General features: G+C 69.1%; 56 protein-coding genes (2 of these 56 only partly in view). 32 read left to right on the forward strand and 24 right to left on the reverse strand.

Features of this window, described 5'->3' with window-relative positions:
• Window positions 1-71, reverse strand: partial view of a TetR family transcriptional regulator gene (locus MBA17_RS27575; RefSeq protein WP_238499506.1) — the 5' end (the start) only. 514 nt of this gene lie to the left of the window's left edge; only the first 71 of its 585 coding nucleotides appear in the window; its start codon is at window positions 69-71; the stop codon falls past the left edge of the window.
• A 101-nt stretch (window positions 72-172) separates the two neighbouring features.
• On the opposite strand from MBA17_RS27575, the gene MBA17_RS27580 reads away from it, so the two are divergent.
• Complete coding sequence (locus MBA17_RS27580; RefSeq protein WP_238499507.1) at window positions 173-805, forward strand: NAD(P)-dependent oxidoreductase; 633 nt, start codon at window positions 173-175, stop codon at window positions 803-805.
• Between the two features lie 47 nt (window positions 806-852).
• Window positions 853-1,596, forward strand: coding sequence for an SGNH/GDSL hydrolase family protein (locus tag MBA17_RS27585; RefSeq protein WP_238499508.1), 744 nt, complete (start codon window positions 853-855; stop codon window positions 1,594-1,596).
• A gap of 15 nt (window positions 1,597-1,611) precedes the next feature.
• Here the strand turns inward: MBA17_RS27585 and MBA17_RS27590 are convergent, their stop codons facing one another.
• On the reverse strand, window positions 1,612-2,025 hold the full coding sequence (locus MBA17_RS27590) for a cellulose binding domain-containing protein (RefSeq protein WP_238499509.1): 414 nt from the start codon (window positions 2,023-2,025) through the stop codon (window positions 1,612-1,614).
• Window positions 2,026-2,610: 585 nt separating this feature from the next.
• On the opposite strand from MBA17_RS27590, the gene MBA17_RS50585 reads away from it, so the two are divergent.
• From MBA17_RS50585 to fmdA, 3 genes are all read left to right on the forward strand, one after another.
• Window positions 2,611-2,886 (forward strand): FmdB family zinc ribbon protein, encoded by a 276-nt coding sequence (locus MBA17_RS50585; protein ID WP_455432870.1) that lies wholly within the window; start codon window positions 2,611-2,613, stop codon window positions 2,884-2,886.
• A 153-nt stretch (window positions 2,887-3,039) separates the two neighbouring features.
• Window positions 3,040-3,753: an AmiS/UreI family transporter gene (locus MBA17_RS27595; RefSeq protein ID WP_238499510.1), complete on the forward strand. Its 714-nt coding sequence runs from the start codon at window positions 3,040-3,042 to the stop codon at window positions 3,751-3,753.
• Window positions 3,754-3,840: 87 nt separating this feature from the next.
• Window positions 3,841-5,088, forward strand: a complete 1,248-nt coding sequence (fmdA, locus tag MBA17_RS27600; protein WP_238499511.1) for a formamidase — start codon at window positions 3,841-3,843, stop codon at window positions 5,086-5,088.
• A 207-nt stretch (window positions 5,089-5,295) separates the two neighbouring features.
• Here the strand turns inward: fmdA and lnt are convergent, their stop codons facing one another.
• Entirely contained in the window at window positions 5,296-6,807 is a 1,512-nt protein-coding gene (lnt, locus tag MBA17_RS27605; protein WP_238499512.1) for an apolipoprotein N-acyltransferase, read from the reverse strand.
• Between the two features lie 73 nt (window positions 6,808-6,880).
• Window positions 6,881-7,780 (reverse strand): NAD(P)-dependent oxidoreductase, encoded by a 900-nt coding sequence (locus MBA17_RS27610; protein WP_238499513.1) that lies wholly within the window; start codon window positions 7,778-7,780, stop codon window positions 6,881-6,883.
• A gap of 50 nt (window positions 7,781-7,830) precedes the next feature.
• Here MBA17_RS27610 and MBA17_RS27615 point away from each other — a divergent pair, with 50 nt between their 5' ends.
• From MBA17_RS27615 to MBA17_RS27630, 4 genes are all read left to right on the forward strand, one after another.
• Window positions 7,831-8,181 carry a winged helix-turn-helix transcriptional regulator gene (locus MBA17_RS27615; protein WP_238499514.1) on the forward strand — a complete coding sequence of 117 codons (351 nt, stop codon included), beginning with the start codon at window positions 7,831-7,833 and terminating at the stop codon, window positions 8,179-8,181.
• Window positions 8,182-8,516: 335 nt separating this feature from the next.
• Window positions 8,517-9,080 carry a TetR/AcrR family transcriptional regulator gene (locus MBA17_RS27620; RefSeq protein ID WP_238499515.1) on the forward strand — a complete coding sequence of 188 codons (564 nt, stop codon included), beginning with the start codon at window positions 8,517-8,519 and terminating at the stop codon, window positions 9,078-9,080.
• Between the two features lie 97 nt (window positions 9,081-9,177).
• The gene (locus MBA17_RS27625) at window positions 9,178-10,344 is read left to right on the forward strand and encodes an FAD-dependent monooxygenase (protein ID WP_238499516.1); all 1,167 of its coding nucleotides are present in this window, start codon (window positions 9,178-9,180) and stop codon (window positions 10,342-10,344) included.
• A gap of 2 nt (window positions 10,345-10,346) precedes the next feature.
• Window positions 10,347-10,823: a nitroreductase family deazaflavin-dependent oxidoreductase gene (locus MBA17_RS27630; protein WP_238499517.1), complete on the forward strand. Its 477-nt coding sequence runs from the start codon at window positions 10,347-10,349 to the stop codon at window positions 10,821-10,823.
• A gap of 80 nt (window positions 10,824-10,903) precedes the next feature.
• Here the strand turns inward: MBA17_RS27630 and MBA17_RS27635 are convergent, their stop codons facing one another.
• The 3 genes from MBA17_RS27635 to MBA17_RS27645 form a co-directional block, all read right to left on the reverse strand.
• Entirely contained in the window at window positions 10,904-13,075 is a 2,172-nt protein-coding gene (locus MBA17_RS27635) for a glycoside hydrolase family 3 N-terminal domain-containing protein (protein ID WP_238499518.1), read from the reverse strand.
• A 75-nt stretch (window positions 13,076-13,150) separates the two neighbouring features.
• On the reverse strand, window positions 13,151-13,960 hold the full coding sequence (locus MBA17_RS27640; RefSeq protein WP_238499519.1) for a glycoside hydrolase family 16 protein: 810 nt from the start codon (window positions 13,958-13,960) through the stop codon (window positions 13,151-13,153).
• Window positions 13,961-14,014: 54 nt separating this feature from the next.
• Entirely contained in the window at window positions 14,015-15,652 is a 1,638-nt protein-coding gene (locus tag MBA17_RS27645) for an extracellular solute-binding protein (protein WP_238499520.1), read from the reverse strand.
• A gap of 242 nt (window positions 15,653-15,894) precedes the next feature.
• Between MBA17_RS27645 and MBA17_RS27650 the strand changes: the two genes are divergently transcribed.
• From MBA17_RS27650 to MBA17_RS27665, 4 genes are read left to right on the forward strand one after another with little or no spacing between them, the layout of a single operon-like run.
• The gene (locus tag MBA17_RS27650; protein WP_238499521.1) at window positions 15,895-16,953 is read left to right on the forward strand and encodes a LacI family DNA-binding transcriptional regulator; all 1,059 of its coding nucleotides are present in this window, start codon (window positions 15,895-15,897) and stop codon (window positions 16,951-16,953) included.
• 19 nt (window positions 16,954-16,972) lie between these two features.
• Complete coding sequence (locus tag MBA17_RS27655; protein ID WP_238499522.1) at window positions 16,973-18,574, forward strand: FAD-dependent oxidoreductase; 1,602 nt, start codon at window positions 16,973-16,975, stop codon at window positions 18,572-18,574.
• Window positions 18,575-18,580: 6 nt separating this feature from the next.
• A complete protein-coding gene (locus MBA17_RS27660) occupies window positions 18,581-19,561 on the forward strand; it encodes an ABC transporter permease (RefSeq protein ID WP_238499523.1) in 981 nt (326 codons plus the stop codon).
• Window positions 19,558-20,427, forward strand: a complete 870-nt coding sequence (locus tag MBA17_RS27665; protein WP_238499524.1) for a carbohydrate ABC transporter permease — start codon at window positions 19,558-19,560, stop codon at window positions 20,425-20,427. The genes MBA17_RS27660 and MBA17_RS27665 overlap by 4 nt, the downstream gene beginning before the upstream one ends.
• Window positions 20,428-20,624: 197 nt before the next feature.
• On the opposite strand, the gene MBA17_RS27670 is transcribed toward MBA17_RS27665, so the two are convergent.
• On the reverse strand, window positions 20,625-21,281 hold the full coding sequence (locus tag MBA17_RS27670) for an HNH endonuclease family protein (RefSeq protein ID WP_238499525.1): 657 nt from the start codon (window positions 21,279-21,281) through the stop codon (window positions 20,625-20,627).
• A 308-nt stretch (window positions 21,282-21,589) separates the two neighbouring features.
• Here MBA17_RS27670 and MBA17_RS27675 point away from each other — a divergent pair, with 308 nt between their 5' ends.
• Together MBA17_RS27675 and MBA17_RS27680 are read left to right on the forward strand one after the other, a co-directional pair.
• On the forward strand, window positions 21,590-21,787 hold the full coding sequence (locus tag MBA17_RS27675) for a DUF5708 family protein (protein WP_238499526.1): 198 nt from the start codon (window positions 21,590-21,592) through the stop codon (window positions 21,785-21,787).
• Between the two features lie 253 nt (window positions 21,788-22,040).
• Window positions 22,041-22,592 (forward strand): dihydrofolate reductase family protein, encoded by a 552-nt coding sequence (locus MBA17_RS27680; protein WP_238499527.1) that lies wholly within the window; start codon window positions 22,041-22,043, stop codon window positions 22,590-22,592.
• 138 nt (window positions 22,593-22,730) lie between these two features.
• Here the strand turns inward: MBA17_RS27680 and MBA17_RS27685 are convergent, their stop codons facing one another.
• Window positions 22,731-23,699: a GlxA family transcriptional regulator gene (locus MBA17_RS27685; RefSeq protein WP_238499528.1), complete on the reverse strand. Its 969-nt coding sequence runs from the start codon at window positions 23,697-23,699 to the stop codon at window positions 22,731-22,733.
• A 100-nt stretch (window positions 23,700-23,799) separates the two neighbouring features.
• Here MBA17_RS27685 and MBA17_RS27690 point away from each other — a divergent pair, with 100 nt between their 5' ends.
• Together MBA17_RS27690 and MBA17_RS27695 are read left to right on the forward strand one after the other, a co-directional pair.
• On the forward strand, window positions 23,800-24,210 hold the full coding sequence (locus MBA17_RS27690) for a hypothetical protein (RefSeq protein WP_238499529.1): 411 nt from the start codon (window positions 23,800-23,802) through the stop codon (window positions 24,208-24,210).
• 392 nt (window positions 24,211-24,602) lie between these two features.
• Window positions 24,603-25,865: an FAD-dependent oxidoreductase gene (locus tag MBA17_RS27695; protein WP_238499530.1), complete on the forward strand. Its 1,263-nt coding sequence runs from the start codon at window positions 24,603-24,605 to the stop codon at window positions 25,863-25,865.
• Between the two features lie 175 nt (window positions 25,866-26,040).
• Here the strand turns inward: MBA17_RS27695 and MBA17_RS27700 are convergent, their stop codons facing one another.
• Genes MBA17_RS27700 through MBA17_RS27725 form a run of 6 tightly spaced genes read right to left on the reverse strand, consistent with a single transcriptional unit; the run spans window position 26,041 to window position 31,277 of the window.
• Complete coding sequence (locus MBA17_RS27700; RefSeq protein ID WP_238499531.1) at window positions 26,041-26,796, reverse strand: NAD(P)-dependent oxidoreductase; 756 nt, start codon at window positions 26,794-26,796, stop codon at window positions 26,041-26,043.
• 25 nt (window positions 26,797-26,821) lie between these two features.
• Window positions 26,822-27,574 carry an IclR family transcriptional regulator gene (locus MBA17_RS27705; protein ID WP_238499532.1) on the reverse strand — a complete coding sequence of 251 codons (753 nt, stop codon included), beginning with the start codon at window positions 27,572-27,574 and terminating at the stop codon, window positions 26,822-26,824.
• A gap of 30 nt (window positions 27,575-27,604) precedes the next feature.
• A complete protein-coding gene (locus MBA17_RS27710; RefSeq protein WP_238499533.1) occupies window positions 27,605-28,204 on the reverse strand; it encodes an RraA family protein in 600 nt (199 codons plus the stop codon).
• Between the two features lie 30 nt (window positions 28,205-28,234).
• Window positions 28,235-29,224, reverse strand: coding sequence for a tripartite tricarboxylate transporter substrate binding protein (locus MBA17_RS27715; protein ID WP_238499534.1), 990 nt, complete (start codon window positions 29,222-29,224; stop codon window positions 28,235-28,237).
• A 20-nt stretch (window positions 29,225-29,244) separates the two neighbouring features.
• Window positions 29,245-30,744, reverse strand: a complete 1,500-nt coding sequence (locus MBA17_RS27720) for a tripartite tricarboxylate transporter permease (protein ID WP_238499535.1) — start codon at window positions 30,742-30,744, stop codon at window positions 29,245-29,247.
• A complete protein-coding gene (locus tag MBA17_RS27725; RefSeq protein ID WP_238499536.1) occupies window positions 30,744-31,277 on the reverse strand; it encodes a tripartite tricarboxylate transporter TctB family protein in 534 nt (177 codons plus the stop codon). Before MBA17_RS27725 ends, MBA17_RS27720 begins: the two co-directional genes overlap by 1 nt.
• Window positions 31,278-31,753: 476 nt before the next feature.
• On the opposite strand from MBA17_RS27725, the gene dnaE reads away from it, so the two are divergent.
• Window positions 31,754-35,311, forward strand: a complete 3,558-nt coding sequence (gene dnaE / locus MBA17_RS27730) for a DNA polymerase III subunit alpha (protein WP_238499537.1) — start codon at window positions 31,754-31,756, stop codon at window positions 35,309-35,311.
• A 454-nt stretch (window positions 35,312-35,765) separates the two neighbouring features.
• On the opposite strand, the gene MBA17_RS27735 is transcribed toward dnaE, so the two are convergent.
• The 5 genes from MBA17_RS27735 to MBA17_RS27755 are packed head-to-tail and all read right to left on the reverse strand — an operon-like array spanning window position 35,766 to window position 39,441.
• A complete protein-coding gene (locus MBA17_RS27735) occupies window positions 35,766-36,923 on the reverse strand; it encodes a WD40 repeat domain-containing protein (protein WP_238499538.1) in 1,158 nt (385 codons plus the stop codon).
• The gene (locus MBA17_RS27740) at window positions 36,910-37,287 is read right to left on the reverse strand and encodes a hypothetical protein (protein ID WP_238499539.1); all 378 of its coding nucleotides are present in this window, start codon (window positions 37,285-37,287) and stop codon (window positions 36,910-36,912) included. The genes MBA17_RS27735 and MBA17_RS27740 overlap by 14 nt, the downstream gene beginning before the upstream one ends.
• A 38-nt stretch (window positions 37,288-37,325) precedes the next feature.
• Complete coding sequence (locus MBA17_RS27745; RefSeq protein ID WP_274386076.1) at window positions 37,326-37,865, reverse strand: AAA family ATPase; 540 nt, start codon at window positions 37,863-37,865, stop codon at window positions 37,326-37,328.
• A 13-nt stretch (window positions 37,866-37,878) separates the two neighbouring features.
• Window positions 37,879-38,838 carry an FkbM family methyltransferase gene (locus MBA17_RS27750; RefSeq protein WP_238499541.1) on the reverse strand — a complete coding sequence of 320 codons (960 nt, stop codon included), beginning with the start codon at window positions 38,836-38,838 and terminating at the stop codon, window positions 37,879-37,881.
• Window positions 38,839-38,892: 54 nt separating this feature from the next.
• Complete coding sequence (locus tag MBA17_RS27755; protein WP_238499542.1) at window positions 38,893-39,441, reverse strand: TetR/AcrR family transcriptional regulator; 549 nt, start codon at window positions 39,439-39,441, stop codon at window positions 38,893-38,895.
• A 101-nt stretch (window positions 39,442-39,542) separates the two neighbouring features.
• On the opposite strand from MBA17_RS27755, the gene MBA17_RS27760 reads away from it, so the two are divergent.
• The 8 genes from MBA17_RS27760 to MBA17_RS27795 all read left to right on the forward strand — a co-directional run bounded on the left by MBA17_RS27760 (window position 39,543) and on the right by MBA17_RS27795 (window position 46,886).
• Window positions 39,543-40,391, forward strand: a complete 849-nt coding sequence (locus MBA17_RS27760; RefSeq protein ID WP_238499543.1) for an NmrA/HSCARG family protein — start codon at window positions 39,543-39,545, stop codon at window positions 40,389-40,391.
• A 43-nt stretch (window positions 40,392-40,434) separates the two neighbouring features.
• The gene (locus tag MBA17_RS27765; protein ID WP_238499544.1) at window positions 40,435-41,190 is read left to right on the forward strand and encodes a nucleotidyltransferase domain-containing protein; all 756 of its coding nucleotides are present in this window, start codon (window positions 40,435-40,437) and stop codon (window positions 41,188-41,190) included.
• 431 nt (window positions 41,191-41,621) lie between these two features.
• Window positions 41,622-41,957, forward strand: a complete 336-nt coding sequence (locus MBA17_RS27770; protein ID WP_238499545.1) for a hypothetical protein — start codon at window positions 41,622-41,624, stop codon at window positions 41,955-41,957.
• Window positions 41,958-42,035: 78 nt separating this feature from the next.
• Window positions 42,036-42,353 (forward strand): TraR/DksA family transcriptional regulator, encoded by a 318-nt coding sequence (locus MBA17_RS27775; protein WP_238499546.1) that lies wholly within the window; start codon window positions 42,036-42,038, stop codon window positions 42,351-42,353.
• 104 nt (window positions 42,354-42,457) lie between these two features.
• Complete coding sequence (locus MBA17_RS27780; RefSeq protein ID WP_238499547.1) at window positions 42,458-44,248, forward strand: glycosyltransferase family 2 protein; 1,791 nt, start codon at window positions 42,458-42,460, stop codon at window positions 44,246-44,248.
• Window positions 44,249-44,321: 73 nt separating this feature from the next.
• Window positions 44,322-45,335, forward strand: coding sequence for an energy-coupling factor ABC transporter permease (locus MBA17_RS27785; RefSeq protein ID WP_238499548.1), 1,014 nt, complete (start codon window positions 44,322-44,324; stop codon window positions 45,333-45,335).
• A complete protein-coding gene (cbiQ, locus tag MBA17_RS27790; protein ID WP_238499549.1) occupies window positions 45,335-46,108 on the forward strand; it encodes a cobalt ECF transporter T component CbiQ in 774 nt (257 codons plus the stop codon). The genes MBA17_RS27785 and cbiQ overlap by 1 nt, the downstream gene beginning before the upstream one ends.
• Window positions 46,109-46,136: 28 nt before the next feature.
• Entirely contained in the window at window positions 46,137-46,886 is a 750-nt protein-coding gene (locus tag MBA17_RS27795) for an energy-coupling factor ABC transporter ATP-binding protein (protein ID WP_238499550.1), read from the forward strand.
• Here the strand turns inward: MBA17_RS27795 and MBA17_RS27800 are convergent.
• The gene (locus MBA17_RS27800; protein ID WP_238499551.1) at window positions 46,870-47,880 is read right to left on the reverse strand and encodes a potassium channel family protein; all 1,011 of its coding nucleotides are present in this window, start codon (window positions 47,878-47,880) and stop codon (window positions 46,870-46,872) included. The genes MBA17_RS27795 and MBA17_RS27800 overlap by 17 nt on opposite strands.
• A 51-nt stretch (window positions 47,881-47,931) precedes the next feature.
• Between MBA17_RS27800 and MBA17_RS27805 the strand changes: the two genes are divergently transcribed.
• The 4 genes from MBA17_RS27805 to MBA17_RS27820 all read left to right on the forward strand — a co-directional run bounded on the left by MBA17_RS27805 (window position 47,932) and on the right by MBA17_RS27820 (window position 50,686).
• A complete protein-coding gene (locus MBA17_RS27805) occupies window positions 47,932-48,309 on the forward strand; it encodes an STAS domain-containing protein (protein ID WP_238499552.1) in 378 nt (125 codons plus the stop codon).
• A 47-nt stretch (window positions 48,310-48,356) separates the two neighbouring features.
• Entirely contained in the window at window positions 48,357-49,130 is a 774-nt protein-coding gene (locus MBA17_RS27810; protein WP_238499553.1) for an SDR family NAD(P)-dependent oxidoreductase, read from the forward strand.
• A gap of 24 nt (window positions 49,131-49,154) precedes the next feature.
• Window positions 49,155-49,919 carry a crotonase/enoyl-CoA hydratase family protein gene (locus tag MBA17_RS27815; protein ID WP_238499554.1) on the forward strand — a complete coding sequence of 255 codons (765 nt, stop codon included), beginning with the start codon at window positions 49,155-49,157 and terminating at the stop codon, window positions 49,917-49,919.
• Between the two features lie 128 nt (window positions 49,920-50,047).
• Entirely contained in the window at window positions 50,048-50,686 is a 639-nt protein-coding gene (locus MBA17_RS27820) for a rhomboid family intramembrane serine protease (RefSeq protein WP_238499555.1), read from the forward strand.
• Between the two features lie 113 nt (window positions 50,687-50,799).
• Here the strand turns inward: MBA17_RS27820 and MBA17_RS27825 are convergent, their stop codons facing one another.
• A complete protein-coding gene (locus MBA17_RS27825; protein WP_238499556.1) occupies window positions 50,800-51,915 on the reverse strand; it encodes an asparaginase in 1,116 nt (371 codons plus the stop codon).
• Between the two features lie 98 nt (window positions 51,916-52,013).
• Between MBA17_RS27825 and MBA17_RS27830 the strand changes: the two genes are divergently transcribed.
• Complete coding sequence (locus MBA17_RS27830; protein WP_238499557.1) at window positions 52,014-52,619, forward strand: response regulator transcription factor; 606 nt, start codon at window positions 52,014-52,016, stop codon at window positions 52,617-52,619.
• Here the strand turns inward: MBA17_RS27830 and MBA17_RS27835 are convergent.
• Both MBA17_RS27835 and serC read right to left on the reverse strand, forming a co-directional pair.
• Window positions 52,512-54,341: a sensor histidine kinase gene (locus tag MBA17_RS27835; protein WP_238499558.1), complete on the reverse strand. Its 1,830-nt coding sequence runs from the start codon at window positions 54,339-54,341 to the stop codon at window positions 52,512-52,514. The two genes, MBA17_RS27830 and MBA17_RS27835, sit on opposite strands and share 108 nt — an antisense overlap.
• A gap of 84 nt (window positions 54,342-54,425) precedes the next feature.
• Entirely contained in the window at window positions 54,426-55,544 is a 1,119-nt protein-coding gene (serC, locus tag MBA17_RS27840) for a phosphoserine transaminase (RefSeq protein ID WP_238499559.1), read from the reverse strand.
• A 161-nt stretch (window positions 55,545-55,705) separates the two neighbouring features.
• On the opposite strand from serC, the gene MBA17_RS27845 reads away from it, so the two are divergent.
• Window positions 55,706-55,823: the 5' end (the start) of an ABC transporter substrate-binding protein gene (locus MBA17_RS27845; protein ID WP_238499560.1), read on the forward strand. The gene runs 2,501 nt beyond the window's last position; only the first 118 of its 2,619 coding nucleotides appear in the window; it begins with the start codon at window positions 55,706-55,708; the stop codon falls past the right edge of the window.

Consider the following 55,823-nt stretch of genomic DNA (forward strand, 5'->3'; position numbering starts at 1 on the left):
GTCACGTTGGCCAGGCCGCGTTCTGCCATGACCGTCGCCGCCGCGTCGAGGATCACATCTCTGGTGCCCATCTTCGTCCTCTCCTTGTCCGGGTGGCACTTGACGAGGTTAGTAATCACTCACTAACGTCCCCTACGAAGTTAGCGAGCGTTTACTAACATGGGGAGTGTAGATGAAACTGACCTTCTTCGGTGCGACCGGCGGTACCGGGCAGTACCTCGTGGATCAGGCTCTCGCCGCGGACCACCACGTCACCGCAGTCGTACGCGACCCGGCCCGGTTGCCTCAGGCCGGTCACCCACGGCTCGAACCAGTGGTCGCCGACGCGATGGACGCCGAGGCCATCGTCGCCGGCGTGACCGGCCGAGACGCCGTGGTGTCGGCCCTGGGGCCTCGCCCTGGGGCGGGCGGGTCGGTATGCGCCGACGGCGCCCGCGCGATCATCACCGCGATGCGCACCGCCGGAACCCGCCGCCTGATCGTCGTCACCGCCAGCGGCCACATCGTCGACGAGGGTGACGGACCGGCCAGCCGCCTGGTGGTCAAGCCGCTGCTGCGGCGCTTCCTCCGCGAGGGATTCACCGACTTCGCCCGCACCGACGAGGCAGTTCGCGCCAGCGGTCTGGATTGGACGATCATGCGGCCGCCCCGGCTCACCAACGGCGGACGCCGACCGTACCGCACCGCGATCGACCGCAACGTCCGGGGCGGCATCACGATCGCCCGCGCGGACCTCGCGCACGCCACCCTCGCCGCGCTGGCAGACCCGACCGCTATCGGCCACACCATCTCACTGGGGTACTGACCATGAAGAGACGGATCATCATTGGCCTGTGTCTGCTGCTGACCGCTGTGCTCAGCCTCACCGGCGCCGTCGGCTACCTCACCTTCCTGCGCCCGGCCGACAACCCGCCGGCCGACGCCTGCACCGGCGGACCGGGGCAACACCCCCGGGTGGTCGCCGCCGGCGCCAGCATGACGCAGGGCGCGCTCGGCGCGAACTGGGTGGCCGCGTTGCGCGCCCGGCCCGATTTTCACGGCTATGAGTTCGTCAACGCGGGCATCAACGGCAGTACCACAGCTGACCTGCGGCAGCGTGTCGACACCGACATCGTGGCCTGCCAGCCGGCCGCGGTCACGATCCTCATCGGCACCAACGACGTCCGCAACGGCGTCCCGCTGGAGCAGTATCGCGCCAACCTCCACACGATCGTTGACCAGATCAAAGCCCGTACCACCGCCCGGATCGCACTGCTGTCCTTGCCGCCACTCGGCGAGGACCTGAACACCGAGATCAACCACAGGCTCAGCGCATACAACGCCGCAATCCAGGAGACCGCCACCCGAGCAAAGATTGACTACCTGCCCCTGCATGAACGCGTGGTCGAAGACCTCCGACGGACAGGCGGCCGCACGCCGTACGACTTCAGCTTCCCCCTCGCCCTCGCCGTCGCCGCCCGGCACTACCTCCTCGGGCGCAGCTGGGACGAGATCGCCCAGGCGGGCGGACGTGAACTGCTCGTCGACCATGTCCACCTGAGCGACCGGGGCGGCAAAATCGTTGAAGACCTCGTCAGCCAGTGGCTCAAAACGTAGTCGGCCACGAGCACGTCAGCACGGCAGCCAGATGCCGTTGACGGTCAGGCCACCGCCGTGGTCGTCGTTGACGGTGCCGGTGACCACCATGCCGAACGTCACCCGGCCGCCGGGCCCTATGGTGCCGTTCCAGGGCTGGTTGTGGGCCGACATGCTCTGGCCTGGTTGAACCACGACCGCATTCCACGCGTTGGTGAGGCGGGCGTTGGGATCACCCCAGGTCCACTGGACCGTCCAGTCGAGCGTCCCGCCTCCGTCATCGATGAGGGTGACGTCGGCATGGAAGCCGGTGGCCCATGAGCTGACCTTCACCCACTCGCACGCGTTGATCATCGCGCGTGCGGGAGAGGCGTATGTTGCGATCAGTACGATGGTGCCGAAAAGGACGCCTGCCACCCGCGCCATTCGTGATGCACGTCGTCTCGCCATATCCGATCCTTCGGCAGAAGCGGGCGCGCGACGCCCGGCAGCGGTGAGCTCCTTGCCTATGTGCTATCTCCGTGAAGGATCAGCGTCAACACCGGGAAATGACCGCCAGCGTCAATGTTGCTCTTTCAAAGGCAAAACTCCATGCACGGTCGAAGGGACTTTGTTCAGGCCGGATCTGCTGAGGCCTCGATAATCGTAGCTCAATGGCATATTGAGCTGCCTGTCAATCCACTGGATCATAAGTGCGCAAGGTCGGCAACGGGCGTCGCGCTCAGCCATCCGTATCGTGACAGCTCATCACCCGCCACCAGCCAAGGGTGGGCCGTGCGGCACCGCTGGGAGGGATCGTCGATGGCGATCTCAGTCAGCAGTCGAGGGGGAGCAGTACGTGCACGGCTCCGGCGAAAGGTTTGCCTGGCCTGGTGGAGTCTTTCCCAGCCTGGTGCCGTTGTGGGCTTGACAGTCCAGCGGAGCCGAGGCTACCTGGAGAGGGCGAATGAGGTGGGGCTCCGAACGCCGCAGGGCTGCGTTGCCGGTAGCCGGAGGACCAGCGGAGAGTCTGTTCTCCGGCGGTTTGGGGTACCAATGGCGACCTATGAGTATTGCTGTTCGGAGTGCGGGCCGTACGAGGTGCGTCTACCGATGGGAACGGCGTCGGTGTCTGGTGTCTGCGCGAAGTGCGGCCATCCGGCACGCCGCGTCTTCTCCGCACCGCACCTGTCTCGCGTCCCATCGGCCCTGGCCGTGGCACTCGCCGGCGAGGAGCGGAGCCAGGACGAACCCGTGGTCGTCTCTGGCGCGCCCCGTGAACGGCGTCGGCCGAGGCCGCACCCGGCAACGGCACGGCTGCCTCGGCCTTGAGCGACAGACAACCTTGATTGACAGAACAACACGTCCACGCGCGTCCGTACCTGGCGAAGGCTGACGGCGTCCGGATGCAGCCACGGCAGTCGGGGTCCTCCTCGACCTGGGCAGGGCCGTGCCACTGCATGGCGTCCGTGGACGACGCTGCCCATGCTGAACGCCTACGAGCAATGGCTAGGAGGTGTGTCGCTGATGGGAGCTGTAGGGCTGCTCTACGTCGGCGCGGTGCTTTTTCTGAACGGGCTGATGCTCCTGGGGAAGGTCGAGCCCCGAGCGGCAGGCATTTTCAACCTCTTCGTTGGGGCGCTACAGGTGATCACACCCACTGTGATGATCATCACCTCCGGCGGGATGCCTGCTGAGATTCTCGTCGCGTCGGGAATCTACCTCTTCGGCTTCACCTATCTATACGTGGGGATCGGTCTGCTCGGCGGGTTCGACACCACTGGAGTCGGTTACTTCTCGCTGTTCGTGGCCATCATGGCCTTGGCATACTCGTTCGCGAGCTTCCGGGTCCTCAACGATCCGCCGTTCGGCGTCATATGGCTCTATTGGTCCTTCTTGTGGCTTCTGTTCTTCATCTTGCTGGGGCTGAAGCGCACGGAGATCACCCGCTACACGGGCTGGGTGGCGGCGATCCAGGGATGGGTGACGGCGGCCATTCCGTCCTTCCTCATCCTCTCCGGCTACTGGCAGAACCCACGGCTCATCGCAACCATCCTCGCCGTGTTCGGGGTGGTGGCGTTCGGCGTGCTGTGGCCGCTGACGAGGAAGCAGAGGCCGTCCGCCGCTACAGCAGCAGGCGCGGGGGATGAGACGCCAAGCGCCCAAGAACGAACCAGGCACCGTCCTCGATGGACCTGACAGGGCTCGAACCCTGGGGGAGGAGATGAAACCAGATTCTGATCTCCGAAGGCAACACAGTGGACCTGCACCATGAGGTGACTTCTCATGCCGAAAGTCGTGTTCAGCGTGGACCAATCCAAGTCAATGCGTGATCAGGAGGTACCAGGCCATAACCGATGGCACCCGGACATTCCCGTGGTCGCCATGGTCCGGCCAGGAGATGAGTTCCGCGTCGAGTGCAGAGAGTGGACCGACGCCCAACTAGGCAACAACGACTCCGCCAACGACGTGCGGGACGTCGATCTGAGCCTCGCACACGTGCTGAGCGGACCCATCGGGGTCGAGGGAGCAGAACCGGGTGACCTCTTGGTCGTCGACATTCTCGACCTCGGCCCGGTCCCGCAGCAGGTCGGCGACGCACCAGGACAAGGTTGGGGCTACACCGGCGTGTTCGCCAAGGTCAACGGTGGCGGCTATCTGACCGACTACTTCCCGGACGCCTACAAGGCGATCTGGGACTTCCATGGCGTGGTCGCGACCTCGCGCCACCTGCCCGGCATCCGATACACCGGCATCACCCACCCCGGCCTGTTCGGCACGGCGCCGTCGGCCGAGTTGCTTGCCGGCTGGAACCGGCGGGAGCAAGCTCTCATCGATACCAATCCCGGCCGGGTCCCGCCGTTGGGCCTGCCGCCGCTCGCCGACAACGCCATCGCTGGTACCGCCACCGGCGAGGTCGCGGATCGGATCGCCCGTGAGGGTGCCCGCACAGTGCCCGCGCGCGAGAACGGCGGCAACCACGACATCAAGAACTTCACCCGTGGGGCGCGGGTCTTCTACCCCGTCTGGGTGAAGGATGCCAAGCTCTCCGGCGGAGACCTGCACTTCAGCCAGGGCGATGGCGAGATCACCTTCTGCGGTGCGATCGAGATGGGTGGTTTCATCGATTTCCGCGTCGACCTCATCAAGGGCGGCATGGAGAAGTACGGCGTCACCACCAACCCGATCTTCCTTCCCGGCAACGTCGAGCCGCGGTACTCGGAGTTCCTTTCGTTCATCGGCATCTCGGTCGATCACGACACCGACACGAACTACTACCTCGACGCGACCGTGGCCTACCGCCGGGCCTGTCTCAACGCCATCGAATACCTCAAGAAGTGGGGGTACACGGGTGAGCAGGCCTACCTGCTCCTCGGCTCGGCGCCCATCGAGGGGCGGATCAGCGGGATCGTTGACATCCCCAACGCCTGCTGCTCGCTCTACCTGCCCACGGCGATCTTCGACTTCGACGTACGTCCGAACTCGGAGGGACCCGTCAAGAAGGACCGCGGGCAGTGCGCCGTGACGTCCTGATCAGTGGGGCATGGGGATGGGCTGAGGCCCGATATGTGCAGATCGGTCCTCGTTGCGCGACGAAGGCCGTCGGCGCCGGACCGGTTCAACCACCGTCCTGCTCCTCGAACCGTCCTGCTCCTCGAACGAGGGGCAGGACGGGCGAGCGGGAGCGCGTAGTACGCCGCGCCAAAGGCCGATGTAAGCCGTGTCACCGGCTTCGATGAGTCAATGCCGGTACATCCGCCGGGCGGCTGCCGCGGCCCCGGCGCCGAGCGTGATCCCGCCCGCCAGGGCGGGCACCCAGTCGCCCAGCCGCACGTACGGCGTCTCCTCGACGGACAGCGGCACGTCCACCACGAACGCGCCGCGATACTCCGGCGGCAACCAGGCCAGCCGCCCGCCGCGCGCGTCGAACGCCGCCGAGGTGCCGCCCAGCTCGACCAGCACCGCCGGCCGGCCCGACTCGACCGCCCGCAGCGCCTCGAAGCTCGCCTGCTGCGCGTGCGCCCAGCTCCCGTGAAACGTCGTGAGCGACCCCTGTGTGATCGTCACGTCCACGCCCCTGCGGGCCAGGCCGCGCCGCAGGTCCGGAAAGGTCGACTCGTACGAGATCAGCGGCCCCACCTGGCGGCCGGCCACCTCGAACACGGCCAGCCCGGCCCCGGTGGTCCGGTCCTTCTCGGCCGCCTCGGTATGCCCCGCGATCCAGCCGAGCACCGGCCGCAGCGGGATGTACTCCCCGAACGGGACCAGTCGCTGCTTGACGTACGTGTCCACGACCCCGTCCGGCGTGTAGTGGTAGGCCGACTTGGCGATCCGGCCGGAGGCATCCGCGGCGTCCACGTTCACCAGCAGGTCGGCGCCCGTCTCGGCGGCTGCCCGGCGCAGCAGGCGGTCCGTGTCCGGGCGCTGGGCGGGGTCGAGGGCGACGCTGCTCTGACCCCAGACCACCACGTCGGGGTCGCGGCCGGCGAGCTCGCCGGTCAGCCGGAGGTGCGCGGCCACGCGCCGCTCCGGGCCGGGTACGGGGCCCGGCTGGACGCCCGCCACGCGCATGACACCCGTCACGGCGGGCTCGGACCACACCAGCCCGGAGCACGCGGCGAGCGCGGCCAGCGTGACGGCGGCTCCCCCGGCGGCCAGCCGAACCGGTCGGCCCGCGTCCGGCAGCGCGGCGATCGCGAGCCCGGCGTTGACCGCGACCAGGGTGAAGCTGAGCAGCCACACCCCGCCGAGCGCGGCCAGCCCCAGCACCGGCCGCACCTGCCACTGGCTCGACCCGAGCAGCCCCCACGTCCCGCCGAGGTGCTGCCACGAACGCAGCGCCTCGACGGCCACCCACACCGAGGGCAGCACCAGCAGCGCCATCCCCGCCCTGGCCGGGGAGACGCGCCGCAGCAACCCGTACGCGACCAGCCCGAACGGCACCCACACCAGCCCGACGGCCAGCACCGCCAGCGGCCAGAACACGCCCATAAACGGCAGCACCCAGTGGTGCAGCGTTCCGAAGAAGCCCGCCGAAGCCCACCAGCTCCGCCACCCCGCCTCCCGGAACGTCCCCGCGCCGGCCACCAGGAGCAGGAACGGCACGAGGCCGAACCACGCCCACCACCAGGCGCTCACGGCAGGGAAGGCGAGCGCCAGGCACGCGCCGGTCACAGCGGCCAGCAGGCGCGGGCCCCACCGGCGCGCCACGCCGGCGCGCTCGGCCGTGATGGTGATGGACGCGGTCGGCACACCGCCCTGCTACCCCACCTGGCGCCCGTCACCGCCCCGGTCGCAGAGTAGAAATGATCAGTGCGCTTCCAGGTCAGAGCTCGGGCCTTACGGGGTTCAGGATGTCGGTGATCCGAAGGAACCCATCCGTGCCGTGGCCCAGTCCGATGACGCGGCGGGCCAAGCCTTCGGCCGCGCGCATCACGCCCGCGTCGATGCCATGCGACTCGGAGGTGTGCACGATATGGGCCATGGACGACACCGCTGAGGTGATCGGGTTGGTCTCGTCGGAGAACCTGCCGCTGTCCACTTCCTCAGCGGTCTGCTCGAAGATCGGGGGCAGGATCGCGCCGATTCCCTTGGCGAACGGCGCCAGCTCCCGCGCGGTGATGCCCTCAGCCCTCGCCACCGCCAGCGCGTGCGCGTAGCCGGCCATCGCGGTCCAGAAGATGTCGAGCAAGGCGATGTCGTATGCGGCCGCCCGGCCGATGTCCTCGCTGAGGTGGGTATGGGTGCCGCCCAGGGCGTCCAGTACGGGCCGATGCTCCCGGTAGAGCTCTTCTGGGCCGCTGTGGAGGAACACCGCGGCCGGGGTTCCGATAGTCGGGGTGGGCGTCATGATCGCGCCGTCCAGGTATCCGATGCCATGCCCGGCCGCCCAGGCGGCGGTCGTCCGGGCACGGTCGGGGGTGTCGGCGGTCAGGTTCACGACGGTACGTCCCTTGAGCGCGTCGGTGACCGTGTCGCGTCGAACGATGGCGTCCGCCGCGTCGTAGTTCACCACGCAGATCACGGTCAACCTGCTTGCGGCGACCGCCGTTTCGGGCGATCGGGCGCCCAGCGCGCCACGCTCCACCAACTCCCGATCCTTGCCCGGCGTCCGATTCCAGATCGTGGTACGCAGACCGGCATCCAGGAAGGCGCCGGCCAGGGCCCGGCCCATGGGCCCCAGGCCGAGTACGGTGACGGCAGACTGTTCGGTGTGCGAGGTCATGACTCAACTCCTGCTTAGATGTCGACAAAGGTGATGAATGGGGTGTGAAGATGACGCGCAGTCGTGCCCAGGACCCGAATGTCTGCGGAGTGACCGCCGCGATCGCCGTGATCGACGGCAAGTGGAAGACGATTCTGCTCTGGCTCCTGGAATCTGCTCCGCACCGTCCTGGCGAACTGCGCCGAAGACTGCCGGGCCTCACCGAGAAAGTGCTGACCCAGACACTCCGCGAGATGGAGAACGACGGTCTGGTCCACCGAGAGGTGCACGATGTACGGCCACTTAAGACCGTGTACTCCCTGACCGCGTTCGGCCGCGAACTCTCCGCGTCGTTGGCGCCTCTTTCCGACTGGGGCCATCGTCGCCTGGAGAAATTGGCCGAGTCCCAGTCGGTCTCCTGATGCGCGGCAAACCTCCCCGTCTCGCCTGCATCTGACGGCCCTCCGACCGCCCACGACCAAGCTTCAGGCAGCCCCGGCCCAGCCGACAAGTACCCACAAAAAAGTGGCTACGACGGCGATCTGAAGCCCCCGGGAGGAACTCGGCCGCCGGTGCGTTCGCGCTGGGGGCGAGCGCACCGGCCGTCGGCGAGGGCACCGCGCGGCACGCAGCCGTCGTGGTGTCGGTGCGCTTGATCGGAACGGGCCTGATGCACACGCCGTACTGCTAGCATCTGGACAATTGTCCAGTACGGTCGTCCAGGTCGATTGTCCAGGTTGGGGTTATGGAGATAGCAGTGGAACGCGGGCGGGCCACCCGGCAGCGCCTGCTGAGGGCCGCGGTCGCGCTGGTCGGTGAGGTCGGATGGAACGGCGTCACCACCCGGCTGGTGGCCAAGCGCGCGGATGTCAGCCCGGGCGTGGTGCATTACCACTACGCCTCGGTGACGGATCTGCTGATCGCCGCCTGTACGGAACATGGCGGCGTGATGCTCGAGCAGATCTCGCAGGGTCTGGTCGAGCAAGAGGATCTGGCTGATGGGGTGACCTGGCTGCTGGGGGAGTTGGCGAGTTATCCCGCGGACGACCCGGCAGCGCTGCTGCTCGCCGAGGCGTTTCTGGCGTCCAGCCGATTGCCCGAGTTGCGCGCCGATCTCGCCGTTCTCCTCAACAGGTTCCGCGTGACCGTCGCGGAGTGGCTGCGCGCGCACGGTTATGAGGGCGACGCCGACGTTCTCGCCGTGCTGCTGTCGGCTCTGCTGGACGGTGTGGCGCTGCATCGCGGCGTTGATCCGGGATTGGATCCGCAGGCGCTGGCCGTACCGTTGCGGCGGCTCTTCGCTTCGGAGCCGCAGGCATGACGGGCGCGGTGGGCGGAGGTGGCGGCCTGATGGTCCGCACGTCTGGCATCGGCTCCATCGTCGCTCGGCGGGCCGGCGGATCCGGGCAGGGGCGCCGATGAAGATCCTGATCTCCGGCGGTGGGGTGGCAGGGCTGACCCTGGCCTACTGGCTGCACCGATACGGCCAGACCCCGGTGGTGGTGGAACGGGCGGCGCGGACTGGCGTGGGCGGGTACGGCGTCGACTTCTTCGGCACCGGCTACGACATCGCCGAACGGATGGGCCTGACCGCACAGTTTCAGCCTCGGCGGATTCCGGCCGATTCCGTGGTGTTCGTCGACGACGCGGGCCGGGAGCGGGCACGGCTGGATCGCACCCTCGTGGAGCGAATCGTGCGGGGGCCCTCGCTGCCCATGATGCACGCGGCACTGGAGCAGGTACTGGCCGAGGCCGTCTCCGACCACGTGGAGATCCGGCACGAGCGATCGATCTCCGCGCTGCGGGAGCACCCCGGCGGCGTCGACGTCCGCTTCGTGGACGGCGCCCAGGAAACCTTCGACCTGCTCATCGGAGCTGACGGCGTGCACTCGCTCACCCGTCGGCTCGTGTTCGGCCCCGAACCGGACTTCGCCAGGTACCTCGGGTACCACATGGCCAGTTATCCGCTGGCCGACGAGTTCGATCTGGGCCCGGTCAGGACGCATTACACCGCCGCGGGCCGGCAGGTCGTGGTCTACCGGACCGACGTGCCGGGCCAGGTCATCGCGCTGTTTCTGTTCAAGGCCCCGCACGCGGGCAACATCCCCCGGACTGAGCGGCTCGGCCGATTGCGGACGGCCTTCGCCGGCATGGGCTGGATCACCCAGCGGCTCCTCGACCGCGCACCCGAGGACGGCAGCATCTTCATGGACGCCATGTCACAGATCGTCGTGCCAACCTGGCATCGCGGCAGAGTGGCGTTGGTCGGGGACGCGTGCGGGTGCATGACGCTGGTCTCGGCACAGGGTGTCTCCATGGCGATGGCAGGCGCCTATCTCCTCGCCCAGGCGCTGCACGAGTACGGCGGGGACCATCGGCGGGCGTTTGAGCGATACCAGAGCCGGATGCGGCCCGAGATCGTCCGGCGGCAACGCACCGCCCGCTACGCCGCTCGCACGATCGTGCCGTCCAACCGGTTCGCCGTCAGCGCCCAGCACTCGGTCATGCGCCTGGTGATGCGGCCCGCCTTCGCCCCCGTCCTGCGCCGCCAGTTCGGTGCGGGCAGCATTCTGGCAGGAGGTTGATCATGGAAACGGCAGCCACGCCACCACCCCCCTCAGGGCTGCGCCGCTTGGCGTTCCGTCTGCCCATCCTGCTCTACCGCGCGCATGCGGGCCGACTGCTGGGCGGACGGTTCATGCTCTTGACCCACACCGGCCGCGTCACCGGCAAGCCGCGCCAGGTGGTCATCGAGGTGATCGAGCACGACCCCGTTGACGGCAGCTACGTCGTGCCCTCCGGCTATGGAAGCCGCTCTGACTGGTACCGCAACATTCTCCGCACCCCCGAGGTGCTCGTGCAGGTCGGCTCCCGCGTCCGCCCCATGACGGCCATTCCCCTGCCGCCCGAAACGGGCGCCCACGTCATGGCCCGGTACGGCAGGAGACATCCAAGGTTCGGCAAGAGGCTCGCGCGTTTCATGGGCTTCCTGGTCGACGGCAGCGAGACCGACTACCAGGAAGTCGGCCGCCGTATCGCCTTCGTGCGTTTCGTTGCCCGCTGACCCGTTGCGGCGCCGAGCGTGCACGCCACTCGCCTGGGTGCTCCGGCCCGACGGAGGGACATGAGGATGAACCGGCCGACTCAGGTGATCATGAGCCGGGACCTGCCCTCCGCCGACGAGCTTGTTCCCGCGTAGACGTCGACCGCTCCGGGCTCCACCACGAACTCGCCAGTCGGGTCGTTCGTCCAGAACCCCAGGTCCGCCGCGGCGAGAGTGAATCGCACCACCGTGCTCTCGCCGCGCGCCAGGGTGATCCGGTGGAAGCCGCGCAGGCGACGTACGGGTTGGACGATGGACGCCACGAGGTCGTGGACGTACAGCTGGACGACCTCGTCGCCCGCGCGGCTACCCGTGTTCCGTACCGCGACGGTCACATCGACGGTCGCGCCGGCACGCAGGGCGCTCGCGGCGATCCGGTCGCGGCTCAGCTGCGGCTCGCCGGTGGCGAAAGTGGTGTAGCTGAGGCCGTGGCCGAACGGGAACTGCGGCCCGTCGGCCAGGTCGACGTACTTGGAGACGTACTTGACGTCCGGCTGCGCGGGGTCGTACGGGCGGCCCGTGTTCTCCCGGTTGTAGTAGACGGGGACCTGACCCGCGGAGCGTGGGAACGTCACCGGCAGTTTCCCGCCGGGGTTGACCGCTCCCGTCAGGACGTCCGCGATGGCGCGGCCGGCTTCGATGCCGGGATGCCAGGCCATGACGACGGCCGCGGCCGAGTCCAGCCAGCCGCCGATCGTCAGCGGCCGTCCGGCCACCAGCACGACGGTGAACGGTTTGCCCGTTGCCGCGACAGCCGCGATGAGCTCCTCCTGGGCGCCGGGCAGGCCGAGGCCGGAGCGCGTCGCCGCTTCGCCGCTGAGCGCGGGAGGTTCGCCGACCACGACGACCACCGCGTCCGCGGCCCGCGCGGCCGCGACCGCCTCCGCGATGCCGTCCCGGGCATCGCCCTCCGCCTCGACTCCCCGGGCGTGACGGATCCTGGCCTGCGGTGCCGCTGCCTGCAGAGCCTCGACGACCGTGCCGGACGGGAATCTCCGCTGTGCGTCCGGGAGGACCCAGGCGCCCAGCAGATCCCCGGAGTCGGCGAACGGGCCGATCACGGCGATGGTGGACGCCTTGAGGTCCAGCGGCAGGGCGGCGGCGTCGTTCTTCAGCAGCACCATGCACCGGGCGGCCGCCTCGCGTGCCGCCGACCGGGCCGACGCGGTTGGTGCGGCCACCGCCGCACCCTCGTCCACGTAGGGCCGGTCGAAGAGACCCAGCCGGAACTTCAGCCGCAGCACGCGCGCCACCGCGTCGTCCAGCCGCTGCTGCGTGATGTGTCCGGCGGACAGCAGTTCCTCGCCGTGCTCGGCGAGGCTGGTGCTGACCATCTCCATGTCGACGCCGGAGGTCAGCGCCAGCCGTCCCGCGTCCGCGGCATCGGCCGCGTAGCCGTGGACGAGCAGTTCGTGGACGCCCGCCCAGTCGCTGACCACGACGCCGCCGAAATCCCACTGCTGCTTCAGGATGCCGGTCAGGAGATGGGCGTTGCCGTGCGCGGGTACGCCGCTGACGGTGTTGAACGATGCCATGAACGTGGCCACGCCCGCGTCGGCGGCGGCCTGAAACGGCGGCAGGTAGGTGTTGCGCAGACGCTGCTCGGAGACGTCCACCGTGTTGTAGTCGCGGCCGCCCTCCGCGCCCCCGTAGGCGGCGAAGTGCTTGGCACAGGCCGCGATCCGGTCCGGGGAGCCGAGGTCGTGGCCCTCGTAGCCGCAGATCTTGGCCGCCGCGTACCGTGCGGTGAGATAGGGATCCTCACCGAAGCTTTCCGCGATCCGTCCCCAGCGCGGCTCGCGCGTGACGTCGATCATCGGGGAGAACGTCCAGTGCACGCCGTTGGACCGGGCCTCGCGCGCCGAGGTGGCCCCGTCGGCCTCGGCGACCGCGGGATCGAAGGCGGCCGCCTGGGCGAGTGGGATGGGGAACGTCGTCCAGTAGCCGTGGATGACGTCCAGGCCGAACACCAGCGGGATGCCGAGGCGGGATTCCTCGACCGCGATGCGCTGCAGAGCGTTGCCGCTCGCCGCTCCGAAGACGTTGAGCACCGAGCCGAGCAGGCCCTCCCGGGCGGCGGTCTCGGCCTGTGCGGTGCCCGCGCTCGCGCCGGGCCCGGTGTCCCAGGCCCAGGAGAGCTGCTGGAGCTGCCCCAGCTTCTCCCGGGTGGTCATACGGCCGAGCAGTTCCTTGATCCTGTCCTCGTGCGGCATGCCTGGCGGCTCCTCTCGGTGCGGGTGTGTGGGGCCCGCCCCCGGCTGTCGGGTGCCGGGAGCGGACAGCCGGCGTCAGCCGAGGTTCGCGTCCTGGTAGACGCGCACACTGTCGATCTTGAACTGCTGCGGGAACGGGACGCTCGCGTCGGGATGACCGATCCACGAGGCGCCCACCGCGGTGTTCATGATGATGTGCATCGGGGTGTTGAAGTAGTTGCCGGCCGGGCTGAACTGGCAGGTCTGCTGCCCGTCCACGAAGTACGTCAGCTTCGGTCCGGGTTCCCAGACGAGGCTGTACGTGTGATAGCCGGCGGACAGGTTGACGGAGCTCTCGTACGTGCAGCCCTGGTTGGCCCCGAGGTCAGTGCCGTTGGGGGTGTCGGCGTAGTGCAGTGCGTGCTTCACCTTGTACGGCGTGTTCCACATCTCGGCGAAGTCGATCTCGTTGCCGCCCGGGCCGGGCCAGTTGTAGGTCTTGTCGCCCTGCAGCCACAGCGCCGGCCAGATACCGGTCCCCATGGGCGGCACCTTCGCCACCACCTCGATCTTTCCGTACGTGAAGGAGAAGCGGCCCTTCGTCCAGACCATGCCGGAGGTGTAGGCCTTGGAGCCGTACTGCCGTTTCTCCGTGGTCAGCACCAGGTTGCTGCTGCCGGTGGTGACGTCGAAGGAGGCGTAGGCCTGATCGCTGCCGGGGTTGGTGGTGCCCTCCAGGGCACCCCACTTCTGCGGATCGAGGCTGCTGTCGAAGGTGTCACCCCAGACGAACTGCCAGTTGGGTGCCGCCTGCGCCGCGGCGGTCGTGGCACCGGCCTGGGCCGGCATCGCGACGGCGGCCAGCAGCGCGGCCGCGGCCAGCAGCCGACCTGTTCTCATACGCATCGCACTCTCCTTGCTGGGGGGTGATCGAAACTGGGGGGTGATCGGAACGGTCGATCAGCGCTGCTTGGCGTACGCGGCCTCGAACTCCTTGCGGACCTGGTCGCCGCCGGACTGACGCCAGGTGCGGACGGTGCCGGACCAGTCGGACAACGGCTTGTTGCCGCGGACGATCTCGCTCAGGGCGCCGCTGAGGATCTTGGACAGTGCGGAGCCCTTGGCCGCCTGAGTGGCGGAGTACAGGCCGACGGTCGGATCCGCGACGAGCAGCGGCGCGACCTTCTTGTGGAAGGCGTACTGCTTGTCCACCACCGTCTTCTTGCCCGGGCCGAGGATCGGCGGGCTGTCGATGAGGTACTGCATGGGGATCTTGACGTTCGTCTCGCCCTGCTTGGTGGGCGTCGGTACGCCGTCCTGCATCGTGTAGTCGACGCCTTCGACGCCGAACTTCCGGAACAGGTGCTCGGCGGTGCCGAACGGGGCCGCCATCCAGTTCGCGATAGCGAGCAGCTGCTTGATCCGGACCTCGTCGCCCTTCTTGATGCCGGTGACCGCGAAGCTGCCCCCACCGGTGAGGTGCCGGCCCTCGCCGCCGTCGAACGCCGGAGCGGCCATGGCACCGACGTCGATGCTCCGATAGGCGGCGAGCAGGATGTCCCAGGCCGCGTAGCCGTCGACCTTCAGGGCGATCTTGCCAGTGCCGAACCAGTCGCGGCCCTGCTGGAACGTCGCGCTGAACGCGTCGGGGTGGAAGAGCCCCTGCTTGACCATCGCGGCGACGGCGTCGAGGGCTTTCGGGTAGGCGTCGGTCTCGACGGCGTTGGTGAACTTGCCGCCCTCGACCGACCAGCCGTTCGGCGCACCGGCCATGGTCAGGACGAACATCAGCGCCCCACCGCCCCCGACGCCCGTGTCGCCCAGCGCCCAGCGTCCGGCCTTCGCGTCGGTCAGGCCCTTGCACAGCTCGACGAACTCCCGGTAGCTCTGCGGCGCCGGGTTGAGTGAGCGCTCCGCGATCAGGTCGTCGCGGGTGAACATCATGTTGCCGATGCTCGCCCGCGGCGTCGGCAGCCCGTAGATGCCGCCGTTCGCGATCATCGGACGCCAGGAGAACTCGGGGGTGTTGGCCAGGAACGGGTACTCCTTGACCGCGTCGCCCGACAGGTACGGAGTCAGATCGGCGAACTTCGCCTTCAGCACCGCGGGCAGGTTCGGGGTCGAGGCCTGGAGCATGACCATGTCCGGCAGGTCTCCGCCGGCGATCGTCGTGGTCAGCTTGGTGCCGTAGTCGGCATCGGGGACGATGTTGAACGCCAGCTCGGCGCCGACCCGGTCGTTGAGGGCTTGCCAGTACTTGTTGCCGCCGACGGCGGGAGGCACCGGGTTGAACGTGTTGACCAGGATGTCGACCTTTCCAGCGCCCTCCCCGGGCCTGCCCGAGAGGGCGGCGACGAGGCTTGCCGGATAGCCGTAGAAGCCCGGTAGCAGGTTGTCGCCGGCCGGCAGGTCCGGCTCCACCCCGGCGAACGGGATGTAGGCCGGCAGCTTCAGCCGGGCGTTGGCCGCAGCGGTGTCGCCGTCGGCTGTGTTACCGCCGCCGCACGCTGCGGTGAGCGGTCCAGCAGCGGCCGCGAGCGACAGCGCGCCCGCGCCGCGCAGTAGGCCGCGACGGCTCAGGACTCGGTGCTGGTTCACGTGCGCGTCTCCTCTCGAGAGCGGTGTGTGCACGGGGCGAGTCCATCTGTGAGGAACCGCGGGCAGACACCCTTTGATAAAGCGCATCATCTGATGGCTTCGGACCTTAAAAGGGATGTGTCCAAACTGTCAATACCCGGTAAAACAACTGGATATCGACGTATTACTTGACCCTTCCGGCGACCCGTGGCTAGAGTGACCGCCGCAACTGATAATGCGCGATATCAGATTGGACCGACACCATGGCTGGCCCTGTACACCCCCGGAAGCGCCCGACTCAGGCGGACGTCGCACGGCTGGCGAAGGTCTCGCCCGCCGTGGTCTCCGCGGTGGTCAACGGGCGTACCGCGGGCGGCGTGCGGGTGGGCGACACAACCGCGGCCCGGGTCGAAGAGGCGATCCAGCAGCTGGGCTACGTCCCGAACATCGCCGCCCGGAACCTGGCCGGCGGCCGCAGCAACATCATCGGCTTGTTCACGTACGAGGCCCTGTTCCCGATGGAAGCGATGAGCTTCTACCACCCGTTCCTGCTGGGCGTGGAGGAAGCGGTCGAGGACCTCGACTGCCATCTGCTGCTGTTCACCGGATCGCACGTCGACGGCCGCCGCCGCGCGATCTACAAGAACGGGGTGAACACGCTCCAGCTCGCCGACGGGGCCGTGATCGTCGGGCAGGCGGAGGACCGGGCCGAGCTCACCACCCTGCTGCGCGAGGGCTTCCCCGCGGTGTTCATCGGACGCCGGGAGCTGACCGGTATCGAGGCCTCGTACGCCGCCGCCGACTACAGCACCGCCACCCGCCGACTGGTCGAGCGGATCAGCGCGCTCGGCCACCGGCGCATCGCGCGGCTGCACGGCGGTTCCGGCCACGAGTCCATCGTCGACCGCGACACCGGCTTCACCGCCGCCCGGACCCTGCTGGCGGACCGGCTCGATGCCGCGGACGTCTTCGTCACGCCGAACGCAGCCGCCGTCACCGAACTCGTCCCACGGCTGGTCGAACAGGGTTACACCTGCCTGATCACGGACGACTGCGAGCGGGCCGTCGACGCCTGCGCCGCCGCCGAGGCACTCGGCCGCTCTGTGCCCGGCGACCTGTCCGTCGCGGCGCTCAGTGAGTTCTCCTTCACCCCCACCGACCGGGACTTCACCACCGTCGTGACGCCCGGCCGGGACATGGGCACCGCGGCCATCCGGCTGCTGGCCGACATCCTCGACAACCCCTCCGACCGATCGCCCCGCCGCACCGTCATCGAGTGCGGCATACGCGACGGCGACACGCTGGCCGCGCCCCGCGGCTGAACCCTGACAAGGAGCCTGTATGCGTGAGCAGCACTGCGACGTCCTCGTCGTCGGCGGCGGCCTCGGCGGCGTCGCCGCGGCGCTGGCCGCTGTGCGGATGGGCCGGCAGGTCATCCTCACCGAGGAGACCGATTGGCTCGGCGGCCAGCTGACCTCGCAGGCCGTACCGCCGGACGAGCATCCGTGGATCGAGCAGTTCGGCTGCACGGCGACCTACCGTCGGCTGCGCGAGACGATCCGGGACTTCTACCGGCGCGGCTACCCGCTGACCGAGCAGGCCCGCGCCACCGTCAACCTCAACCCCGGGCAGGGGCACGTCAGCCGGCTCTGCCACGAGCCGCGGGTCGCCGTCGCCGCGATCGAGGAACTGCTCGCGCCCTACCGCGCCAACCGTCAGCTCCAGGTGCTGCTGCGGCACCGGCCGGTGACCGCCGAGACCGACGGCGACCGGGTCTCGGCGGTACGGCTCCTCGACACCGGCACCGGCCACGAAGTCACGGCCTCCGCCCCGTACATCCTCGACGCGACCGAACAGGGCGAACTGCTGGACCTGGCCGGCGTCGAGCACGTCACAGGCTCGGAGAGCCGCGCCGACACCGGCGAACCGCACGCCCTCGACGGCCCTGCGCAGCCACTGGACCAGCAGTCGTTCACGTACTGCTTCGCGCTCGACCACCGCCCCGGCGAGGACCACACGATCGCCCGGCCGGAGACGTACGGCTTCTGGCGCGGCTACGCGCCCGACTTCTGGCCCGCCCCACTGCTCAGCTGGACGCATGTCGCCCCCGAGACGCTCGCCCCGTACGAGAAGAACATCTTCGAGCCGGACAAGGACTTCGACCTCTGGCGGTTCCGCCGCATCCTGCACAAGCCGCTCCTCACCGAAGGCTTCGCCACGAGCGACATCAGCCTGGTCAACTGGCAGCAGGTGGACTACTGGCTCGGCCCCCTGATCGGCGTCGACGACACCGAGCGGGATCGCCACCTCGAGGCGGCGAAGCAGCTCAGCCTGTCGTTTCTGTACTGGATGCAGACCGAGGCGCCGACCTACGACGGCGGCACCGGCTATCCGGGGCTGCGGCTGCGCCACGACGTCACAGACACAGCCGACGGTCTTGCCAAGTACCCCTACATCCGTGAATCGCGCCGGATCCGGGCCGACTTCACCGTCACCGAGCGGCACGTCGGCGTGGCCGCGCGGGGTGCGCTGCAGGGGGCCGAGGAGTTCCGCGACTCCGTGGGCATCGGCAGCTACCGCATCGACCTGCACCCGTCCACCGGAGTCGGCACCGGTCCGCGCCAGTACATCGACGTGGAGAGCTGGCCGTTCCAGATCCCGCTCGGCGCACTGCTGCCCGTACGCGTCGAGAACCTGCTGCCCGCCGCCAAGAACCTCGGCACCACCCACATCACCAACGGCTGCTACCGGCTGCACCCCGTGGAGTGGAACATCGGCGAGGCCGCCGGCGCACTCGCCGCGCACTGCCTCGACACCGGAGCGGCACCGCGCCAGGTGCACACCGACCCGGTCCGGCTCGAGGTGTACCAGAAGCTGCTCACCGACCTGGGCATCGAGCTCAGCTGGCCGCGCGAGGTCCGCACTCAGAAGAAGTACAACTGACCGGATATGAGGCAGGACGAGATGGTCGTGCTCGAAGAACCCATCGTCGCCGCCGAGGCCCCGGCCGCGCGTAGCCGGCCGGGGCGCCGCGTCCGGCTGCGCCGGGACTGGCTGCTGTTGCTGTGCGCTCTGCCGGGCCTCGCCGCACTGCTGGCGTTCCACTACGCGCCGCTGCTCGGCCACGTGATCGCGTTCAAGGACTACCAGCCGTACATCGGCATCGGGGACTCGCCGTGGGTCGGGCTGGACAACTTCCGGATCATCTTCAACGGTGATCCGGTTTTCCTGAACGCGCTGAGCAACACGCTCGTCATCTCGCTGCTCCAGCTGGTCTTCGTCTTCCCGCTGCCGATCGCGGTGGCGCTGCTGCTCAACTCGCTCGTCTCGGAGCGGTTCAAACGCGTCGTGCAGTCGGTGCTGTACCTGCCGCACTTCATGTCCTGGGTGATCGTCGTGGCGATCTTCCAGTACATGCTCGGCAACGCTGGGCTGCTGAACGGCTTTCTCCAGACGCACGACCTGGGCAGCTTCAACCTGATCGGCAACCCGGGGATGTTCAAGGAGCTCATCGTCGCCCAGGTGGTCTGGAAGGACACCGGCTGGGGCACCATCCTCTTCCTGGCCGCGATGTCCCGCATCGACCCGGCGCGGTACGAGGCGGCCGCGGTCGACGGCGCCTCGCGGCTGCGGCAGCTGTGGCACGTGACACTGCCAGGTATCCGGTCCGTGATCATCCTGCTGGTGATCCTGCGCCTGGGCGACGTGCTCAGCGTCGGCTTCGAGCAGATCATCCTCCAGCAGCAGGCGGTCGGCCTCGAGGCATCCGACGTTCTCGACACGTACGTCTTCAACAACGCGGTCGGCTCCGGAGTCTGGGGCGCCTCGGCCGCCGCCGGCCTGGTCAAGGGCATCATCGGCGTCGCTCTCGTGCTCGCCGCCAACAAGGTCGCGCATCTCTTCGACGAGCGGGGGGTCTACCAGAAATGAGCACTGCGACAACGCCGGCCGGGGTGCCGGTCCGGGCGGCCAAGGGAGTCGTCCTGACGCTCTGCTGCCTGCTGGTGATCTTACCGTTCGTGGCGGTGATCTCCACGAGCCTCGCCGACCAGCAGCAGGTCACCGCGGCCGGCGGCTACGTCCTGTGGCCGGACAACCCGAACCTCGACGCATACCGGGTGCTGTTCTCCGGTGATGTGGTCACGCGGGCCGTGCTGGTCTCCATCGGTATCACGCTCGTCGGTACGACGCTGTCGCTGGGCTGCACCACGCTGCTTGCGTACGGACTCTCCCGGCCCGGCAGCTTCGCGGGCAAACCGATCCTCATGCTGGTCCTGTTCAGCCTGCTGTTCTCGCCGGGCATCATCCCCCTGTATCTGACGGTCAAGCAGCTGGGCCTGCTCGACAGCTACTGGTCGCTCATCCTGCCGACGCTGATCAACGCGTTCAACGTGATCGTGATGCGGGCCTTCTTCCTCGAACTGCCCAAGGAACTGCTCGACTCGGCCAAGATCGACGGGGCGGGGGAGTTGACGATCCTGGCCCGGATCGTGCTGCCGCTGTCCAAGGCGATCATCGCGGTCATCGGGCTGTTCTACGCGGTGGCGTACTGGAACAGCTTCTTCTCGGCCCTGCTGTACATCACGGACAACGCGAAGTACCCGCTCTCGCTGGTGCTGCGCACGTACGTGGTGAACAACGCCACGATCGGCGGGGGCGACGGGGCCACCGCGCTTCCGCAGCAGTCGCTTCAGATGGCCATGCTGGTGGTGAGCATCGTGCCCATCGTGTGCGTCTACCCGTTCCTCCAGAAGCACTTCGCCAAGGGAATCATGATCGGGGCGGTCAAGGGCTAACGCTCACTCACGAGGCCAGATCCTGTCATGAGCTGCAGCCATCCGTCCCTGCGGAAGAGCTACACCTCACCGTACGGCGAGCCTGGTCTGTGCCTCGCATGCGATTGTGGCCATGCTGTTTCCGGCCCCGTGCCGCTCAACCCAGGCTCGCCGATCCGCATCTGGGCAGGCGGTGGTCCTGTCCGGTGGGTGAGTCGTCAGCCTCGGCAGGTGCGGAGCATGTTGTGGAGGGCCGCCTTCTCCCTTCGGGTCACGAGGAGCCGGTAGTGCCGCTTCACGGTGATCCATGAGGTCGCGTAGCGGCACCAGTGGCTGCGGCGCGGCGGACGCCAACTCTGCGGCCCTTGGCCGCCCTTGGCGATGTTGGCTGAGTGGCTGACCGTGATCAGCTCGGGGCGGGTGAGGTCGTTGGCGAAGGCCCGCCGCCGCGCCTGGCTCCACTTGCTGGCCCCGGAGCGCCAGGCGTACGCCAATGGCACGAGATGGTCGACATCGACGTGCCTTTCGCTTTTCAGCCACTTACCGTCGTACGGGCTGTACCAGCGGCCCTTGACCGGGTGACAGGCCGCGTTTCTGCGCACGCCTCGTCCGTCGCGGGCCAGGACCACCTCTCGTGCGTCGCACCGGCCTTTGTGGTGCGCCCATCGAGGTTGGAATCGCCGATGGCTGTAACCACGGATGGATAACGGTTTGGCGACCTTCAGCTGGCCCAGCGCGCGGACGGCCAGCGCCCCGGCACCGGCCTGTGGCCGTTTGCGCGGCTCGGCTGCCGCCTGCGGGGTGGCGGGGACAGCGGTGATCGGGATAGCGAGAAGAGTGAGTACGGAGACTCGGACCGTCCTCAAGAAGATCATGGTTCCACCTCTACCACCGACTCCCCATCGGTGGCGGCGATATTCCAGGCACGAAAAAGTTTCGAAGAACTGTCAGGTGCGGGTGATGGCGACCGCCGCCGGCGACCATCCGACTCGGGTGGCTCTTCCGCGGTGACTGCTTGAGAACCCGGTGCGCCGTTTGGGTTCGGATCATGAGGTGGGGAGCGGGGCGGTGTCAGCCGAAGGATGTAGCCGATCTCCTCAACCGGCAGGAGGCCGCGCGGACCGGGCCTGACTAGGGTTTTTTGAAGGTTCGGTGCGCCCGGCCCCCCGCGAAAGGATTGCTCATGGCCTCTGCCCGCAAGACGCTCCTCACTGGTTCGATCACCTTCGTGGCGGGGCTGGCGCTATGGCTGTTCGGACTCGATGAGGAGATCTTCATCTTCACGCCGTCCAAGATCGGCGTGGTCCTGATGGTCGTCGGCGGGTTGGAGACCTTGTATGGGGTCTACAAGAGCGTGCGCGCCAACGACGCGACGCGCTAGTCGGCTTCCCCCGAAGCGCGTCGTGGTGGTGGCTTGGTGCGGTGGAAAGCGGTCGCCCGCTCTGGGAGGCGTCCTTACGCTGAGGCGCATGAGTCGCCGGCGTCATCAGCAGAGGAGTGATCGTCGGCCATCTGGCGTCGAGCCGGCACTCCACTATCTGCGGCAGGGGAAGCGGTACGTGAGCCAGGATGGCCTTTGGTCCACCGGCGTCGCCCTTCCGCGAATTGTCAGAGGCTGAAGGTACGGTCCGGAGATGCCGAAATCGCGGAAACTCATCGAGTCCACGTTCATGACGCTGGACGGGGTCATCGACTCACCGGAGAAGTGGGGCGCGCCCTACTGGGACGAGGAGCATTCGAAGTACAGTGACGCTCTCTTCTCCTCTTCCGACGCCCTCTTGCTGGGGCGCGTGACCTATGCGGCGTTCGCCGAGGTCTGGCCCAAGATGGAGCAGGCCGGTGACCAGGACGCGGCCAGGATGAACGCCCTCCCCAAGTACGTCGCCTCCAGGACCCTGAAGCAGGCCACATGGAACGCCACGATCATCGAGGGCGACGTGGCCAAGGAGATCGCGCGACTGAAGGAACTCCCCGGCCGGAACATCCTGAAGTACGGCACCGGCGAACTCGACCGCACGCTCCTGGAGCACAAGCTGGTGGATGAGTACCACTTCTGGACGTTCCCCGTCGTCGCGGGAGGCGGCCAGCGCCTTTTCGACGGGTTCGACACGACCCATCTGAGGCTGGTGAGGTCGACGTCGTTCGCCTCCGGCATCGTGGTGCTCGTCTACGAGACGAAGCGATAGATCAGGGCTCCTGCCCGGATGGTGGCAGGGGCGCCTCTCGCGGGAGTCGCCTTCGTTCCGTGGTCCCTGACCTGGGGCTGCTGTCGGTCTGACCGTCGTTCGGTTCCCGTTGACGCACCGGGCGGGTGAGCTTCCGCGTCACCCACTGGCCGAGGTCTGCGTCAGCCGGTAGCGCGAGGGCGGGATCCCGTACCGATCCACGAACGCCTGCCGTAACGTCTCCGCCGTCCCGAATCCGCACCGGACCGCGATGGACGCCATCGGCAGCGACGTGGCGGCCAGCAGGTGGGCGGCGGCCTCGGTACGGGCCAGCCGGACGAAGCGCCCGGGCGTCTGGCCCAGGTGCTTGAGGAACAGGCGGGTGAGGTGCCGCTCGCTGACGCCTGCCGTGTCTGCCAGCACGAGCGTGGTCAGGTCGGCGGCGAGATGCCCCGTGATGTACTCGACGGTCCGCTTGACCAGGTCGTTGGCCGGCGAGGGAGCGCTGACGAACATGCTCATCTGCGCCTGGTTACCCGGCCGCTGGAGGTAGGTGACCAGGTTGCGGGCCACCGTCCTGGCGAGTTGGGCGCCGTTGTCCTCCTCGACGAAGGCCATCGTGAGGTCGAGGGCGGCGGTGACGCCGGCGGACGTGGCGACGTTCCCGTTGCGGATGAAGATCGGGCCCGGGTCGACGTCGACCTTGGGGAAGCGGGCGGCCAGGGTCGGCGCCAGTTGCCAGTGCGTGGTGGCGCGCAGCCCGTCGAGCAGGCCGGCGGCGGCGAGGACGTACGCCCCGGTGCAGACGGACGCGACCCGCCGGCTCTCCCGGGCCAGCCGGCGGACGTGGGCGACGATCAGCGGGTTGGCCGCGGCGTCCTCGTGGCCGATCCCGCCGGACACCACGAGCGTGTCGAGCGGTCCGGTGATCCGCTCCAGCGACTGCTGGGCCTGGACGGTCAGCCCGGTGCCGCAGGTGACGGGGTGCCCCCCGGCTGTCGCCACGCGCACCTCGTAGGGCGGTGCGGCGCCGTGCCAGTTGGCCTCCTCCAGCGTCGAGGTGACGCAGGCGATGTCGAGCAGCCCCGCCGCCTCGTACGCCACCACGACCACCCGCCGGACCTCCATGCCCCCGACTGTAGATCCGAAGGACGAGGAACCCAAGTTTCCGGACCTACCCGGCCGCCCGCCTTGGCGTGTGCCCGTGTTCCCGGCCAGAGTCGAGGGCATGACGACGACGACAGTTTCGAAGACCGGCCGCCGCTGGGGCAGGTTCGCCCTCCACTACGCCGAGATGATCATCGCGATGTTCGTCGGCATGTACGGGCTCGGCGCCCTCCTCGACGTCCTCGGCCTCGGTGTCTCCCACAGTGAGAACCCCGAGCTGGGGTATCTGGTCATGGCGTTCACCATGTCCGTCGGCATGGCCGTGTGGATGCGGATCCGCGGCCACGGCTGGGTTCCGACCCTGGAGATGTGCGCGGCGATGTTCGTCCCGATCGTGCCGCTCTTCCCCATGCTGTGGCTCGGCCTCATCGACGGCGGCATGCTGATGCTGCTCGCGCACGTGGCGATGTTCCCGCTCATGCTGGTGGCGATGCTGCGCCGCCTCGACGAGTACGCGGGCTGCGCCCACTGACCGCCTCGGCGGCGGGCAAGGACACACGGGAGAACACGGTGTACGGCGGAGCGCTAGTCGGTCGGCGATGTGATCGACTTCTGGGCTCCGCCATACCTGTTTCTCTGGCATTTGATGACAAATTTGTTTCTACACTCAACCCTTCCAGCTGCCTCATGTGGAGATAGCTGCTAAGGCGAATGTCAAGACCTTGAATCGGGTGAAATCGCCACCACGGCGTAGGGTAGGCGTACGGGTGGACAGTCGTCTCGATAGACGACATTTCGCGAAATAGTCACTGGGGACGGCCAACCGGGGCGGCCTGGCGATGCGAGCGAACGGGCGGAACCGCGCCGGTACGAGTCCCGTGCCGGTGGCGAGCGCATCAGACGTCTGAATTTTCGAATCACCGGATGACTGATCGAGGAATAGCGGCCTACGCCGGGCGGTCGTCCGCTCCCGAGTCGGAAATGCCATGGCTTCCACAGAGATGTGCGACGGCATCGGTATCTCCGTTTCTGGTCGAGCGGACCGAGTGCCCGATTCAAGAAAGACTTGACTGGAGGCCGAAAATGTCATCCGACCGCATGTCGAAAGACCTACTCCCGACGCCGGACTTCACCTTCGATCCCGACGTTCCGGGTGCGTGTATCGCGGGCGTAAGGCCCTACCGCATCGGCTCCTATCGGCTCGACGCCGAGATGGAGTCAGGCAAGTTCGTCGTCCACAACTACGGCCACGGCGGCGCCGGCATCACGCTGAGCTGGGGTTGTGCCGAAAAGGTGCGGGAAATCGTCAAGAACTACATCGCCGTGTCGAAGGACACGGAAGTCGCGGTGCTCGGCGCCGGCGTCATGGGGCTGACCGCCGCGACGCTGCTGCTCGACCTCGGCCTCAAGGTCACGATCTATTCGGACCGCAAGCCGGAGGAGACGACATCGTACAAGGCCGGTGGCCAGTGGGCCGTCTCCGTCGTCAAGTACGAAGGCAAGGAAGAGGAGCTCAAGGGCATCCTCAAGACCGCCTACACGACGTTCAAGAACAGCATCGGCAAGAACTTCGGCGTTTACGAGCGGCCCAACTACACCGCGACGCTCTCGCACAATCTCGAAGTGGTGATGCAACTCGTACCCGGCCTGATACCGGAACGCGTCCCGCTGCCGTGCCTGCCGTTCGAAGGACACACCCAGTCCGGATACATGTATCAGACGTTGCTGATCGAGCCGCCGACCTTCCTGGCCCGGCTGGAGAAGGATCTCAAGATGCGCAACGTCACATGCGTGCACAAGAGATTCATGAACAAGTCGGACGTGTTCACGTCGGTGACGCAGGCGATCATCGTCAACTGCACCGGACTCGGCGCGAAGAAGCTGTGGAACGACTCGCAGCTGCTCCCGATCAAGGGACAGCTCGCGATGCTGCCGCCGCAGCCGAAACTGCAGTATCTCTACGGCCAGAACGGCTACATGTTCCCGCGCTCCGATCATGTCGTCATCGGCGGCACCTTCGAGGAGGACGTCGACGACGAGATCGCCGACAAGGCCAAGTGCCAGGAACTGGTCGACTACATGGCCTCGCTGTTCGGCAAGGCGCCACGGAGGGCCATGCCGGACTTCCACATCCACCACCCGCGCCACGCCGCGAAGGTCAACCCGGTGCTGCCGGAAGTCGTCTGACGCGTCCCGACCGTGCCCCGCCGTACGGCGGGGCACACGGGAGCGCCCATCGTGGTCTTCACCGTGGCCGACCACCTCCTGCCGCGGCTGAGCGAGCAGCATGCCGACACGTTGTTCGGCGTGCCGGCCGCCGCGGTCTCCGTGATCTCAGGTCCGTGATCTCAGGTCCGCGATCTCAGGTCACGGTGGCGAGGCGGCGCAGGGTCTGCTCGGCGGCCCGGGTCATCTCCGCCGGCACGCCGAGACCGGACAGGTAGGCGCCGGTGTCCCGCATCTCCTGTGCTCGCCGTACGGCATGCGTCCGGGTGCCGGTCAGGAAACGGTCGATGACCGCTTGGCCGTCGCCGGACAACTGGCGGGCGATCTCCCCGCGGATCCACTCCTCATCGCCGGCCGCCTGCCCCGCGGCGACGGCCTCGCAGACCACCGAGGCCAGGCCCTTCATGAACACGCTGCGCAGCAGCTTGCGTGCCATGGCGGCGCCCGGCGCGGCGGCGAGGACCTCGACCGGTGTCCCCAGCGGCCGCATGAGCCCGGCCAGCGCGTCCGCTCCAGGCCCGCTGACCATGAGCGGCACGGTGGCGCCGTGCAGCGGGACCGGGCCGAGGATCGCCACGTCGGCGAAGTTCTCGATCCGCCGGCCCAGCCGTTCCATGACCTCCGGGGCGGAGGAGGTGAAGTCGGCGTAGGCCGATCCCGGCCGCAGCCGGTCGCGGCACGCCTCGGCCACGTCCGCCGCCGCCGACGCGCCGGTCAGGACCAGAACGAGCTCGGCGTCGCCGACGGTGTCCCGGAGAGTCGCCGTCCGGGTGACCCCGGCGGGGGTGTCGCCCGGACGGGGGTCGTAGCCGAGCACCTCGTGCCCGGCCGCGGCGAGCGCGGCCGCGTAGACACTGCCCGCTTCGCCCAAGCCGATGACGGCACAACGCATGATTCATCAATTCCTTTGATCATTTTCAGACATGCCCGAGGGCGGCGGCGGCGCGGAGCAGTTCGGGCACCCAGGCGAGCATCTCGCTCTCGGAGTGCCGTTCGGCCGGTCCGGAGACGCTCACCGACGCCGTGGACTCACCGCCGGGCCTGGGTACCGGGGCGCTGATGCCGGATGAGCCGATGACCCGCTCGTTGACCGAGAAGTGGTAACCACGATCTCGGATCAGGGCCAGCTCGGCCCGCAGGTCCTGTTCGGTCACGGGTGTGCCGGCCACGGTGCCGAGGTCGCCGATGGTGGACAGGAGGGTGTGCAGCTCCTCCTCCGGCATGGTGGCGGCCAGCACCTTGCCCGCCCCGAGGTGCAGGGGCAGCCGCCGGCCGATGGGGAGCTGGTAGCGCAGCGGGTCGCTGCCGTCGACGCGGGCGATGACGATGCGCTCCAGACCCGACCTGATGTGCAGCGTCGTGGTCAGGCCGGTGGTGGCGGCGAGTTCCTGCAGTACGGGGGCCGCGGCACGGCTGACGCGGTCGCTGACCAGGTAGCCGTGCGCGGCGGCGAGAGTGGCCGGTCCGAGGTGGTAACTCTGCTGTTGCGCGGTGACGAATCCGCGCCGTTGCAGCACGCCGAGCAGGCGCAGGGTCGTGGCCGGGGACAGCGCCGCCTGACGGGCGATCTCCGACAGCCGCAACGGCTTGTCACTGCGTTCGAGCACTTCGAGGACGTCGAACGCGCGCTCGACCGAGCGCATGGACGACTGCGGTTGCCCTGCGGTCATCGGGGAAACCCTTCTCGGAACGGGCGTGTGTCATGCGGATTCAAGGATCGCAGCCCGTTTGCCGGTCTCGCGGGCCAGAACGGCCTCCGCCGCCTCGGCGATGCTCGCGGCCTCCGCCAGCGGGATGACGACCACGCCGTCGGCGTCGCCCACCAGGATGTCACCGGGCGCCACCGCCACACCTCCCACCGCGATCGTGCGCCCCAGATGCCCGGGGCCGTTCTTGTACGGCCCGGCGGGGGTCACCGCCCTGGCGAAGACGGGGATGCCGATCTCGCCGAGGCCCTCGGCGTCCCTGACGGCGCCGTCGATGACGAACCCGGCCAGTCCGCGGTTCTTGGCGCGCTGGCCGATGAGATCGCCGATCAACGCCCGGGATTCGTCACCGCCGCCGTTCACCACGATCACGTCACCCGGCTCGGCCGCATCCAGCGCCTTGTGCACGAACTGGTTGTCGCCCGACCTGGTCCACACGGTGAAGGCGCGGCCGACCAGGCGTGCGCCGGGCCAGACGGGGCCGATCCGGGAATCCAGCACACCGAGCCGGTCCATCGCGTCGCCGATGTTGGCGGCGGGAAGCCGGGCGAAACGAGCCAGCAGGTTCGCCTCGGCCCGCGGGAAGTCAGTCATTCGTCATGCCTTTCACTGGATGGGTACGGGTCAGCCCTCGTTGCGGACGAGCGGGAGGGCGTTCTTGAACGTGCTCTCCTGCTCCTGCCAGTACGTCGTGTACTGCGGGCCGGACTTGTAGACGGTGGCGAGGCCCAGATTCTTGAGCTTGGCGACGACGGCCGGGTCCTCGATCGCCTTGCCCAGCGCGCTCTCGATCTTCTTCTGCACGTCGGCGGGCAGGCCGGCCGGCGCCGAGTAGCCACGCGCGGTCGCCGCCTCGATCTGGTAGCCCTGCTCGGCGAAGGTGGGCGCGTCGGGCAGGAACGGGCTGCGCTCGCCGGACATCACGCCGAGCACCTTGATCTTCCCCTGGGTGACCAGGTCCCGCACGTCGCTGACGTTGCCCACGTAGGCGTTGACGTGCTTGCCGAGAAAGGCCGCGATCGCCTGGGAGGCGCCTTCGGAGAAGTGCACGGGCGCGAACTGGGCGCCCGTTCTCTGCTGGATGTCGGCGAGCGCGAAGTGCTCGCCGGTCTGCACACCGGTGGTGGGGACCGTGACGCTCTTGGGCTTCTTCTTGACCGCCTCGATCAGGTCCTTCAGGGTCGTGTACGGGCTGCCGGGGGCGACCCCGATGAGCATCGGGTCGAGAACCTGCATGCCGAGCGGCAGGAAACTCGCCCTGGTGTAGGTGGCCCCGCGGCTGGGATCGAGCGGGGAGACGACCACGGAGGGGGAGCCGGTGGCTCCGATGGTGTAGCCGTCGGGCTTGGCGTTGGTGAGCGCGGTGTAGCCGATCTGGCCGCCGGCGCCGGGCTTGTTGAGGACTTCGACGTTGGTGCCGAGTTCCTTCTCCAGGACCGGTGCGATCACTCGGGCGGCGGCGTCGACCGCCGCGCCGGGCGCGAAACCGACGATCAGGGTGATGGGCTTGCCCTTGCGCGGCCAGGCGCCGGCCGTACCGCCGGTCTGCTGGGGTGCGCAGGCGGTCAGGGCGGTCGCGAACGCCAGGGTGACTGCGGTGATCTTGGTTTTCATGGTGACTCCCTCCTCGGGGGTCAGGCTTCGGGGTCGTCGGTGAGGGCCGCGGGCTTGCGGAGTCGCAGCAGTGGGCTGGCGGCGATCACCAGCGCGATGACCAGCAGGACGACGCTGATCGGGCGGGTGAGGAAGACGGTGAAGTCGCCCTGGGACAACTCCAGCGACTCGCGCAGGGAACGTTCCATGAGGGGGCCGAGCACGAGGGTCAGCACCAGCGGCGCGAGCGGGATGTCGAGCCGGCGCAGCAGCAGGCCGAGGAGCCCGAACCCGATCATCACGAAGACATCGAAGACGGTGAAGTTGATCGTGTAGGTCCCCACGACCATGAACATCAGGATGAGCGCGGTGAGGACGGGGTACGGGATGCGCAGAATGGCGGTCCACACGCGGACCAGCGGCACGTTCAGGATCAGCAGGATGACGTTGCCGACGAAGAGGCTGGCGATGATGGCCCAGGCGACGTCCGCGTGCTCGGTGAACAGGGTCGGGCCGGGGGTGAGGCCCTGCTGGAGGAAGGCGCCCATCAGTACGGCGATCGTCGGAGAGGCGGGAATGCCGAGGGTGAACAACGGCACCAGGGCGCCGTTGGCGTGCGCGTTGTTGGCGGTCTCCGGACCGGCCACGCCCTCGACGGCGCCCGAGCCGAGTTCGGCGCGGTGCCTGCTGAACTTTCGCTCCGCGCCGTAGGCGAGCAGCGAGGAGACCGAGCCGGTCATGCCGGGGATGAGCCCGAGGACGAAGCCGATGCCGGTGCCGCGTGCGATCGCGGGAGCGCTCCGGCGCAGGTCGGTGCGGGTGGGCAGGAGCGCCCGCAGACCCGGCGTCATGGCGCGGCTCGTTCCCGTCGTCGCCTTGGCGAGGACCTCCGACAGGCCGAACAGGCCGATGATGACCGCTACGAAGCTGATTCCGTCCAGCAGCCGTTCACTGCCGAAGGTGAACCTGGGGGCGCCCGCCACCGGGTCGATGCCGACCATGGCGATCAGCAGTCCCAGCACTCCGGAGATCAGGGCCCTGGTCATGGACCGGCCGGCGAGAGCCACCAGCAGGCAGATGCCGACGACCATGAGGGCGAAGAACTCGGGCGGGCCGATCCGCAGGCCGAGGTCGCCGAGGGGACGGGCGGCGACGACGAGGCCGATGGTGGCCACCGTGCCGCCGACGAACGAGCCGAGGGCCGCGATGGTGAGCGCGGCTCCCGCCCGGCCCTGCTTGGTCATCGCGTAGCCGTCGATGGTGGTGATCGCGGAGGCGGCCTCGCCCGGGGTGTTGAGCAGGACGCTGGTGATGGTCCCGCCGTACTGCGTGCCGTAGAAGATGGCGGCCAGCATGATGATGGCGCTGGTCGGCTCCAGGTTGAGCGTCAGGGGGATCAGGAGGGCGACGCCGGCGACGGGCCCGATTCCCGGCAGCACCCCGATCAGCGTGCCGAGCAGGCAGCCGATGAAGGCGTAGAGCAGGTTCTGCGGTGTGAGCGCGGTCGCGAGGCCGGACAGCAGTTCGGACAGGACGTCCATTACAGGCCCAGCCCGGCCAGGAACGGGATCGCCGAGGCCGGCAACTGGACGAGCAGGCCCTGTTCGAATCCGTGGAAGACGCCTGCGCTCCCGGCCACGGACAGGACCAGCGAGAGCGCCCAGCCCCGCTCCGCCCGCCACTTGAGGTGGAACATCAGGAACAGGAACATGCTCACCTGGTAGCCGAGAAGGTCGAGCAGGCCGGCCAGGACCAGGAGGCTGACCAGTACGACGGCGGCATGTCTCAGGTCCGGCCGCTCGGCGGCCGCCGTCTCCCGGCCGGCGCGGCTCTGCGCGAACCAGGCCACGCTGAGCACGCCCAGTGCCACCGCCAGTGCGAACGGGAAGAAGCCGGGGCCGGGCCCGAACGAGGTCCACAGGCCCAGACTCAGCGCCTCCACGGTGATGTAGACCGCGAGTGCGACAAGAGCCGCCTGGGTCGCCGTTCTCAGCCGCGCCGGGGTTGCGTGCGTCTGGGGTTCCTGCTGGTCGGGGACGTGGGTCTGATTGGCGTACGCCTGATCACGGCTCATGGGGGTGTGCCCGTCTTCGCAGTTCAACTTTTCACACAATGAAAAGCATTTCCATTTAGTGGCAAGCCTGCCGATAAGAGAACGAGAGTGTCAAGACATTGCGCGGATGTTTCCGGCAGATGTCCACGCGGGCCCGGTGCGGTGAACCGGGCCGCGTAAGGACTGCGACGTCGGCGGTGTGTCATCGCTGATTCCGGTGGTCGCCCCTGGTCCGTCCAGTACTTTCGGGACGATGCGGCGGTGTCCGCTTCAGGGTGTCGCATGGGGTTTTGCACCAGGCGATTGACCTGCGAGAATGCCTCTCCATGCAGGCGTTGGGCAGGGTACGGCCGGTCGGTGTGGGGTGGTGGCGGCGCGCCCTCCTGTGGCCGGTGCCAGGTGATGAGACGGGCGGGACAGGGGGGTGAGATGAGGCTCCGGAAGGCGTAGGCTCTGGGCCGGGAACCGACTGCCGGGGTGCAAGAAAAGGGGAACAGGTGACCGAATCATTCGTGCATCTGCATGTTCATACCGAGTATTCGATGCTCGATGGTGCAGCGAAGGTCAAACCCCTGTTCAACGAGGCCGCCCGGCTGGGCATGCCCGCGATCGCGATGTCGGACCACGGCAACATGTTCGGCGCCTATGAGTTCTTCCAGACGTCCAAGGACAGCGACGTCAAGCCCATCGCCGGCATCGAAGCCTACGTCGCGCCGGAGTCTCGTCACTTCAAGAAGCCGGTGTTCTGGGGCAAGCGCGCCGAGACCGGCGTGGCCGACGGAGAGGGCGGCAAGGACGTCTCCGGCGGTGGCCGGTTCACCCACATGACCATGTGGGCCAAGGACGCGACGGGGCTGCGCAACCTGTTCCGGCTGTCGTCGCTGGCGTCGTTCGAGGGTTACTACTCCAAGCCGCGGATGGACCAGGAGCTGATCTCCGAGCACTCGGCGGGGATCATCGCCACCACCGGCTGCCCCTCCGGCGCGGTGCAGACCAGGCTCCGGCTCGGTCAGTACGACGAGGCGATCAAGGTCGCCGGTGATTATCAGGACATGTTCGGCAAGGAGAACTACTTCCTTGAGTTGATGGATCACGGGATCGACATCGAGCGGGAGGTTCGGGCCGATCTGTTGCGGCTGGCCAAGCAGTTGGACATCCCGCTGCTGGCCACGAACGACTCGCACTACGTCACCGAGGACCAGGCCGACGCCCACGACAGCCTGCTGTGCGTCGGCGTCGGCAAGAACAAGGACGATCCGAACCGGTTCCGGTTCAACGGGTCGGGCTACTACCTGAAGACCGCCGGCGAGATGCGGAAGTTGTTCGCGGATCTTCCTGAGGCCTGCGACAACACGCTGCTGATCGCCGAGATGGTGGGCGACTACAGCGACGTGTTCGCCTACGTCGACCGGATGCCGCAGTTCCCCGGTGTGCCGGAGGGGGAGACCCAGGAGTCCTGGCTGCGGCAGGAGGCCATGCGCGGTCTGGAGAAGCGCTACGGGTCCCCGCTTCCCGAAGAGGTGCTGGAGCGGTTCGAGACCGAGATGAAGGTCATCGGCCCGATGGGTTTCTCCAGCTACTTCCTGGTCGTCGCCGACATCTGCCGGCACGCCCGCGACAACGACATCGCCGTGGGGCCGGGCCGTGGCAGCGCCACCGGGTCGATCGTCGCCTACGCGACCCGGATCACCGAGCTCGACCCGCTGGAGCACGGCCTGCTGTTCGAGCGGTTCCTCAACCCCGAGCGCATCAGCCCGCCTGACGTCGACCTCGACTTCGACGACCGTCATCGCGACCAGATGGTCCGCTACGTCACCGAAACGTACGGCAGCGAGGCGACCGCCCAGGTCAACACCTTCGGCACGATCAAGGCGAAGGCCGCCGTCAAGGACGCGAGCCGTATCCTGGGCTACCCGTTCGCGATGGGCGACAAGATCACCAAGGCGATGCCGCCCGACGTCATGGGCAAGGGCGTGCCGCTGGCGAAGATGTTCGACGAGGGCCACCCGCGCTACGCAGAAGGCGCCGAACTCCGCGCCCTGTACGAGAACGACGCCGACGTGCGCAAGGTGATCGACACCGGACGCGGCATCGAGGGCCTGATCCGGGGGACCGGCGTGCACGCCGCCGCGGTCGTCCTGTCGTCGGCGCCCCTGCTGGACCTGATCCCCATGCACAAGCGGGACAAGGACGGCGTGATCATCACCGGCTTCGACTACCCCAGTTGCGAAGCCATGGGTTTGATCAAGATGGACTTCCTGGGCCTGCGCAACCTGGGCATCATCGCCCAAGCCATCAAAATCATCGAGCAGAACCGGGGCGTCAAGCTCGACACGCTCACCATCCCCCTCGACGACACGGCCACCTACCAGCTGCTGGCCCGCGGTGACACCCTGGGCGTGTTCCAGCTCGACGGCGGGCCGATGCGCAACCTGCTGAAGCTGATGGTCCCGACCCGGTTCGAGGACATCGCCGCCGTCCTCGCGCTCTACCGGCCCGGCCCGATGGCCGCCAACGCGCACATCAACTACGCCCACCGTAAGAACGGCCGCCAGGACATCGAGCCGATCCACCCGGAGCTGAAGGAGGCGCTCGACCCGATCCTGGGTCCCACGTTCCACCTGCTGGTCTACCAAGAGCAGATCATGGCCGTGGCCCGGGAGCTGGCCGGCTACACCCTGGGCGGCGCCGACATCCTGCGGCGCGCCATGGGCAAGAAGAAGAAGGAGGTCCTGGACCAGGAGTTCGAGAACTTCCAGGCCGGCATGCGCGGCAACGGCTACTCCGACGAGGCGCTCCAGGCTCTCTGGGACGTCATGCTGCCGTTCTCCGGCTACGCCTTCAACAAGTCGCACACCGCCGGCTACGGACTGGTCGCCTACTGGACCGCCTACCTGAAGGCCAACTACCCGGCCGAGTATGTGGCGGCGCTGCTCACCTCCGTCGGCGACGACAAGGACAAGGCGGCCGTCTACCTCGCCGAGTGTCGCAAGATGGGCATCCAGGTCCTGCCGCCGGACGTCAACGACTCCGCGCTCGACTTCGTCGCGGTCGGCGAGGACAAGGTCCGGTTCGGCCTCGGCGCGGTCCGCAACGTGGGTGAGAACGTCGTCGACGGCATCGTGAAGGGCCGCCAGGACAAGGGCCGTTATGCCGACTTCAACGACTTCCTGGGCAAGGTGCCGCTGTCGGCCTGCAACAAGCGCGTCATCGAATCACTGATCAAGGCGGGCGCCTACGACTCGCTCGGCCACCAGCGCAAGAGCCTGCTCCTGGTCCACGAGCAGGCCGTCGACTCGGTCATCGACATCAAGAAGAACGAGGCCCACGGCCAGGACTCGCTGTTCGGCGGCCCCGGCGACGGCCAGGCGGACGACGAGGCGTTCTCCATCGCCATCCCGGAAGGCGAATGGGACAGGAAGACGCTGCTCGACTTCGAGCGGGAGATGCTCGGCCTCTACGTCTCCGACCATCCCCTGGCGGGCACGGAACGTCTCCTGGCGCGCAACCGCGACACCACGATCGCCGACCTGCTCGACAGCGGCCGTGAGGACCGCGGCGACGTACGGGTCTGCGGCCTCATCACCAAGGTGGAGAAGCGGGTGAACAAGGCCGGGAACGTCTGGGCGATCGTCACGGTCGAGGACATGGACGCCGCCGTGGAGTGCCTGTTCTTCCCCCGCAGCTACGAGCTGTACGCGCCGGAACTGCGGGAGGACGCCGTGGTGTCGGTGTCCGGTCAGATCAACAACCGCGACGGGGCGATCGGAATCTTCGCCCAGGACCTGACGCCGATCGACGTGTCCAACGTCACCAGCGGCTCCGGCCATCCCATCACCATCACCCTGCGCGAGGAGCGCGTGACCGCCCCCTTGGTCGAGGAACTGCGCAACATCCTCAAGATGCACCCGGGTAAGGTGCCGGTCCACGTCAACGTGCGACGGCCCAGCGGAAAGACGATGGTCATCGCGTTGCCCGACTACTCCGTGGCCGCGGAACCGTCGTTCGCCGGAGACATCAAGGCGTTGGCCGGGCCGGAAGCCATCTCGCTGTGAGCGAGACGGCGGGCCCGATCGAGATCGCCTCGACTCCGGACCCGCCGTGGTGCCCGCGCTGTGACGGCGGACGGCGGATTGTGACACGGTCGGCGCGCCGGCAGGGCGGGCCCGAAGGGAAACGTGTCCGATCCGGGCCCGCCGGCCACGCACCAGCGGAAGGCGCGAGGCCCCAAACCTATCGAAGTCTCCAGATGGGTCAAGGAGTCGAAGTACGCGCCCATCGCCTCTCAGCCGGCCGACATGAATCGATGCCGACGGGGTGAAAGCGCCGTCCAGGGTCCCGCCGAAGTCACAGGGCCCGACGGTCCCCAGCTCATAGTCCAGCTCGTACGGCGGCGGCCCCGACTCGATCAGGGCGAGGGTACGGCCGGCGTGCGCGACCTTTCCGGGTGGGGTGTGGGCGCCACTTTCACCCGGCGTGCTGACAGTGCGCGCACGCGCCGCTGACGGACTACGGAAAGCTCCACAGGCGGACGGTGCCCGCCGTGTCGCCGGCCGCCAGGGTCCGGCCGTCGGGGCTGAAGGCGACACTGGTGACGGGGCTGCTGCCGGGGCCCAGCACGGCGTGCCGTCTGGGGGTGGCCCGGTGGTTGAGGTGCCACAGGCGGACGCTGCCGTTCCTGATGCCCGCCGCGAGGGTGCGGCCGTCGGGGCTGAAGGTGACGCCGGTGATCGCGCCGCCGAGGGGTGGGCCGAGGGGGCGGCGGGTGGCGACGTCCCAGAGGCGTACGGTGCCGTCGGTGGTGCTGGTCGCCAGGGTGCGGCCGTCGGGGCTGAAGGTGACGCCGGTGATCGCGCCGCCGAGGGGCGGGCCGAGGGGGCGGCGGGTGGCGACGTCCCAGAGGCGTACGGTGCCGTCGGTGGTGCTGGTCGCCAGGATCCGGCCGTCCGGGCTGAAGGTGACCCCCGTGACCGGGCTGCGGACCGGGGTCGGCTCGGTGAGCGGGGCCGGTTTCAGGGTGGCGCGGCGTTTCGGGCTGGAGCGCTCGTCGAGGTCCCAGATTCGCACGGTTCCGTCCATGTTCCCGGTCGCCAGGGTGCGGTCCTGCGGGCTGAACGCGAGACGGGTGATGGAGCCGGGGAGGGGCCGGCCGATCGGCCGGCCGGTGGTCACGTCCCAGAGCCGCGCGGTGTGGTCGCTGCCGCCGGTCGCCACCAGGATGCGCCCGTCGGGGCTGAACGCGATGCTGGTCACCGAGCCGGTGAGGCCGGTGAGCGGTCGGCCGGTCGGGCGGCCGGTGGCGGCGTCCCAGAGCCAGACGGTGCCGTCGGAGGCGCCGGCGGCGAAGGTGGAGCCGGCGGCGGAGGTCTCGGCGGGGTCGAACGCGAGGACGAGCGCGGAGCCCACATTGATGCTGCGGGCGAGGGAGATCGTCTGACTGTTCCAGGTGAGCACGCTGATCACTGCCGCGGTGGTCACGGCCAGCGTCGCGGTCAGCGGCGGGAGCCAGCGGCGATGCGCGCGCGGTTGGCTCGCTCTCCGTTGGGTCGGCTCGCCCGCCAGGGCCTCGATCAGCCGGGGGGCGGTGTCCCATGCCTCCGGCCGTGGGCGTGGCTCGGCCGCCAGGGCCTGGATGATGCGTCCCAGGCGGCTGTCACTTCGAAGCATCACTTGCCCTTGAGTCGACCATGGAGAGGGGAGCGTGCACGGATGGGGGCAGCACGTCGGCCGGCTCGGTGACCGGGATCGTCTGGAAGATCTTGGCGACGATCAACGGGGCGGCCACGCCCGCCAGAAAAGCGGAGAACGGGGTGGGAAGCTGCCCGGAGGCTCCGAGAGCGGAGGCCAGCCCGCAGCCGACGAACAGCCGCAGCGCGACCGCCACCAGCATCATCGGAAGATCCGCCTGATTGCTCCAGGGCCACCGCCAGCGCCGCCGGGGGGCGACCGGGCGCATGCACGCCGAAAGATTGAGGGCTTCGGCGACCGCACCTCCGAGTAGCCCCCACAGCGCAGCCTCCCAGCCGGTCATGTGACCGAATGTAGTCGAATGCGAACGGTTGGTCGCGTCTATGGAAGGGTGTCGCGTGTCAGGCGTTTCACGGCCGCCGCCCGGTCGGGAAGCGTGCCGGGGGCGATGGGAACGCACTCGAAGCCGTAGGAGCGGTAGGTTTCCTCATGGATTCGCTCGAATTCCAGTGATTCTTCGAAGGAGATTCGCCGGGCTTCGGTGGGGGTCACGAATCCAAGATTTTTGATGAACAATACCTGTTTCTGGTACGTGCCCTCCGTCACGATTCGCATTATTTCGTGGTCAAGTGCTTTTGGGATGGGATGTTTGAGAAAGGTAGCCAGGGCGTGGGTGCAGATCGGGGAACGGTCGTAGAACTGCCGGTCGCCGGGGGTGCGGAGCTGCCTGGCCCGCTGCAGATCGGTGATCGTTTCGATGAAGGCGGGGTCGGTCCACGGTTCGGGAGTGCCGGTGGCCTGCTCCCGTGCGATGACATCCGTCGCCGCCTCCTCGACGACGATCTCGCCGTCACGCTCCAAATGGCGAATTATCGCCGTTTTCCCGGAGCCGGGAGCGCCAGTCAGGATATATCGCTGCATTTCACTTTCCAGTTCAGGAGGAAGGGCGCCACCTGCCGACGGCGTCCAGATGGTCCTGCCGGTTGATCGCCACGAGGTTGGAGAGGTAGAGGCCGACGGCGTCGGGAGCGTCGAGGTCGGCTCGGGTGCACGGACGCAGGACGTTGTTCAGCTCGTCGACCAGGAAGACCCACCGGTAGTGGGCGAAGACGAGGTCGAGCAGCTCGGAGGCGGGGGAGCCGCAGTTCGCCTGGAGCTCGGGGTGGAGCTCGAACAGCAGCGTGGGACCCGACTTCAGGGTCTCGGCCGCACCGCGCAGCACGAACCCCTCGTAACCCTCGACGTCGATTTTGATGATATCGGGCGTCCGGCCGTCGAGGTAGTCGTCGATCGAGGTCATCGGCACGGTGACCGTACTCGCGGGTGTCCCGACGTTGGCCGCGGCGGCGGAGTGCTTTCCCGACTGCTCGCCCGACAGGTGCAACGTCAGCTCGCCCGGTGACTCGCCCACGGCCTGCGGCTCCACGGTGACCCGGCCGGCCTGGCCGTTGCGCTCCACGTTGCGCCGCAGGTAGCCGAGGTTCTCCGGCACCGGCTCGAAGGCGATCAGCGTGCCGTCCGCGGGCAGGTGCGCGGCTCCGGTGCAGGCGTAGACGCCGATGTTCGCGCCGACGTCGACGATCGACGTGCTGACGGAGGCCAGCCGTTCGTAGACCCCGACCTCGAACTCCTCGTAGTAACCCGCCGAGACGGAAGGCATGATCGTCGCGTCCCACGCCGGGCCGGCCAGCAGCACGCCACGATAACGCGCCTCGACGTCCTGGCCCCCGCTGGCGACGCCGACCCGGAACACCGTGTGGTAGATCCGGTTGACCAGGGGAAACCGCCGGATGCTCCGGCCGCGGAGCAGCCTTCTGAAGGCCGGGCTCCGGTTCGCGGCCCTGGCCGCTCTCATCATCCTGACGGCGAGACCTCGTCGTATCGATGCAGGCATGACATGCAGTCTGACCGAAAACTCACCTTCTCAAGCCACCGAAGCGAACATTTCCTAGGTCAGGCCGGTCGTCACCAGGGAGAGCAGGCGATCGGCCACGCCGGGCCCGTCGGGCGACTGCTCGCTCACCCAGGCGATCCCGGCGGTCAGCGAGAGCAGTTCGACCGTGGTGAGGTCGGCGCGGACGGCCCCCGCCTCCTGCGCACGGGCCAGCAGGCGTCCACCGGCCGCACGCATGGCCTCGCAGGAGACGTGCAACTCCGACTCCTCGTCGTGCAGCGCCGCCATGACGGACTCCGGCAGGCCCCGGTAGGTCGTGGAGCGTCTCGCCAGTTCGCGCATCCAGACCTGCAGCGCCTCGCCGGGTGAGGCGGAGGTGAGCAGCTCCTCCGCCGTGCCGCGCAGCCGGTCGAACCCGTCGCGGAGCAGTGCCTCGAGCAGCGCCTCCCGGGTCGGGAAGTGCCGGTAGAGCGTGCCGATCCCGACGCCCGCGCGCCGGGCGACGTCACGCAGGGACGCCTCGATCCCCTGCTCGGCGAAGGCTTCCCGCGCGGTGGCCAGCAGCAGGTCGCGGTTACGGCGGGCGTCGGCGCGTGGTGGCACGAGGCGTCCTCTCGCGGATTGGTCGCGGCTTGACAAGTGGAGCAGTGCTCCGATTAATATCGGAGCGATGCTCCGTATAGAAGCTTAGCCGGGAGGCAGCAATGATCATTCTTGTCACGGGGGCGACCGGTCAGCAGGGGGGCGCGACGGCGCGGCACCTGCTCGCCGACGGATGGCACGTTCGGGCGCTGGTCCGCGACCCCCGCAGCGCGGCCGCACAGGCACTCGTCCAGGCCGGAGCCGAGCTCGTCGTCGGAGACATGGGGGACAGGATGTCCCTGGACGCCGCCATGGCGGGCGCCCACGGCGTCTTCACCGTCCAGCCCGCCAACACCGCGCCGGATTTCGACGACAACGAGGTGGCGCACGGCGTCGCCGTCGCCGAAGCGGCGCTGGCGGCCGGCGTCCGGCACCTCGTCTACACCTCGGTCGGCGGCGCCGACCGGGCCACCGGCATCGCCCACTGGGAGACCAAGTGGACGATCGAGCGGCACATCCGGGCCATCGGCCTGCCGGCCACGATCCTGCGCCCTGTCATGTTCATGGAGAACCACCTCATGCCCGAGTACGGCCTGCTGGGCGATTCCGCACTGGTCAAGGTGATCCCGCCGGGCAGCAGGTTCCAGGTCATCGCCGTGGACGACATCGGCGCGTTCGCCGCGCTGGCCTTCGGCGACCCGTCCTACTACCTCGGCAAGGCCATCGAGATCGCCGGGGACGAGATCACCAGGGAACGGCTCATCGAGGCGGCCCGCCGTACGGCAGGGGGCTTCGACCTGGGCGCGCTGGAGGGCGGGACGCCGGAGGAGGGCGCCGCGGGCGGGTCGTTCGGCGGCTGGCGGGCAGACATACCCGCCTTGCGGAAGCTTTACCCCGGTCTGATGAACTTTGACACGTGGATGGAGAGGGAGGGCAGAGCCGGATTCGAGGCCATGTTTCGGCTCAAATAGATATCGTCGCCCTCCTGGCTGAACGCAGGCAAGGAGACCAACCGTGCGTGATCAAGAGTTCCTTCAGCATGTGGCCGGCCGTCTCGCCGGACTCCCCGGGGTGCTCGCGGTAAGCCTCGGCGGCTCCCGGGCCCAGGGCACCCACCGGCTCGACAGCGACTGGGACCTGGCCGTCTACTACCGCGACACGTTCGACCCCGAGTCGTTGCGCGCGGTGGGCTGGGAGGGCGAGGTGTCCGAGCTCGGCGGCTGGAGCCCCGGCGTCTTCAACGGCGGCGCCTGGCTGCGGATCGACGGCCGCAACGTGGACGTGCACTACCGGGACCTCGGCGTCGTCGAGCACCAGATCGACGAGGCCGAGCAGGGACGCTTCCAGGTCGAGCCGCTGATGTTCCACCTCGCCGGGATCCCGACCTACCTCGTGGTCGCCGAACTCGCCGTCAACCAGGTCATCCACGGCTTCCTGCCGCGTCCCGCCTACCCGCCGGCGCTGCGCCGGAGCGCGCCGGGGCGCTGGTGGGACAGCGCCCGTCTCACCCTGGGCTACGCCGCCGCCAACAACGCCCGCCGCGGCCGGCACACCGAGGTCGCCGGAGCCCTCGCGGTGGCCGCCTCCCAGGCCGCGCACGCCGTACTGGCCAAACGGGGGGAATGGGTCACCAACGAGAAGACGCTGCTGGAACGGGCGGGGCTGCGCGCGGTCGACGACATCCTCGGCACGCTCGACAACACCTCCGCGACCCTGGAGAAGGGCCTCAACGACGCCACCGCCCTCTTCGAACGAGCAACCGGGCATTGAGAGCTAGAAGTACGGCAGTGCCCAGTCGGCGCCACCCGCCGTAGGTGGCTCGGGTCCGCGGGTTCACGCTACTCCAGCGGCTTCAGTCGCTCGCCGTGACGACCACTTGTTGGCCGTGTTCTCCGGTGGGTGCCGGTTCGGTGTGGGTTCATGCCGCTTCTGTGTGGTTCGTCCGTTGGGTGGTTCGCGGGCGTACGGTGATCATCCGTTGTGGGGGCTCGGGTCTGCGGGGCACGCAGTGGTGCCGGTTCTTCGGTTCGGGGGTGCTCGGCCGGGGCGCGGGCGGTGTGACCGGGGCGGGGGCGGGGAACGTGGTGGTTCGTGCCGTGTCTAGAGCGTCGTAACCTGCGCGGTTTTGTCCGGGGGGTGGCGGCGAGGTGGCCGAGATATGTGTGTGACCTTTCCGGAGGGCTCGTCTATGGTGGCGGGCAATGAGGGGGACGGGACGGCCTGGGGGTGGCGTCACCGCGCGGCTCGGCGTGGTGGGGCTGGTGCTGGCTGCCCTGATCTCGGTTGCGGGGGTGTGGGCGACGGGGTCCGCCTCGGAGGCGGATCTGCGGGTCTCCCAGCCGGCCGGGGTGCAGCAGCTGCTCTCGGGAGTGCCGGAGCAGCTGAGCGCGCACGGACAGGTGCGGCTTTCGCTGCTCGCCGGGTGGGTGGCCGTCGTCTCGGTGCTCGTGCTGACCCTCCGGGCCGGCGGAGACGGGGCGGTGCCGCCGAGGATCAGGCCCAGACGCGCCCTCGCCTCCCGTGGTCCTCCTTCGTAACCAGCTCTGAGATCCCCGCCCCAGCGCTGTACCGCCCTGGGGCCATTCGGTCATGGTCGGAAGGAAGTGGACCGCTTGATGAGCAACGTTCAGATTGAGGCCATCCGGGAGCAGCTTGAGGAGCAGCTCGGCTGGCGGACCAGGCAACTGGACGAGCTGAACGAAGCCCTCGACGAGCACGCGGCGGAGGACGGCGACGTCAGGCTGACCCTGATCGCCGACATCGCCTCCGCGGAACGGCACCGGACGTCGGTCCAGGCCGCGCTGCGGCGCATCGACGAGGGCGGCTACGGCAGGTGCGGCGACTGCGCCGCGGAGATCCCGTTCGAACGGTTGAAGATCCGCCCGCTGGCCGGCTTCTGCATGAAGTGCCAGCAACGCCACGAGGTGCGCTGACGCTCGGCGGGCGGGGTCCGCCCCGCCCGCCTTCGCCACTCTCCGCAATGTGATTCGCCGGATCGACCACACGTGGGCCCCGCATAGTCACATACTGAAACATGATGGATACGGAGAGTGAGATTGAGATTGACGTCAGCGTGCTCGTCCCGGTGCACAACGCCCGGCCGTACCTTGATCGTTGTCTGACTTCCCTGCTCGTCCAGCGCGTGGTCAAGGAGATCATCGTGGTGGACGACGCGTCGACCGACGGGAGCGGCGACCTTCTCGACCTCTACGCGGCCCATCATCGCAACGAGGTGAGAGTGCTGCGGCACCCGCGCAAACTAGGCGCGGGGCGTGCGCGCAACTTCGCGCTCGCCGAGGCCGGCGGACGATACGTGTTCTTCTGCGAGGCGGCTGACCACCTCGGCAAGGAGGCGCTGGAGCGGATGGTCGCGATGGCCGACCGCAACCGGTCGGACATCGTGCTCGGCAAGATCGTGGGCCCCGGCGCGCCGGTGTTCCAGGAGAACGCCGACCGCGTCCCCCTCTGCGACAGCGCCGTCTACAACAGCCTGAGCTGCTTCAAGCTGTTCCGCAGGGAGACGCTGGAGCGGCACCACGTCCGCTTCGACGAGTCGCTGCAGGTGGGCGAGGACGTCGTGTTCACCACCCATGCCTACTGCCACGCGGACGTGATCTCCGTCCTGGCCGACTACGACTGCTACCACCGCGATGGCGGCGGCACGCCGGAGGCCCGTGACCCGATCCGCTGGCTGCGCATGATCAGGCGTCCGATCGAGTTGATGGCGGGCCACGTGCGCCCCGGGCCGCTGCGTGACCACCTGCTCCGCCGCCACTTCAGGCTGGACGCGCTGGCCCAGCTGGGCGCGCCGTTCCTGGCCGCCGACGAGACGCGGCGCAGAGAGATCGCCGACGAGGTGGCGGAGCTCTGCGAGCGCTGGCTGACGGACGGGGTCCGCGACCGGCTCGACGAGGTGGACCGCCGCCGGCTCGCCTCGCTCGCCGACATCGACCGGCTGGTACGGCTGGCCCGGATCGAGGCGGCCTCGGTACGGCGGAGCCTCACGGAGGTGTGCTGGGAGGGGGATCGGCTGGTGGTGAGCGGCAGGGTGGCCCTGGACAGCCTGCCGGCCGCGGGTCACGACTACGACGTCTCGCTGGTCCTGCGTCCCCGGCGGATGGAGGAGGGGCTGCGGGAGCAGGTGTTCCCCGTGGTCAGGGATGGCGAGGCGTTCGTGGCCGCCCTCGATGTGGCCGCGCTGCCCTCGGGCGCCTGGGATCTCCTCGTCGCGGTGGAGTACGAGGGGGTGACCCGGCTGGCCAGGCTGGGCACGGAGCGCGACCAGCGGATCGCCCGCCCGGCGCTGCGGGTGCTGGGCGACCGCGTCGTCCTGCCGTACTTCACCCGGTCGCTGGGGAATCTCAGTCTTGACGTCGGCGGGCACGTGGTGACGGTGCCGTGCGGGGTGCGGCTGACGCGGGCGAGCTGGGGGCGTGGTCACCGGCTGCTGATCGACGGGCGGGTCACGATGGAGGGCGACGCGCTGGGCGCGGGGGCGGTGCGGCGGCTGGTGTGGCGGGAGCGGGGGTCGGGGCGGGAGCGGGGGCAGCCGGTCACGGTGCTGCCCGGCGGGCTGTTCGCGGCACGGCAGCGGTGGGGGAGGTTCGGGCCGGGCACCTGGGACGCCTATCTGGAGCTGGAGCTCGGCGGGCCGCCCGTGCGGTTCAGGATCGAGACGGGGGCGCAGAGCCCGGCGCCGCCGCGCACCTGGTGGCGCGGCCCCGCGAGACGGACCGTCCGGCCGTACGCCACGGCGGGCAAGGGGCGGCTGAGCGCGGTGGTGAGGATCATGACGCCCCGCGCGGTGCTGCGCCGGATGCTCCACTAATTGCCACTCTATTGCAACTACAAGCCCATCCTCTAATGTGGAGATGATATATCCCCACTTCGGGAGGCTTGTGGTGCACGTACCCGACGGGTTCTTCAACGTCGCCGTGTCCGTCTCGGCCGGTGCCGTGGCGGCGGCCGGCGTCGCGGTCTGCCTGCGCGGGGCGCGGCGCGAACTCGACGACCGGACGGCGCCGATGGGCGGCCTGGTCGCCGCGTTCATCTTCGCCGTCCAGATGCTCAACTTCCCGGTGGCGGCGGGCACGAGCGGTCACCTGCTCGGTGGTGCGCTCGCCGCGGTCCTCGTCGGCCCCTACACGGCCGTTCTATGCATGGCGGTGGTCCTCCTCGTCCAGGGCTTCTTCTTCGCGGACGGCGGGCTCACCGCACTGGGCGTCAACATCACCCTGATGGGCATCGTCACCGTCGTGGTCGGCTGGGGCGTGTTCCTGCTGATCAGCAGGGCCCTCGGGCGCAGCAGGGCCGGGATCGTCGCGGGCGCGTTCATCGCGGCGCTGGTCTCGGTGCCGGCCTCCGCGCTGGCGTTCACCCTGCTGTTCTGGATCGGTGGCACCGCCCCCATCGAGGTGGGCACGGTCGCCGCGGCGATGGGCGGCGTGCACGTCCTCATCGGCATCGGCGAGGCCCTGATCACGGGCGTCACGGTGAGCACGGTGCTGGCCGTACGGCCTGACCTGGTGTACGGCGCGCGCGGCCTGGCGGCTCCCCTGGTGCTTCGAGGCGCGGACGGCGAGATGACGCCGGTCGGGACGGCGGAGCCCGCCCCGGTGAAGCGGCCCGGCGGGTTCGTGCTCGGCGGCATCGCGGTGGCGGCCCTGCTCGCGGGGATCGTCAGCTTCTTCGCCTCGGCCTCCCCCGACGGGCTCGAACGGGTCGCGGAGGACAAGGGCTTCCTCTCGGCCGCCACCGACCACGCGCTGGGCGAGCTGCCGCTGGCCGACTACGGCGAGGCCGGTGGCATCCCGGTCGGGATCGCGGGCCTGGTCGGCGTCGGAGTCACCCTCGGTGTGGGCGGCGGCCTGTTCCTCGCCGTGCGGCGTGGCGGACGGGCGCGGGCGGACGCCTGATGGGCGCGGGCCACCACCACCAGATCTACCGGCGGGACGACACGTTCGTCCATCGCCTGCCGCCGCACTGCAAGCTGCTCGCGGTGGTGGCCTTCGCCGTGGTCGTGGTGGCCACGCCGCGCGAGCTGTTCGCGGTCTTCGGGGTGTACGCGCTGCTGCTCGCGGTGGTGGCCGCCGCCGCGCGGGTGCCGCCGGGGTTCGTGCTGCGGCGGATGGTGATCGAGGTGCCGTTCGTGGTGTTCGCGGTGGCGTTGCCGTTCATCGGGCTCGGCGAGCGGGTCTCGGTGGCCGGGATGTCGCTGAGCGTCGCAGGGCTGTGGGCGGCGTGGAACATCCTGGCGAAGGCGACCCTCGGCGTGGTCGCCAGCATGTTGCTCGCGGCGACGACCGAACCGCGCATGATCCTGCTCGGCGCGCAGCGGCTCAGGCTGCCGTCGCTGCTGGTGCAGATCGCCATGTTCATGCTGAGATACCTTGATGTGATTCTGGGTGAGATGCGCCGGATGCGGGTCGCGCGGGAGTCACGTGGGTTCGCGGCCAGGGACGTCCGGCACATCCCGGTGATCGCGAGGTCGGCCGGGGCGTTGTTCATCCGGTCCTACGAGCGTGGGGAGCGGGTGCATCTCGCGATGCTGAGCCGGGGGTACACCGGGTCGATGCCGGTGATCCAGGATGTCCGCGCGTCCGCCCGGCAGTGGGCGACGGTGGCGCTGCTGCCCGCCGTGGCGCTCGCCGTACTGGGTGCGGCGGTCCTGGGGACGGGAGCGTTGTGAGGCGCGGAGCGGCGGGGGTGCGGGTGTGGTGAGCGGGGAGACTCCGTCGCTGGAGGTCAGCCGGCTCGCCTACGCCTACCCGGACGGCACGCAGGCCCTGTACGGCGTGGACCTGAGCATCGCCCGCGGCGAGCGGGTGGCGTTGCTGGGCCCCAACGGCGCCGGGAAGACCACGCTGGTGATGCACCTCAACGGCATCCTGACCGCCGGGCACGGCACGGTGACCGTGGCCGGGCTGCCCGTGCGCGGCGACACCATGAAGGAGATCAGAAGGCGCGTCGGGCTGGTCTTCCAGGACCCCGACGACCAGCTCTTCATGCCGACCGTCCGGGAGGACGTCGCCTTCGGGCCGGTGAACATGGGCGTCCGCGGCGAGGAACTGGAGCGCCGGATCAAGGACGCGCTCGACCGGGTCGGCATGCTGGAGGCGCTCGACCGCCCGCCGCACCACCTCTCGTACGGCCAGCGCCGCCGGGTCGCGGTGGCGACCGTGCTGGCCATGGAGCCGGAGATCCTGGTGCTCGACGAGCCCTCCTCCAACCTCGACCCGGCCGCCCGCCGTGAGCTCGCCGAGGTCCTGCGTTCCCTCGACGTGACGGTCCTGATGGTCACCCACGACCTGCCGTACGCGCTGGAGCTGTGCCCGCGCTCGCTCATCCTGTCCGACGGGGTGATCGCCGCGGACGGGCCGACCGGGGAACTGCTCGCCGACGCCGAACTGCTCGCCGCCCACCGGCTGGAACTCCCGTACGGCTTCGCGATCACGGAACGTGGATGACGACGAGCCGGTCGGCCTGCTCCAGCTTGGCCACGGCGGCGTCGGCATAGGGGATCACCTTGCCGTCGCGGACCACCGCGACGACGACTTCGGCGCTCTCGCGGGGGTTCCTGCCGACCTCTTCGGGCTTGACGCCGCGCTCGTAGAGGTCGAGGCCCCTGCCGTAGACCAGGAAGTCCTCGATCAGGGCGCTGACGGCGGGGCTCTGGGTGGCCACGCCGAGCATCCGGCCCGCCGCGTCGGAGGAGGTGATCACCACGTTGGCGCCGCTCTGCCGTACCAGGGGCTCGTTCTCGGCTTCGCGTACCGCCGCCACGATGGTCGCCTTCGCGTTGAGCTGGCGGGTGGTGAGGGTGACCAGCGCGGTGGTGTCGTCGCGCCGGGTGGCGATGATGATCTCACTTGCGACGCGTGCGCCGGCGCGGGTGAGCACGTTGCTGCGGGTGCCGTCGCCGACGATGCCGGCCAAGCCGTCGGAGTTGGCCTCCTCCACCGCGGCGGGGCTCGGGTCGACGACCACGATGGTGTCCTTGGTGCGGCCGTTCTCGATCAGTGTCCGGATGGCGGAACGGCCCTTGGTGCCGTAACCGATGATCACGGTGTGGTCCCGCAAGCCGGCCCTCCAGCGTTTGTTGAGTATCTGGTCCCTGGTGCGCTGGGTGAGCACCTCCAGGGTGGTGCCGACGAGGATCACCAGGAAGACGATGCGCAACGGCGTGACGGCGACGATGTTGATCAGCCGGGCGGCCGGGGTCACCGGGGTGATGTCGCCGTAACCGGTCGTAGAGACCGACACGGTGGCATAGTAGAGCGCGTCGAGCAGGGACACCTTGCCGTCATAACTGTCCCGATACCCGTCGAGATCCAAGGCGACGAGCAGAAAGACGACACCAAGGGCCACGCCAGCGTAAAGGACACGCTTCAGGACCGCTCTGAGCGGGCTGACGGCGATGTGCGGCAGCCGTACCCCGGCTTCCTGGTCGTGCCCGTTCATATCGGCGATCATAGGCTCGCTCTGAGCCGGACTGGATGATTCGGAAGTAAAGTGGGTCTGGCCTCGTCGCGCGCGGAGGAATGGCAGATGAAGTTACGGCTGGCACGGCACGCCGTCGGCGATGCCGTCGTGGTGGCCGTCGAGGGTGAACTCGATCTTTTCACGGCTCCCTTTCTTCGTGATGAGGTGCGTGACGCGATCAAGCAGGACGGGCCCCGGCTGGTGCTCGACCTGACAGCGCTGTCGTTCATGGATTCGAGCGGGTTGTCGGTCCTGATCGAGGCGTGGCGGCTGGCGACGGGCGAGGGCGGCGGCGTCTGCCTGGCCGCGCCGCAGGCGCCGGTGGCCCGGATCCTCCGCACGACCGGCCTGGATCGCCGCATAAAGGTATATCCAGACGTCAGTACCGCCGTTGCGACCGAGATTTAACCCACCCCGAGTAGAACTTCATTCGGTGTCCGCGTTAGGGTCCGCTCATGGACCTGAACGGAGCAGCAGCAATCATCTCGGGCGGTGCCAGCGGCCTCGGTGAGGCCACGGCCCGCGACCTCGCGTCCCACGGCGCGACCGTGGTCATCGCCGACCTCAACGAGGAGCGTGGCAAGGCCATCGCCGACGAGCTCGGCGGGGTGTTCGCAAAGTGCGACGTATCGGACGAGGAGCAGGTGCAGGCCGCCGTTGACGCCGCGGTGGCGACGGGCAAGCCGCTCCGCGTCGTGGTGAACAGCGCGGGCATCGGCTGGGCCTCGCGCACGGTGGGCCGGGACGGCAAGCCGCACGACCTGGCGACCTACCGCAAGGTGATCGAGGTCAACCTGGTCGGCACCTTCAACCTGCTGCGGATCGGCGCCGCGGCGATCGCCAAGACCGAGCCGATCGACGGCGACGGCCAGCGCGGGGTCGTGATCAACACCGCCTCGGTCGCGGCGCTTGAGGGACAGACCGGCCAGATCGCCTACTCGGCGTCCAAGGGCGGCATCGTCGGCATGACCGTGCCCGCGGCCCGCGACCTGGCGGCCATCGGCGTCCGGGTCAACACGATCTGCCCGGGGATCATCGACACCCCGATCTACGGGTTCTCGGCCAACGCCGACGAGTTCAAGGCCAAGCTGGTCGCCCCGGTGGTCTTCCCCAAGCGCATGGGGCAGCCGTCGGAGTTCGCCCACCTGGTGCGCTCGCTGATCGAGAACGACTACATGAACGCCGAGGTCATCCGCTTCGACGGCGGAATCCGCTTCCAGCCCAAGTGACCGACCCAAGTGATCGGAGCGAACGTGTCGGATGAGGTTCAGGTCGAGGTCGACGGCGCGGTCGCCGTCATCACGATCAATCGGCCGAAGGCCAGGAACGCGATCAACGGCGCGGTGGCGCGCGGGATCGTCGCGGCGCTCGACGAACTGGAGGAGCGCAAGGACGTCTCCGTGTACGTGCTCACCGGCGCGGGCGGCACCTTCTCCGCCGGGATGGATCTGAAGGGCTTCCTGACCGGCGACTTCCCGGTCGTCGAGGGCAGGGGCTTCGGCGGGGTCACCGAGGCGCTGCCCAAGAAGCCGATGATCGCCGCGGTGGAGGGCTACGCGCTGGCCGGCGGGTTCGAGCTGGCGCTCGCCTGCGACGTGATCGTCGCCTCGGAGGAGGCCAAGTTCGGGCTGCCCGAGCCCAAGCGCGGCCTGGTCGCCGGGGCCGGCGGGATCATGCGGCTGCCCCGCCGCATCCCGTACCACGTCGCCATGGAGATCGCGCTGACCGGCGACCACTATCCGGCGTCCCGCCTGTACGAGGTCGGTCTGGTCAACCGGATCACCCCTCCCGGCCAGGCCCTCGCCGTGGCGCTCGAACTGGCCGCGAAGATCGGCGCCAACGCCCCGCTGGCGCTCGCCGCCACCAAGCGGGTCGTCATCGAGTCGGCCGACTGGAGCACCGAGGAGATGTTCGAGAAGCAGGGACCGATCATCAATCCCGTCTTCGGCTCCAAGGACGCGATGGAGGGAGCGGCTGCCTTCGCCGAGAAGCGCGCCCCCCAGTGGAAGGCCGAATAATGCATTCCTCCCCGGTTTGTCTGCCGGGGAGGAACGCACTCTCCTGATTTCCTGCGTACGGTAAAGAGTGTGGGCGGTTTCCCCGAGGGCAGGATCCGCTCATTCCGCGAGCTGCGCCAGGAGAGTAGATGACTGACTTCCCGACCGGCTACCGGGGCCCCTCGGGGTCCGACCAGTTCAAGCGCCGCGCGACGGGCGTGCTCACGGGCGCCCTGGGCAGCGCCCTGCTGGTGGCACTCCTGCTGGGCGTCATGTGGGCTCTGGAGATCATCGACTACACGCTCGGGGGCGCCCTCGACGTCTACGGCATCGTCGCCTGGAGCCCCGACCATCTGTCCGGCATCCTGTTCGCGCCGTTCCTGCACGCCGGGTTCGGCCACCTGATGGCCAACTCGCTGCCGCTGCTCATCCTCGGCTTCCTGGCGGCGTTCCGGGGCCTCGGCCGGTTCATCGCGGCCAGTTTCATCATCGTTCTGGTCAGCGGCGTCGGCGTCTGGTTCACCAGCTCGCCGATCTACGTGACGATCGGGGCGAGCGGCCTCGTCTTCGGCTACTTCGGCTTCGTCGTCGCCCGCGGCCTGTTCGACCGCAGGGCGCTCGACATCGTGGTCGGCATCGGCGTGGCCGTCGCCTACTACTCGCTCATCTGGGGCCTGCTGCCCAACCAGGAGGGCATCTCCTGGCAGGGCCACCTGTTCGGGCTCATCGGCGGCGTGGTCGCGGCCTGGGTGCTGCGCCGTAAGCGCCTGACCCAGGGCACGGTCTAGCCGGCAGCTCTGGTCGCGACGGCAGGTGCCCGGTCCTCAGGATGCCGCCGGACACATGGGCGGAGGTTCCCTCAGGGGCCCCCGCCCGATCCTTCCGGCTCGGCGCGGCGCGACTAGAACTGCGGCGTTCCGTAGCCGGTGAACCACGACTGGATCTTCTTCGGGTCGTCGGTCGAGGCCAGTGAGAGCAGGAGCAGCAGTCTGGCCTTCTGCGGGGAGAGGTCGCCGGCGGAGATGACGCCCGGCACGGCCGCGTGCACCGCGCCCGCGTTGTTGCGGTTGGCCGCGACGAGCTTCACGCCCTTCTTCACCGCGCCCTGGGCCGCCTCGAACTGCCCGGGTGAGGGGGTCCCGGCGAAGACCAGACCCTTGGCGCCCGCCTCGGCGAAGGCCGTCACCGCCTCGCCGCCCGCGTTGCCGTAGGTGTAGACGATCTCGGCGCGCGGGAGCGCGTCCCGCTTGATGCCGGCGAGGTCGAACGGCGTGCGCCAGCTTTCCGGCTTGCCGCAGCGCTGGACGCGCGCGGGGGCGCGCAGCAACTGGATCCGCTTCTCGTCCACGCTGCCCAGCTGGCCGACCTCGGGGGCCTGGAACGTGTCAAGCCGCAGCGTGCTGGACTTGGTGACCTCCCGGGCGGCGAAGATCTCGTCGTTGAACAGCACCACGCTGCCGAAGCAGTGCGTCCTCTTGCTGGCCGCCAGCGAGACGGCCTTGTAGAGGTTGGCCGGCCCGTCGCCGCCGATGACGTTCCACGGGCGCATCGAGCCGGTCAGCACGACGGGCTTGGGACTGCGGACCGTGAGGTCCAGCCAGTAGGCCAGCTCCTCCATGGTCTGCGTGCCCGTCGCCACGACCACCGCGTCCGCCGTCTTCAGCTTCTCGTCCACGAGCCGGGACAGGTCGTGGAACTCGGCGATCGTGTACTCGCTCGACCCCTTGCCGCCGAACTCCGCGGTCGACACCTCGGCCAGTCCGCCCACTTCGGGTTGCAACGACTTCACCAGGTCCGCGACCGGCAGCCTGCCGGGCTTGTAGCTTTCGAAGCCCACCCGGCTCTCGGCCTCCCCGGCGATCGTGCCACCGGTGCCGATGACCACCACCTTCGGCTTGGCCGCCCCCTTCTCGGCGACGGCCTGCGGAGTGCCCGCCGACCAGGTGGCCGCGGTCAGGGCCAGAACCAGCGCAGCCCCGGTACGGCGGCGCCACATGCGATCGAACGTTTTCTCCATGAGGCCGAGTCTTCCGCCCACCGGGAACCCAGACCAGAGACGCCGTCACCCATGCACCATGACCTCATCATGAGTCGGACACTGATAGACATATGTCCGTGATTCAGCTTCTCCTGGCCGAGGACCATCACGTGGTGCGCGGCGCGCTGGCGGCGCTGCTGGACCTGGAACCCGACTTCACCGTCGTGGCCTCGGTCGGCACCGGCGACGCGGCCGTGCGAGCGGCCCTGACCCACCGGCCCGACGTGGCCGTGCTCGACATCGACATGCCCGTCATGGACGGCCTCAGCGCCGCCGCCGAGCTGCACGAGCGGCTCCCCGAATGCCGGACGCTGATGCTGACCGGGCACGGCAAGCCGGGTCACCTGCGCAGGGCGCTCGCCGCCCAGGTCGGCGGTTTCCTGCTGAAGACGGCTCCGCCGGAGGAACTGGCGGCCGGGATCCGCGCCGTCGCGGCCGGTCGGCGGGTGCTGGACCCGAGCCTCGCCGCCACCGCCTGGGACCTCGCGGACAACCCGCTGACCCCCCGGGAGGAGGACGTGTTGCGGCTCGTCGCCGGTGGCGCGGACGCCGCGGAGATCGCGGGCCGGCTGTTCCTAACGGCCGGCACGGTGCGGAACTACATCACGGCCATCGTGACCAAGCTCGACGCCCGCAACCGGACCGACGCCGTCCGGATCGCCGCCCAGGCCGGCTGGATCTGACACCGGGCACTCGGCCAGCAGCCGGTACCGTCCGCCGGCCTCGGCCCCGGCGGTGAGCCGCCCGCCCAGATCGGCCAGCCGGGCGACGAGGTTGACATGCCCCGAACCGGGTGCGCCGCGTGCCGGGTGAGCCCCGTCGTTGGTGACGCCGAGCCGTACGAGAGCTTCTTCGGAGCGGGTCTCGATCGCGCAGTGCGTGGCCGCGCTGTGCCGCAGCACGTTGGTGACCGCTTCGCGGAGGACGGTGCTCAGCAGGGTGGACACCCGAGGGGGCAGCGGGCCGTGCGCCAGCGTGAGGTCCACCGCGATGCCGGCGGCGGCGAGCACGGAACGGGCGGACTCCGCCTCCTCGGAAAGGGACAGCTCCCGCCTGTCGCTCGCCACGCTGCGAAGGTCGGCCTCGGCACGCTCGGCCATCTCCGCCACCCGGACCAACTCCGCGCGCGCCCGCGTGGGATCGGTCCCGGCGAGCCTCCTGGCCAGCTCACAGGTGAGCAGGATCGCGGCCATGCTGTGTCCCAGCAGGTCGTGCAGGTCGCGGGCGGCACGCAGCCGCTCGCGGACCACCGCGGCGCGGGCGAGCCGTTCCCGGGCCTCGCGCAGTTCGCGCACGAGCTGCGCGAGCCGTACCAGGCCGTAGATCACCAGGCCGGTGACGAGGGCGCTGACCGTGAAGTTGACGGTCGCGGCGGCACTGAGCCCGGAGGCCGCGCCGATGGCCGCCACGCTCGTCATGATCACCCCCATGAGCGGCCAGGACGCCCAGGCGGGGAACGCCAGCAGCACCGGCCCCGCGAGGAAGCCGGGCGCGCCCAGCCACGCCGGGCCGAACGGCACGAGGGGCAGGTAGGCGAGCAGCGCCATGGCGCCCAGCGCCCACGGATGCCTGCCGCGCACCGCGTGGAGCTGCATGAGGACGATCACGGCGAGGCAGCCGGCCGCCGGAAGAACGAGGTCCCACGGGACGTGCAGGAGCGCCTTGACGCTGAATCCCACCAGCACGGCCGTCAGCAACGTGACCGACAGCGCGTACTCGCCGGGCAGCCGCGGGGACGGCTCCTCCCCTGTGGCGGGCAGGGGTGACGCGCGGTAGCCGGTGGCGGCCGAGCGCGTGTCGGCCAGCGCCCGCCTGGCCACTTCGAGCACGCCGCCGATCAGCTCCGGCCGGTCCGGGTCGATCCGCTTGATCGCGGCGATCCCGCGCCCGATGCCCTCGCTCAGCTCGGTGGCGATGCGCAGACGCTCCTCGGTCACGGCGGTGCCGGCCAGCGCGAGGCGGGCCGAGCCCACCTCGTCCACCCGGTCGACCAGGCGGGCGAGGCCGTGGATGACCAGCCCGGTGAGCAGCGTGCTGATCGTGGCGTCCGCCGTGGTGCCGGGGTGCGTGGACCTGACGGCCTCGATGACGGCGGCACCGGCGACCACCAGGACGGAGAGCGGCCAGGCCCCCGCGATCAGCAGCGAGCCCGTCAGAAACCCGAGCACGCCCACCGACGAGCCGTACCCGAGCACCGCCAGGTAACCGGCCGCGGCCTGTACGGCGAGCAGACCCGGCAGGGGGACGCGGCTCAGCCCGGGGAGGACCTGGACGAGTTGGAGCCCCAGCACCGCGCCCACCAGCAGCGCGGGCACGGGTTCGGGCAGGGCCAGCAGCACGTGGACGCCCGCGAACCCGGCGAGGACGGCGACGAGCAGGCCACGCGCGATCGCGGTTTCCGTCATGGCGCGCCGGTCAGGCGTGGGGGCCCTGGAAGGGAGAGCGCCGCACCGTGCCCCTGGGCAGGCCGGCGCTCCCCGGGGCGGGGATCACCCGTTGAGACGCTCGACCACGTGATCGATGCACACCGTGAGGGCCTCGACGTCGGCCGGGTCGACGGCCGGGAACATCGCGACGCGGAGCTGGTTGCGGCCGAGCTTGCGGTAGGGCTCGGTGTCGACGATGCCGTTGGCGCGCAGCACCTTGGCCACGGCCGCCGCGTCGACGCTGTCGGCGAAGTCGATGGTGCCCACCACGCTGGACCGCTGCGCCGGGTCGGCGACGAACGGGGTGGCGTAGGCGGACTTCTCGGCCCAGGTGTAGAGCCGCTGCGCCGAGTCGGCGGTGCGAGCCGTGGTCCAGGCGAGCCCGCCGTTCGCGTTCATCCACTCGACCTGGTCGGCGAGCAGGAACAGGGTGGCGATCGACGGCGTGTTGTAGGTCTGGTCCTTGACCGAGTTGTCGATCGCGGTGGGCAGGCTGAAGAACTCGGGCACGTATCGGCCGGTGCCGGCGATCTCGTCGACCCTGGCGAGCGCCTTGGGCGAGAACAGCGCGACCCACAGCCCGCCGTCGGAGGCGAAGCTCTTCTGCGGCGCGAAGTAGTAGACGTCGAACTCGCTCGCCTGGACGGGCAGGCCGCCGGCCCCGGAGGTCGCGTCGACCAGCACCAGGGAGTCGTCCTCGACGACCCGCTTGATCGGCATGGCGACGCCGGTCGAGGTCTCGTTGTGGGTGAGCGCGTAGACGTCGACGCCCGCCTCGGGGCGGGCCTGCGGGTGGGTGCCGACCTCGGAGGCGATCACGGTCGGCTCGGCCAGCCACGGGGCCCTCTTCACCGCGGTGGCGAACTTGGCGGAGAACTCGCCGAAGTTCAGATGCTGGGAACGCTCGTGGATCAGCCCGTGGGCGGCGATGTCCCAGAAGGCCGTGGTGCCGCCGTTGCCGAGGACCACGGTGTAGTCGCCGGGCAGGTCGAACAGCCCGGCGAGCCCCGCGCGCACCCGGTGGACGAGGTCCTTGACGGGCTTCTGGCGGTGTGAGGTGCCCATGAGCGAGCCGCCCGAGGAAGCCAGGGCGGCGAGCTGTTCGGGGCGCACCTTCGAGGGCCCGCAGCCGAAGCGGCCGTCGGCGGGCTTGATGTCAGCGGGAATCACGATGTCAGCCACACAGATAAGCCTAGTGAGACCACATGGGTGGTCCCGCCCCAGGTCCGGATGCTGAGACCAGTGATTTCACGCACATGGGGTTCACATTGCATGGAGATATGCCACTGTGCGGGGGGAGCGGGTGAGGACCGGTCCCGGAAGCTGCTAGCGAGGTGTGCGTCATGGGTGCACAGAACCGTCCGCGATCCTTGGTCGACATCTCCGTCTCGATGGTGCGCCGTGCCCGCTTACGCGATCGTTTCCTGCCGATCGTCGTCTTCGTCGGCGAGGTCGCGGGGG

The organism is Dolomitihabitans soli, assembly GCF_022213955.1.
GTDB classification, from domain to species: Bacteria; Actinomycetota; Actinomycetes; order Streptosporangiales; family Streptosporangiaceae; genus Streptosporangium_A; species Streptosporangium_A soli.

Coding starts and splice junctions, on each gene's coding strand:
- MBA17_RS27580 (WP_238499507.1), top strand. CDS start 173: ATGAAACTGACCTTCTTCGGTGCGACCGGCGGTACCGGGCAGTACCTC.
- MBA17_RS27590 (WP_238499509.1), bottom strand. CDS start 2,025: ATGGCGAGACGACGTGCATCACGAATGGCGCGGGTGGCAGGCGTCCTT.
- MBA17_RS50585 (WP_455432870.1), top strand. CDS start 2,611: ATGGCGACCTATGAGTATTGCTGTTCGGAGTGCGGGCCGTACGAGGTG.
- MBA17_RS27595 (WP_238499510.1), top strand. CDS start 3,040: ATGCTGAACGCCTACGAGCAATGGCTAGGAGGTGTGTCGCTGATGGGA.
- fmdA (WP_238499511.1), top strand. CDS start 3,841: ATGCCGAAAGTCGTGTTCAGCGTGGACCAATCCAAGTCAATGCGTGAT.
- MBA17_RS27610 (WP_238499513.1), bottom strand. CDS start 7,780: ATGACCTCGCACACCGAACAGTCTGCCGTCACCGTACTCGGCCTGGGG.
- MBA17_RS27615 (WP_238499514.1), top strand. CDS start 7,831: ATGACGCGCAGTCGTGCCCAGGACCCGAATGTCTGCGGAGTGACCGCC.
- MBA17_RS27625 (WP_238499516.1), top strand. CDS start 9,178: ATGAAGATCCTGATCTCCGGCGGTGGGGTGGCAGGGCTGACCCTGGCC.
- MBA17_RS27630 (WP_238499517.1), top strand. CDS start 10,347: ATGGAAACGGCAGCCACGCCACCACCCCCCTCAGGGCTGCGCCGCTTG.
- MBA17_RS27635 (WP_238499518.1), bottom strand. CDS start 13,075: ATGCCGCACGAGGACAGGATCAAGGAACTGCTCGGCCGTATGACCACC.
- MBA17_RS27640 (WP_238499519.1), bottom strand. CDS start 13,960: ATGCGTATGAGAACAGGTCGGCTGCTGGCCGCGGCCGCGCTGCTGGCC.
- MBA17_RS27650 (WP_238499521.1), top strand. CDS start 15,895: ATGGCTGGCCCTGTACACCCCCGGAAGCGCCCGACTCAGGCGGACGTC.
- MBA17_RS27655 (WP_238499522.1), top strand. CDS start 16,973: ATGCGTGAGCAGCACTGCGACGTCCTCGTCGTCGGCGGCGGCCTCGGC.
- MBA17_RS27660 (WP_238499523.1), top strand. CDS start 18,581: ATGAGGCAGGACGAGATGGTCGTGCTCGAAGAACCCATCGTCGCCGCC.
- MBA17_RS27665 (WP_238499524.1), top strand. CDS start 19,558: ATGAGCACTGCGACAACGCCGGCCGGGGTGCCGGTCCGGGCGGCCAAG.
- MBA17_RS27670 (WP_238499525.1), bottom strand. CDS start 21,281: ATGATCTTCTTGAGGACGGTCCGAGTCTCCGTACTCACTCTTCTCGCT.
- MBA17_RS27675 (WP_238499526.1), top strand. CDS start 21,590: ATGGCCTCTGCCCGCAAGACGCTCCTCACTGGTTCGATCACCTTCGTG.
- MBA17_RS27680 (WP_238499527.1), top strand. CDS start 22,041: ATGCCGAAATCGCGGAAACTCATCGAGTCCACGTTCATGACGCTGGAC.
- MBA17_RS27685 (WP_238499528.1), bottom strand. CDS start 23,699: ATGGAGGTCCGGCGGGTGGTCGTGGTGGCGTACGAGGCGGCGGGGCTG.
- MBA17_RS27690 (WP_238499529.1), top strand. CDS start 23,800: ATGACGACGACGACAGTTTCGAAGACCGGCCGCCGCTGGGGCAGGTTC.
- MBA17_RS27695 (WP_238499530.1), top strand. CDS start 24,603: ATGACTGATCGAGGAATAGCGGCCTACGCCGGGCGGTCGTCCGCTCCC.
- MBA17_RS27700 (WP_238499531.1), bottom strand. CDS start 26,796: ATGCGTTGTGCCGTCATCGGCTTGGGCGAAGCGGGCAGTGTCTACGCG.
- MBA17_RS27705 (WP_238499532.1), bottom strand. CDS start 27,574: ATGACCGCAGGGCAACCGCAGTCGTCCATGCGCTCGGTCGAGCGCGCG.
- MBA17_RS27710 (WP_238499533.1), bottom strand. CDS start 28,204: ATGACTGACTTCCCGCGGGCCGAGGCGAACCTGCTGGCTCGTTTCGCC.
- MBA17_RS27715 (WP_238499534.1), bottom strand. CDS start 29,224: ATGAAAACCAAGATCACCGCAGTCACCCTGGCGTTCGCGACCGCCCTG.
- MBA17_RS27720 (WP_238499535.1), bottom strand. CDS start 30,744: ATGGACGTCCTGTCCGAACTGCTGTCCGGCCTCGCGACCGCGCTCACA.
- MBA17_RS27725 (WP_238499536.1), bottom strand. CDS start 31,277: ATGAGCCGTGATCAGGCGTACGCCAATCAGACCCACGTCCCCGACCAG.
- MBA17_RS27735 (WP_238499538.1), bottom strand. CDS start 36,923: ATGCTTCGAAGTGACAGCCGCCTGGGACGCATCATCCAGGCCCTGGCG.
- MBA17_RS27740 (WP_238499539.1), bottom strand. CDS start 37,287: ATGACCGGCTGGGAGGCTGCGCTGTGGGGGCTACTCGGAGGTGCGGTC.
- MBA17_RS27745 (WP_274386076.1), bottom strand. CDS start 37,865: ATGCAGCGATATATCCTGACTGGCGCTCCCGGCTCCGGGAAAACGGCG.
- MBA17_RS27750 (WP_238499541.1), bottom strand. CDS start 38,838: ATGCCTGCATCGATACGACGAGGTCTCGCCGTCAGGATGATGAGAGCG.
- MBA17_RS27760 (WP_238499543.1), top strand. CDS start 39,543: ATGATCATTCTTGTCACGGGGGCGACCGGTCAGCAGGGGGGCGCGACG.
- MBA17_RS27770 (WP_238499545.1), top strand. CDS start 41,622: ATGAGGGGGACGGGACGGCCTGGGGGTGGCGTCACCGCGCGGCTCGGC.
- MBA17_RS27775 (WP_238499546.1), top strand. CDS start 42,036: ATGAGCAACGTTCAGATTGAGGCCATCCGGGAGCAGCTTGAGGAGCAG.
- MBA17_RS27780 (WP_238499547.1), top strand. CDS start 42,458: ATGGATACGGAGAGTGAGATTGAGATTGACGTCAGCGTGCTCGTCCCG.
- cbiQ (WP_238499549.1), top strand. CDS start 45,335: ATGGGCGCGGGCCACCACCACCAGATCTACCGGCGGGACGACACGTTC.
- MBA17_RS27800 (WP_238499551.1), bottom strand. CDS start 47,880: ATGAACGGGCACGACCAGGAAGCCGGGGTACGGCTGCCGCACATCGCC.
- MBA17_RS27810 (WP_238499553.1), top strand. CDS start 48,357: ATGGACCTGAACGGAGCAGCAGCAATCATCTCGGGCGGTGCCAGCGGC.
- MBA17_RS27820 (WP_238499555.1), top strand. CDS start 50,048: ATGACTGACTTCCCGACCGGCTACCGGGGCCCCTCGGGGTCCGACCAG.
- MBA17_RS27825 (WP_238499556.1), bottom strand. CDS start 51,915: ATGGAGAAAACGTTCGATCGCATGTGGCGCCGCCGTACCGGGGCTGCG.
- MBA17_RS27835 (WP_238499558.1), bottom strand. CDS start 54,341: ATGACGGAAACCGCGATCGCGCGTGGCCTGCTCGTCGCCGTCCTCGCC.